Source organism: Vibrio atypicus, assembly GCF_009811315.1.
In the GTDB taxonomy this organism is placed as follows: domain Bacteria; phylum Pseudomonadota; class Gammaproteobacteria; order Enterobacterales; family Vibrionaceae; genus Vibrio; species Vibrio atypicus.
Map to the genome: position 1 here is coordinate 1 of NZ_BLID01000007.1, position 56,056 is coordinate 56,056.

Below are 56,056 nucleotides of genomic sequence, written 5' to 3' on the forward strand. Positions count from 1 at the left end.
AAAGGGTTGTTCGAGACTAGAACGTTGATAGGCAGGGTGTGTAAGTGCTGTGAGGCATTGAGCTAACCTGTACTAATTGCCCGTGAGGCTTAACCATACAACACCCAAAGGGTTTTGATGGACTCAATACAAGAATTAACTTGATTGTGTTATAGAGAACGCAAACAGCTTTCCGAATTAAAGAATTTGCTTGGCGACCATAGCGATTTGGACCCACCTGACTTCCATGCCGAACTCAGAAGTGAAACGAATTAGCGCCGATGGTAGTGTGGGGCTTCCCCATGTGAGAGTAGGACATCGCCAGGCTTTAAATTTAGACTTCAATGTCTGACCAGTGCGGAGCGGTAGTTCAGTTGGTTAGAATACCGGCCTGTCACGCCGGGGGTCGCGGGTTCGAGTCCCGTCCGCTCCGCCATTTATTCAGAAAAAGCCCTAGCAGAAATGCTAGGGCTTTTTCGTTTCTGAAATTCACTGAACTCGTCTTTCTAATATTGGTAATCTTCCATACTACCTTTCTTCTTTTTCCATTTAACGACATTGTCTAGATTGCTCCTTTAAGCTTGAATGCTCGCCAAAAACAACTAACTTTAGTTTATAGGTATTGGAGGGTGATATGAAAACAGAACAAGTCGTCTGGGATGGTATGGAACGAGATAAAATCACTCACCTTGCCGAAATGGATGGACGTGACTCTTTGGTGATAATATTTGGTCGATTAACCGAACAAGCTGTTCCTTTACTTAAAGAATTCCTCCCTAAATCACATATCATTGGTTGTACAACTGCTGGAGAAATTTCTAATGAAGGAGTCTCTGATGGTTTACTTATTGTAACCGTAATTCAGTTTGAACAAACATCAATAAAGAAGAGCGCTCGCTATCTCTCTGATTATCAGGGCGCGTGTAAAGCGCTTGGTGTTGCATTAGCCACAGATCTACTATCACCCGAATTGAGGCACGTTTTTGTCTTGAGTGATGGCCTCCAGGTAGATGGCACATATTTAGTTGAAGGTTTCCGAAATGTGTTACCTGAGAATGTAAAAGTTACCGGCGGCTTAGCTGGTGATTGTGTTAACTTTCAAAAAACGGAAATCTATACAGATAATGTTCAGACCTCAGGGCTTGTTGTGGCTATTGGGTTATATGGTGATGCTTTACAAGTAAGTTATGGATCTCGAGGTGGGTGGTGTTCATTTGGTATTGAGCGCAAAGTAACTCACTCTGAAGGAAATGTATTGTATGAGCTAGATGATGAGAGCGCACTCGAAATCTATCGTAGTTATTTGGGAGAGTTAACGAAAGAGCTCCCCTCAAGTGGTTTGCGCTTTCCTTTAGAAATCTCTGATCCTAATAGAGGTACAAAGTTAGTAAGGACACTACTAGCTACAGATGATGAAAAAGGGTCAATTTCGTTCGCAGGGAATATTCCCGATGGAGTCACCGCAAAATTGATGAGAGCGAATGTTGATTCCCTTATCGATGGCGCTCAAGACGCAGCAAAGGTCTGTAGGGACTTTATCGACGATTCTCCGCAAATAGCTATTTTAATTAGCTGTGTTGGACGTAAGTTACTTTTAAAGCAACTTGCTGACGATGAGGTTGATGCTGTGAGAGAAGAGCTTGGCCCAGATACCTTACTCTGTGGATTTTATTCGTACGGAGAAATCGCTCCTTATGATAACCAGCATGATTCTGAATTACATAACCAAACGATGACTATAACCGCTTTCTCGGAAAAATAGTATGCATCGATTACTTCAACGACAAACGAAGCGTCTCTTTCCCGATGGCGTTCCTGATGTTGAAGGACTAAACGACTTCCTTGAACTTGTCGATTCTGGATACCAAAATTTCGAAGAGCAGTTGATGATTACCGAACGCTCTTTAGACATTAGCTGTAATGAATTAACGCAGCGTAATAATACCCTGAATTTAATCCTTGATGCTCTACCTGATATGAGCCTTTGGATTGATAGTAAAGAAGTTGTCAAAGACATCCGAAGTGGAAACTTTGAACCGCCTTTACTCACATCAGAGTCCAACTTCATCAAGATTTCAGATTTGGAGTTAGTAAAACAATCTCCGGAACTGAAGCAGTTTATTGAAGGGTATCAGCAAGGAAGTAATAAGACTGCTGATCTCAATATTAACTATGATGGCGTGCAATACATAATGCGCGTAAAACTTACAAATATAAGTAAAAATAGCTGGTTACTTGTTTTTAGAGATATCTATTTACGAAAAAAACTTGAAGAGTTACAAAAGCAGCAAGTTGAACACTCAAAGCGCGCAGCAATGCAGCTTCAAGAACTAGTTAATGCTGCTCCTATTGGGATTATTATTTGTAGTCCACAACTAGAAATCATTATGGTTAATGAGTTTAGCAGTCAACTTTTGAATCGCTCAAAGAAAGAAGTTGTTCATCGGAACCCAATTGAATTTATTGCGTCACAAAGCCACAGCGTCTTTAAATCACGTTTAAATCGCGCTTTGGATTGTGGTGAAGGTTTTACTGTTACCCCTTGTGATCTAATGCTACTACTACCTGATGGACGTTTTCGCCAGGTAGAGTTTTCTTTCAGTAAGCTTTATTTTGAACAGCAACAACTTATTATCATGTCGATCACCGATATTGAAGAGCGAAAAAGTTTAGAGAGTAAGCTTCGTACGCTTGCCGCGACAGATGCGTTAACTGGAGCATTTAATCGCCGTAGTTTTCAACAACAGACTGAACGTGCAATTAACACATGTAGAAGATGGAAAGCTCCGTTAACCGTCATCCTTTTTGATATCGACCATTTTAAGCAGGTAAATGATCAGTTCGGTCACGCCGCTGGAGACGAAGTTTTGATCGCTTTGGTTCGGCACATCCAGCAGTCAACTCGTGATATGGATATACTAGGGCGCTTGGGTGGGGAAGAGTTTGGCTTAATTCTTCCGAATACGACCAGTGAGATTGGTTACGATACGGCACAAAGGTTGCGAAGGGAGATCGAGAATATCGAAATCAGTTATGAAGACAACGAATTAAAAATTACAGTAAGTATTGGCATGACAACGTTAGCCTACACTGAGCTTTCAACTCCAATAGATGAAGTACTGAACCGTGTTGATGGGTATTTATATCTTGCTAAAGATAGCGGGAGAAACTGTGTAGTGCAGAAATGAAATGTACCTAACAACTATCAATCCTAACGATTACTTATCGTGTTTGTACTTGGGCTCTGACAGAGATACAACAGACAAAACTTACCACCATTATGGTTGAGTGTAGCCTGCAAGGATCTAGCATGTTGGACGCAATTTTTTCGGTACTGATGGCGTTATGGAATCAAGACTTTTCTGTACTGCAAAACCCTCAAAGTGCCGTATTAATCTACGCAGTCGTTGGAGCTCTAATCTTTCTTGAAAGTGGCTTTATCCCCGCGGCTCCTTTCCCCTGTGATAGTGTTGTTGTGTTATCAGGTACTTTGGCAGCCGTGGGAGTGTTGGACCCAATTATTGTACTACTGGTCATTATTATATGTGCAGCTTGTGGTACTTGGGCAGGATACCTGCAAGGAAAGTGGCTTAACAGATTACCGAAAGTGCAAGGGTGGGTGAACGCGGTTCCGAGTAATAGATTAGCGCAGGTCGATATTTTATTAGGTAAGCATGGGCTCGTAGCATTATTCAGTGCTCGCTTTATTCCAGTCGTTCGCTCGTTATTGCCGCTGATGATGGGGATGAGAGCAAATAAAATCAGCAAGTTCCATTATTTCTCTTGGCTAAGCGCGATTTTATGGACACTACTTTTATGTTCATTTGGTATGTTACTTCCTTTATTGCCGGAACAAGTAAGTAAGTATGTCACTATTGGTTTAATGGCAGCTCCTATGATCACCTTAGCTGTTGCGATTTCTAGTTTTATCTTTATTAAAGTGCGTAAATCATTGCACAAAACTAATCACAAAGTTGAAGCGCTAGATAAGTAGACATTACGAATATTGGTGGACAAAAAAAGCAGCGAGTTTGCTGCTTTTTTATTAACTGTTTATTTGTTCTTGTTCGCTGTTCTGCGTTTTTTCCATTTCTTTTTGGGCAAGCTTAGCTTTTTCTATCATGGGGGTGATTGTCGCCCCTTGAATCAGTATTGAAAAAACGACAACAGAGTAAGTCATGACGAGAATGATCTCTTTCACATCGATAAGCTTGTCTTGAATAACCCAAATACCGGAAGGAATAGAAAGCGCCATTGCCAATGCTAAGCCGCCGCGCAGTCCACCCCAGGTGAGTATTCTAACTGACCAAGGGTTGTATTTACGATACCGCTTAAAGCCAATGTAGGATAACAATACACTGAGGTAACGCGCTGATAGAACCAATGGAATAGAGAAAGCCATCAAAATCCAGTCTTCTTCATGGAATTCAAACAGTAGCATCGACATACCGATAAGTAGAAATAGCACGCCATTAAGGAATTCATCGACGAGTTCCCAGAAATGATCTAGGTGATCTTCACTCTCTTTAGAGAAGCCGATGAAGCGAGTCCAGTTACCGATCATGATACCTGATACCACCATCGCCAGTGGGCCTGATACGTGCAAAACCTCCGCGAATGCGTACCCAGCGGTCGGAATACCTATCGTAAGAAGTAATTCCATTGAGTGATCGTCAGTTGCACTGATTAGGTAATGGAAAACAAGACCTAATACAAAACCGTAAGCAATGCCTCCAATAGCTTCCTGAATAAACAGCTGCGTTACACTGCCTACGGTTGGAGCTTCGGTGCCAAATGCAATGGTATAAATAGTGACAAAGATGACAAGACCAAAGCCATCGTTGAATAGAGATTCCCCCTCAATTTGAGTAGAAATTCGCTTTGGTGCGTCGAGTTTTTTGACAATAGCTAAGACGGCAATAGGGTCGGTTGGTGAAATTAAAGCTCCGAATAACAAACAGTAAACTAGCTCAAAGTGGATACCAATCAGTTGGCAGAATCCATAGAGAGCGAAGCCGATGAAAAATGTTGAGAAGAGTGTCGCCCCTAGAGCCAGAACGGTAATCTCCCACTTCTGATCTTTCAGGTTAGGTAGTTTGATGCCCAAACCGCCTGCAAACAATAGAAAGCCTAAGATACCCTTTAGCAAAAAATCTTCGAAGTTAATGCTCGACATTGTCTTCGAAGCAATTTCTGTTAGTTGGAACCAATCATTTTGACCCGCGATCAGGATAAGCAGAGACAGGATCATTGAACCTGCTGTAATCGCTATGGTGGTTTGCATTTTACCTATCTTGCTGTTTATAAAAGCAATCATCATTGCTGCTGCAGATAAAAAGCAGAGGGTGTAGTAGACCGACATGAGAACCCCAGTATGTAACAAATTGTGAATGAGGATTTTGTTCCTAGCTTGCTTAAATAGCAAACACTTTTTTGTCATGGGAAGGTGATGAATTTTGTTGTTTTAGACGTCTAGACTCCTTTAATAACTGTGATAGGATGGAGAGATAATTAAAGGAATGAGGCTGTACTGTGGGAAGTAATGTAAGGCAACAGATTGAAGCTCAATTAAAGCAACGTATCTTATTGATTGATGGTGGCATGGGCACCATGATTCAAGATTACAAATTGGAAGAGCAAGACTATCGTGGTGAGCGATTTGCTGATTGGCACTGCGATCTGAAAGGCAATAATGACCTTTTAGTTCTTACACAGCCAGCATTAATAAAGGACATCCACTCTGCTTACCTAGAGGCGGGTGCTGATATTCTTGAAACCAATACCTTTAATGCTACTACCATAGCAATGGCTGACTATGACATGGAAAGCCTAAGCGAAGAAATTAACTTTGCTGCAGCTAAACTCGCACGTGAGGCGGCAGATGAGTGGACTGCGAAAACACCTGAAAAGCCAAGATACGTAGCAGGTGTTCTAGGCCCAACGAACCGCACTTGTTCTATTTCTCCTGATGTGAATGATCCGGGCTATCGAAATGTTAGCTTTGATGAGTTAGTGGAAGCTTATTCTGAGTCCACTCATGCTTTGATCAAAGGTGGTTCAGACTTAATTCTCATCGAAACAATTTTTGATACCCTAAATGCGAAAGCCTGTGCGTTTGCTGTCGATACTGTATTTGAAGAGCTCGGCTACTCGTTGCCCGTGATGATCTCAGGAACGATCACGGATGCTTCAGGGCGTACGCTTTCAGGTCAAACCACAGAAGCCTTCTATAATTCACTGCGTCACGTTAATCCAATCTCTTTCGGCCTAAACTGTGCTCTAGGCCCAGATGAGCTTCGTCCATATGTGGAAGAGTTATCGCGTATTTCTGAATCGTTTGTTTCTACCCACCCAAATGCTGGCCTACCAAATGCGTTTGGTGAATACGACCTCTCTCCTGAAGATATGGCTGAGCATGTTAAAGAGTGGGCTGAAAGTGGATTTTTAAACCTAATTGGTGGCTGTTGTGGTACGACGCCAGAGCATATTCGCCACATGGCTGAAGCCGTTGAAGGAGTTACCCCTCGTGCTTTACCTGAATTGACGGTTGCTTGTCGTTTGTCGGGTTTAGAGCCACTGACGATTGAAAAGGAAAGCCTATTCATTAACGTCGGTGAGCGTACCAATGTAACAGGCTCAGCGCGTTTTAAGCGTTTAATTAAGGAAGAGTTATACGATGAGGCGTTAGACGTCGCTCGTCAGCAAGTTGAAAACGGTGCTCAGATCATTGATATCAACATGGATGAAGGGATGCTAGATGCAGAAGCCTGCATGGTTCGCTTCCTGAATCTTTGTGCATCTGAACCTGAAATTTCGAAAGTACCAATTATGGTCGACTCTTCGAAGTGGGAGGTTATTGAAGCTGGCTTGAAGTGTATTCAAGGTAAAGGCATCGTGAACTCTATCTCGCTAAAAGAAGGCAAAGAGAAGTTCGTTGAGCAAGCCAAGCTGATTCGTCGCTATGGCGCCGCTGTAATTGTGATGGCCTTTGATGAAGTTGGGCAGGCAGAAACTCGTGAGCGTAAGCTACAAATTTGTACCAATGCCTACAATATCTTGGTTGACGAAGTGGGCTTCCCACCAGAAGACGTTATTTTTGACCCAAATATCTTTGCGGTAGCGACAGGTATTGAAGAGCACAACAACTACGCGGTAGATTTCATTGAAGCCGTTGCTGATATTAAACGCGATTTGCCTCATGCAATGATCTCTGGTGGTGTTTCCAACGTTTCTTTCTCTTTCCGTGGTAATAATTATGTTCGTGAAGCGATTCACGCCGTGTTCCTTTACCATTGTTTCAAGAATGGTATGGACATGGGGATCGTGAATGCAGGCCAACTGGAGATCTACGACAACGTACCAGAGAAACTCCGAGAGGCGGTGGAAGATGTTGTTCTGAACCGTCGTGATGATGGTACTGAGCGATTACTTGATATAGCTGCAGAATATGCCAACAAAGGTGTCGGTAAAGAGGAAGACGCTTCGGCGTTAGAGTGGCGTACATGGGCGGTTGAAAAGCGTCTTGAGCATGCGCTCGTTAAAGGCATCACAGAGTTTATTGTTGAGGACACAGAAGAGGCACGCGTTAATGCTTCAAAGCCTCTAGAGGTGATCGAAGGCCCTTTGATGGATGGCATGAACGTGGTTGGCGATTTGTTTGGGGAGGGCAAAATGTTCTTACCTCAGGTCGTAAAATCTGCGCGTGTAATGAAACAGGCGGTTGCTCACCTGGAACCTTATATCAATGCATCGAAGCAAGCTGGATCATCAAATGGCAAAATCTTACTTGCGACCGTAAAAGGCGATGTGCACGATATCGGTAAGAATATAGTGGGCGTGGTTCTACAATGTAATAACTACGAGATCATTGACCTTGGCGTTATGGTGCCTTGTGAGAAAATCTTAAAAGTTGCGAAAGAAGAAAATGTCGACATTATCGGTCTATCAGGGTTAATCACCCCATCATTGGATGAGATGGTGCATGTGGCTAAAGAGATGGAGCGTCTGGATTTTGACCTGCCATTGTTGATTGGTGGCGCGACGACATCCAAAGCACATACTGCAGTTAAAATTGAACAGAATTACAAGAATCCAGTGGTCTACGTGAATAATGCGTCACGTGCCGTTGGTGTTTGTACATCACTGTTATCAGATGAATTGCGCCCTGCATTTGTTGAAAAGCTTGATGCTGATTATGTCCGTGTTCGTGATCAACATAATCGCAAAAAGCCTCGAACCAAACCGGTGACTTTAGAGCAAGCTAGAACGAATAAAGTCGCAATTGATTGGGACAGCTACACTCCACCTGTGCCAGCTAAACCTGGTGTGCATGTGTTTGACGACTTTGATGTATCAGTTTTGCGTAACTATATCGATTGGACACCTTTCTTTATGACTTGGTCGTTAGTCGGTAAATACCCTAAGATTTTGGAGCATGAAGAAGTAGGGGAAGAGGCTCAACGACTATTTAAAGATGCAAATGAGCTTCTTGATCGTGTTGAGCAAGAAGGGTTACTCAAAGCGCGTGGCATGTGTGGATTATTCCCGGCCGCAAGCGTTGGTGATGATATTGAAGTGTATACCGATGAATCACGCACTGAAGTGGCTAAAGTTCTATGTAACCTTCGCCAACAAACAGAGAAACCAAAAGGCTTTAACTACTGTTTGTCAGATTATATTGCTCCTAAAGCATCAGGTAAAAAGGATTGGATTGGCGCTTTCGCTGTCACTGGTGGAATTGGTGAGCGTGAGTTAGCGGATGAATATAAAGCTGCAGGTGATGATTACAACGCTATCATGATTCAGGCAGTGGCTGATCGTCTGGCAGAAGCTTTTGCTGAATACCTTCATGAGAAAGTGCGTAAAGAAATTTGGGGATACTCAGCAGACGAGGATCTGTCAAACGATGATTTGATTCGTGAGAAGTATCAAGGCATTCGACCTGCGCCAGGTTATCCAGCATGTCCTGAGCATACTGAGAAAGGGCCGCTGTGGGAGTTGCTAAATGTGGAAGAGACGATTGAGATGTCACTGACCTCTAGCTACGCAATGTGGCCCGGTGCTTCGGTGTCTGGTTGGTATTTCTCCCACCCAGATTCTCGCTATTTTGCTATTGCTCAAATCCAACAGGACCAAGCAGAGAGTTACGCGGACCGAAAAGGTTGGGATATGCTTGAGGCTGAAAAATGGCTTGGACCAAACCTTAACTAGAAAGCAAAAAGCGCAGTTGATACTGCGCTTTTTATTGAACGATGATTTAAATCTGATGGGTTGGAAGCTTAAATCAGAATAGTGGCAAGGCCTAAGAAAACGGACAAACCAATAACGTCAGTGACAGTCGTGAGGGCCATACCTCCCGCCAATGCCGGATCGATGTTCATCTTTTTAAGTAAAATAGGAATGGTAACACCAGCAACGCCAGCGACTAATAAGTTGGTTAACATAGCTGCAGAGATAATTCCTCCTAGCATCCAGTTACCTTTCCAAGCTACAACAATACCGCCAATAATCAGAGCCCACATAATGCCGTTTAATAAGCCGATAGCAGCTTCTTTCAATAGCAGTTCACGTTTGTTTGAGTCACCGATGTGGCCAAGGGCTAAGCCACGAATGACTAAGGCAACAGTTTGGTTACCTGCAACTCCGCCCATGGATGGCACAATAGTCATGAGTACAGCAATGGCAGCCATTTGGTCGAGGGTGGCTTCAAACATATTGGAAACTGATGCCGCCGCGAGTGCAGCAAGGACATTTGCTCCTAGCCAGACACTACGTTTTCGTGCGGATTTGACAACGGGGGCGAAGGTATCTTCGTCATCATCCATACCCGCCATGCTCATCATTGAGTGTTCGGCGTCTTCACGAATGACGTCAACTACGTCATCAATGGTGATTCGACCGACTAGGTGCTGATTTTCATCAATGACAGGCGCTGAAACCCAGTTTCGACGCTCAAATAGGCTTGCGATATCAGAGTCACTCATAGTGACTTCAATCGCTTCATCGGCATCCTCCATCACATCACTGACTTTTACGTCAGGTTGAGTGGTGAGCAGGGTCGTAATAGGCAATTCACCGATTAAGCGATTTTCTTCATCAATGACATAAAGAGCGTCAGTCGCTTCTGGTAGCTCTCCTTTCATTCTCAGATAACGAAGTACTACATCCACATCGACATCACCACGAATCGTGATAACGTCAGTGTTCATCAAGCTACCAGCGGTATCTTCTGGGTAGGAGAGAGCGGTTTCAACCAATAGACGCTCGGTTGCGTCCATTTGTGCGAGAACTTCACGAGATACATCATCAGGTAAGCTTCGAAGTACGTAAGCGACGTCATCCGTCTCCATGCCTTCCGTCGCTTCTGCAAGCATTTCAGGTGCCATTCGTGACACAAGATCGTCTTTTACATCCTCGTTCAATTCATCGAGGATCTCACCGTAATCTTCGGGATCAGTTAACTGCCAAAGAACTTCACGACTCTTACGTGGAGAGGCTTCTAATAGATGGGCAATGTCTTCTGGTTCCATGTCCTGAAGCTGACGGCGGACATGGACAAAGCGACCATTTTCTAGAGCTTCTGTAACTTCCTGGAGGGCTTGGTGAGCTTGGTCAAATTCAATTTGCTCGGCCATCGGTTCCCCCTGACTCTATATGTTTATAATGGTACGAATAGTAACTTAATTTTAGAATGTATTTAATAAGTTAATGTGAAGGAAAGGCAATTAGTCAGTAAGAGGTTAGTCCTCTTCTTCAAACTTGTCTTCAATAAGGTGGCAGACAGCTTCTAAGGCAGGGTGTGCGTCATCTCCCTCAGCGCTAATAGTAACGTGTTCACCCTGGGCAGACTCCAGCATGAGCAGCCCCATGACACTATCCGCTGTGGCTTCTTTCCCTTCATGATTTTGAATAGTCAGAACTGAATCAAAAGATTGTGCAAGTTCGACGAGTTTGACTGCAGCACGAGCATGAAGACCTAAACGGTTTTGGATAAGTACAGTTCTACTCTGTTGCTGCATAGGGGTTATTCCTTGTGATTTTGCTCTAATGAGGCATGACGAATTTGGACCTGGTGGCCCATTTGCGCAAAGTACTCACCAATCTGTTGAGTGAGGTAGACTGAGCGATGTTTGCCACCCGTACAACCGATCGCCACGGTTAAGTAGCTACGGTTATTCTTTTCAAGTAGTGGTAGCCAATTCTCGATGAACTTCTGAATCTGTTGCTTTAATTCGAGCACTTCAGCATGACTTTCCAAAAATGACTTGATAGGAGCATCCAGCCCTGTCAACGGTCTTAGATCTGGTTCCCAGTGTGGATTGGGCAGGAATCGAACATCAAATACATAGTCCGCATCACTTGGCAAGCCATACTTAAACCCAAACGATTGGAACACCATAACGAGATCTTTGCGTTCTCTACCTTCGACACGCATCCGAACCGTTTCACTTAACTCGTGCAGGGATTGATTGCTGCTGTTAATGACTAAGTCGGAGTGCTCTTTAAGTGGAGAAAGAATAGAACGTTCTTTTTCTATTGCTTGTTCTAGTGATGTATTTTCTAGGCTTAACGTTAACGGGTGGATACGGCGTGTTTCGCTATAGCGTTTGAGTAATGTCTCTTTGTTGGCATCTAAGAACAAAACGCTTACGTCGGAGCTCTGTTTTAGCCGAGTTAATACGTCTTCAACAAGGTTGGGCTCTACTGGTAGGTTACGAATGTCGATACTGACCGCAACGTTCTGTTTACTGGATTGAACAGATTGGACAAAAGTATCGAGCATATCAACTGGAAGGTTGTCGACACAGTAATAGCCGAGATCTTCTAGTACACGGAGCGCGACGCTTTTGCCGGCTCCTGAATAACCACTAACAACGATAAGACGCATTATTGGCTAACCATGATTTCGTAAAGCTCTTGATCTGATTGTGCTTTACGGAGTTGTTTAAGGATCTGCTTATCGTTTAGACGCTCTGCCATACTGGAAAGGGTTTTAAGATGTTCTTTACATTGTGCATCAGGCACAAGTAGAGCAAAAAGTAGGTCAACAGGGCGATTGTCGATAGCATCAAATTCAACCGGTGATTCGCATTGCAGTAATACGGCAACGGCTTGCTCACTGGATTGCATACGAGCATGGGGAATGGCTATTCCATTTCCAATGCCAGTACTGCCCATTTTTTCACGGCTGAGCATGCATTCGAAGAGTTCAGTTGAGTTCTGACCTGTTTTTTCAGCAACGAGTTCACTGATCATTTCTAGGGCACGTTTTTTACTAGTGCACTGGACCGCACTTTTAGTGCAGTCCAGTGTAAGGATTTCGCTTAATTGCATGGTGGTTAGTGAGCGTTTAGCTTCTCTTTGTGCTTGTTTAGCTGTCGAACTAATTTGTCGACTAAGGAATCGATAGCGGCATACATGTTTTCATCATCCGAGGAAGCATGTATCTCGCCCTGATTTACGTGAAGGGTAGCTTCTGCGATTTGACGGACTTTTTCAACTTTTAATACAACATGAACGCTGTTGATGTGGTCAAAAAAGCGTTCTAGCTTTTGAAACTTTTCATTTACATAGTCTTGCATTGAATCTGTTAGATCAATGTGGTGGCCATTAATATTGATTTGCATAGACTTTCCTTCTCGGTTAAATGCCTTACAACAGGCGTTTGCGCTGACTTGAAGGGGCAATGCCTAGTGATTCTCGGTATTTTGCTATTGTTCGTCTAGCGACCTGAATCCCTTGGTCAGCGAGTAGAGCTGCAATCTTACTGTCACTCAGTGGTTTTGCACTGTTCTCGGCAGCAACTAGCTTCTTAATTAAAGCTCGAATTGCAGTAGATGAACATTCTCCACCATTGTCAGTGCTGACGTGGCTGGAGAAGAAGTACTTAAGTTCAAAGATGCCACGTGGGGTATGCATGAATTTCTGCGTTGTTACCCGTGAGATGGTTGACTCATGCATGTCGACATCCAGTGCCACATCATTGAGTACCATCGGCTTCATAGCTTCTTCACCATACTCGAAGAAATCGCGTTGATGTTCAACAATACACTTAGCAACTTTGAGCAGTGTCTCGTTTCTACTTTCTAAGCTTTTAATCAGCCATTTTGCTTCTTGTAAGTTGCTACGAATGTATTGGCTATCTGCGCTGCTACCTTTACCTAGTGCGGCGTATTGTTGATTAACCTTCAATCTAGGGACTGCGTCAGGGTTGATAGTAACAACCCACTTACCATGATCTTTATAGACAGAGACATCCGGAATGACATACTCAGCGTGCTCTGTTGAGATTCGGCTACCAGGCCTAGGATCGAGCTGTTGAATCAGTTTTAGTGTTTCACGTAAATCTGCTTCTTTTAGCTTAGCTTCTTTTATGATCAGTTTGTAATCACGGTTACCTAACTGATCAATATGATCAGTTAGAACTCGTTTAGCTTCTGATAGCCAAGGCGTGTCTTCTGGGAAAGTCGCCAACTGTAGCAATAAACAGTCTTGCAGATTAACGGAAGCGACACCCAATGGATCAAATTGTTGAATGCGTTTACGTACTGCTTCAATCTCTTCTATTTCGATCTCTTCGTTATCAAAGCTTTCAAGAATATCTTGCGGTGATACTGTGAGGTAACCATAGTCATCAACGGCATCAATAATCGCCATTGCAATCGTGCGGTCGGTTTCACTAAATGGTGTAAGGTCGAGCTGCCAAGTTAGGTAGTCGAGCAGTGACTGGGTAGTTTCGCCCTGATAAACAGGCATGTCATCATCAAGTGCGATGCCAGTGCTGCCAGTGTTTGCGCTATAGACGTCTTCCCAAGTGGTGTCTATTTCAAGCTCTGAGCTGATTTCTGATTTTTCTATTAACTCAGAGCTATCTTGTGGTTCAGCATCTCCAACATCGACGGTTGGCTCTTTGTCCTCATTACCTGACTTATCTTCAGCGACTGGGGTATCTTCACTCGATTCTTCAACCTCAAGTAGTGGGTTGGAGTCTAACGCCTCTTGAATTTCTTGTTGAAGATCCAGCGTCGACAACTGCAACAAACGAATCGCTTGCTGTAGCTGCGGAGTCATGGCTAACTGTTGACCTAGCTTGAGTTGTAATGAGGGTTTCATTCAGTAATTTTTGCCTTAAATGCTAGAGAATCTTGCTGTTCTTCACTTTAATCATAGACGGAATTGTTCGCCGAGATAAACTTGTTTTACTTGTTCATTATTGAGAACTTCGTTCGGCGATCCTTCCGCAATCAAATGTCCTTGGCTCACAATATAAGCTTTTTCACATACGTCGAGGGTCTCTCGAACGTTATGGTCCGTGATTAATACGCCTAGTCCACGATCGCGTAAATGTTCAATGATCTTCTTAATATCAATCACTGAAATTGGGTCAACACCCGCGAATGGTTCATCAAGCAAGATAAATTTCGGATTAGCGGCAAGTGCTCTGGCGATTTCAACTCGACGACGTTCACCCCCAGATAGTGCCATACCTGCGCTTTGGCGAATGTGCTGAATGTGGAATTCTTCGAGCAAATCTTCCAGTTTGTCCTGTCGCTCTTCTCGTGTTAGCTCTTTGCGAGTTTCAAGAACGGCCATGATATTGTCTTCAACAGACAGTTTACGGAAGATGGACGCTTCTTGTGGAAGATAACCAATACCCATGCGAGCACGACTGTGCATAGGAAGAATACTGATGTCTTCATCATCAATGAAAATAGAGCCTTCATCACGCGCAACTAAGCCTACAATCATATAAAACGAGGTGGTTTTACCTGCACCATTAGGGCCGAGTAAGCCTACAATTTGGCCTGACTCAACCTGTAGGCTTACATCAGATACCACCTTGCGGTTTTTGTAGCTTTTGGCTAAATGCTCTGCTTTTAATAATGTCATATTATTCTTGTACTGCTTGAGGCTGAAGGACAGTCGATACGCGATCGCCTTTTTGTTTACCATCAGCGATCAGTTTTTGCGATGAAATCTGGTAACGAATTTGGTTACCACGAATGAGGCTGTCATCTTGAGAGAGCATCGCTTTGTTACGCATAGTCAGTTGGTCTTTAGCCAAACTGTATTCCAGTTCTTTGGCTTCGCCGTAGAGTGTTTTGCCATCATCGGTAAGCTGAGAAAACGTCGCAAGTTCACCAAATCCATCAATACGCTGAATTGAACCGTCTTTCGGGTCACGAGTGACGATGATTTTCTCAGCATTGATGTTGATACTGCCTTGTTTTAGCTTTACATCACCTAAGAAAGTGACTTGATTGCTTTGCATGTCCAACTGTTGACTGTCTGAGTCAATGTATACCGGTTGCTTCTGGTCTGTGGACAAGGCTAGTGCTTGGCCCGACATAAATAAACAAGCAATAAGACTAAGGTGTGAGAGTTTCATATCTACCTTGTACGCTCTTATATAGGGTTGCATCGTGGTCAGCAAAGTTGCCTTTCATTGCTTGACCAACGGTTTCAAATTGTGGGCCATGAATGATAACTTGGTTATCTGCCCAAAAATCTCGGTTGTCTAATTGGATACTTATACTGCTCGTAGACAGTGTATTGAATCCGGACTCAGGTAATAGGTTGTTAACAATAACATCACCAGACAGAGTTAAAACATGCTTCTTATCGAGCACACCTGTATTGGCGGTCATTTCCCATTCTTGAGTCAATCCTTCCTTGTAGACTTTTAATACGGGTTGTTCAAAAACCGTGTCACCATTTTTGGCGTAGTGATCGAGGCTTTGCGAAGTGATCACATAGCTACGCACACCTTCATCTGTAAATGAAGTATTGGTGAGTTGTTGGCCACTAAACATTGGCTGTTCTAGATCAGGGCTAACTTTCGGTGCTTCTTGTTGTTGGCGACTAAAGTAGTAGTAGCCTGACCAACAAAGAGCAAAACCCAAAATGAGATAGCCGATACGAGATAGACTCATATACTCAAACCTTTGTGAACATCTAATTCATCTCTCGCTTGGAGGATGAGGTCGCAAACCTCTCGGACAGCACCATGGCCGCCTTTAATTGCAGTCACGTAGTTTGCTCTTTTCGCTAACAACGGATGACCGTCAGCTACACATACTTTTAGTGCGACTTGTTCCATCACCGGCCAATCGATCAGATCATCACCAATATAGCCTGTTTGCTGTGCTGAGATATTCAACTTCTTACAAATATCTTGGTATGCTTTTATTTTATCGTCTTGGCCTTGATAAATCAGTGAGATGCCTAAGGCTTTCATTCTATTCTCAACGATTTGTGATTTACGGCCAGTAATGATAGCAATCTCAATGCCTGCATTCATGAGGGATTTTACGCCATAGCCATCACGAGTATGGAATGTTTTGAGCTCTTCACCATCGTTGCCCATGTAAACAAGGCCATCGGAAAAGACCCCATCCACATCACAGATAAGCAGCTTTATCTCTTTGGCAATGGCTAGAGTAGTTTGTTCCACTGGTTGGTATAAAGTTTCGACCATCTGAGACATTACATTACTCCTGCCTTTAGCATGTCGTGCATATTAAGCGCGCCTACAACTTTGCCTTGGTCGCAAAGAATCAAACCATTGATGCTCTTATCTTGCATCATATTTAGCCCTTCAGCAGCCAGCATGTTAGGGGTGGCAACGGTTGGGTTAATGGTCATTACATCGCCGATAATAGCACTGTGAATATCAACTCGTTTATCTAAAATTCGACGTAGGTCGCCATCAGTGAATATACCAACAAGTTGCTGGTGGTCATCTACCACTGCCGTCATACCGAGCCCTTTTTGGCTGATCTCTAGCAGTGCATCACGCACTACGGTATTCGGTGTTACTAAAGGTAATTTGTCACCAGTGTGCATGATATCAGAAAGCTTCAGTAGCAGTTTTCGACCGAGCGCGCCACCCGGATGAGACAACGCAAAGTCATCAGCAGTGAACCCACGAGCTTGCATTAGCGCCATAGCTAGCGCATCTCCCATCACCAAGGTTGCTGTGGTGCTTGAGGTTGGTGCTAGCTGAATAGGGCAAGCTTCTTTCGGTACTGTAATTTGAAGGTGCAGATCCGATAGCTTTGCCATATTGGAGTGAGGCTTACCTGTCATACTGATTATTTTGATATTCAGTCGCTTTAAGACAGGAAATAGAGCCAAAATCTCAGAAGATTCGCCAGAGTTAGAAATAGCCAATACGATGTCGCCTGGCTCAATCATACCTAAGTCACCGTGTGCCGCTTCACCTGGGTGTACGAAAAATGATGACGTACCGGTGCTCGCTAGCGTTGCCGCGATCTTATTGCCAATATGCCCAGATTTTCCCATCCCCATCACAACCACTTTCCCTTCAGTATTGGCAAAGATCAGTTCACATGCTTTAGTGAAATCCTGATTGAAATAGTGTTCTAGTTGCTTCAAGGCCTCGATCTCAGTGCGAAGAACTTCTTGTGCTGCCGAACGATAGTCAAACATGTGAAACCTCAGTAATAAATATTAAGCCGTCATATTCATGATTAGGTATGCTTGATAGGCGATAAAGGTACAGAAAAGCACGCCACCTTCAATGCGATTGATACTGCGTGATTTACCTAGCGCCATGACAACAAGCAGTAAGGATACACCTAGCATGACCCAAAAATCTCGTCCCATCGCATACTCGCTGAGGATAGATGGGTTTAAGATTCCTGGAATACCCATTACAGCTAAGATATTGAAGACGTTGGATCCAATAATGTTGCCAACGGCCATATCATCTTCACCTTTCATAACGCCTGCCAGAGATGCTGCTAGTTCAGGTAAGCTGGTACCAACTGCAATGATGGTTAGGCCGATCACCAAATCACTCATCCCAAAGTACTGAGCAATAATAACCGCGTTATCGACTAATAGATCTGCGGAGACGGGCAGGATGATTAAACCAATCACAACCCACATTGCCGCTTTAGGGATACTGACGCCATCAGGAACTTCGGATTCTTGTTCTTCCAAAAGCGGATCGACGCTACCTGCGGCTTTTTCTTTTTGGCTAATTCGCAGCATGGCAATGATAAAGGCGGCAAAAAGAACGAAGAGAAGAATACCTTCGTAAAAACCTAAGTGGCTATCCCAAAGTAAAATGCCGGCAAGAAGGGTTACGCCTATCATAAGTGGAAGCTCGCGGCGTAATACGGCTGAGCTGATTGAGAGTGGTTTGATTAACGCAGTGATACCCAGAATAAGGGCGATGTTAGCAATGTTTGAACCCAAAACATTACCTACTGCAGTATCGGTTTTACCATCAAGTGCTGCGGTTGCAGAAACCATCATTTCAGGTGCCGAAGAACCCATTGCAAGAATCGTCATACCGATGACTAGTGGAGAGATACCGAAATTTCGAGCTAATGCAGCAGAGCCAAATACCAGCTTATCAGCACTCCAAACCAAAAATACTAATCCGATGATGAGAAACGCAACGGCTTCAAACATGATGCTTCCTAATTAATTTACAACGAGAGAATTTAACCGTTAATTTTGACGCTTTGGGTTATAAAAGGGAAGCGGATCATTCAATTAATTGTTAAGTGATGATTCTAAGTAATCCTTTGCGATAGGATGAATTACAATCAATTAAGTACAAATGAGAAGCAACTAATTAATCGAACAGTGCTTTTAATTCCATTTGAATGTGCTTATGATTGCCCATTCTTAGTGCCCAAGTTAGAGGTTTGAATGACATCAGAAGACCTAGTAACCATCAATCACTTATCGTTTTCGCGAGGAGAGCGAAAGATATTTGATGATGTCAGCTTGCGAGTTCCTAAAGGCAAAGTGACCGCAATCATGGGCCCTTCAGGTATAGGGAAGACCACATTATTACGTTTGATTGGCGGACAGATTTACCCTCAATTAGGTGAGATCTGGTTTGATGGCGACAATATCCCATCACTGAGCCGAAAGCGTTTATATGCCGCACGCAAAAAAATGAGTATGTTGTTTCAATCTGGCGCTTTGTTTACTGATTTAACAGTTTTCGATAACGTCGCTTTTCCTTTACGTGAACATACTCAATTAAGTGAAGAACTTATTCGAACTTTAGTGTTACTAAAATTAGAGGCAGTGGGCTTACGTGGTGCGGCACAGCTTATGCCGAGTGAGTTGTCGGGCGGTATGGCAAGACGCGCAGCTTTGGCGCGGGCGATCGCGCTTGATCCTGACTTAATCATGTTTGATGAACCCTTTGTTGGCCAAGATCCGATTACTATGGGGGTTCTAGTTGAATTGATTCGAAATTTAAACCAAGCCTTAGGGGTGACATCTGTGGTTGTTTCACATGATGTGCCTGAAGTGATGAGCATTGCCGATTGGGTTTATATCTTGGCCAACGGGAAAATCATTGCTAGTGGAACGCCAGAAGAGCTCGTTGCGAATCCAGATCCTCAGGTTCAACAATTTCTCAAAGGTGATGCTGATGGCCCTGTGCCATTTCGTTATCCTGCCCAACCAATTGCAAAGGAACTGTTTCAATGATGGCTGACTTAGCAAACTTTATCGCGGGTATTGGGCGTCGCTCGCTTTCAGTCATGGAATCATTTGGCCGAGCAAGTCTTATGCTGTATGGCGCGCTTGTCACGCGTCCAAAGCCAATTCAAAACCTTCCGTTATTGACTAAGCAGTTATACAGTGTTGGCGTTCAGTCATTGTTGATTATTGTTTTATCAGGCTTGTTCATTGGGATGGTCTTAAGTCTTCAAGGTTACGTTATCCTGATTGATTTCGGTGCTGAAGGTGCACTTGGTCAAATGGTCGCACTTTCATTGCTTCGAGAGCTTGGCCCTGTTGTGACGGCTCTGTTATTCGCTGGTCGTGCTGGCTCTGCTTTGACGGCCGAGATTGGTTTAATGAAAGCAACGGAACAGTTGTCGAGCATGGAAATGATGGCTGTTGATCCGTTAAAACGAGTGATTGCGCCACGTTTTTGGGCTGGGGTTATTTCAATGCCGCTCCTCGCTATGATCTTTATGGCGGTTGGTATTTGGGGCGGCCAGCTTGTTGGGGTTGATTGGAAAGGTATCGACCACGGCAGCTTCTGGTCTGCGATGCAGGCGTCTGTTGAGCTAGGACAAGATATTGGCAACAGTATGATTAAGAGCTTAGTGTTTGCGATTACCGTGACTTGGATTGCTCTATTTAATGGCTATGATGCGATACCTACCTCGGAAGGCATTAGCCGAGCAACCACACGCACTGTAGTACACTCTTCACTTGCAGTACTTGGTCTAGACTTCGTACTGACTGCCTTGATGTTTGGCAATTAATAGATGTTTGGGAATTAAGCATGCAACAAACTCGAAAAACTGAATTATGGGTCGGTAGCTTTGTTCTTGCTGGAATTTGCGCAATTCTGGTAATGATTTTTCAAGTCGCTGACGTAAAGGGCTTCGGCTCTAACGATACTTACACTCTAAACGCTGAGTTTGACAATATTGGTAGCCTCAAAGTGCGTTCACCCGTCAAAGTCGGCGGCGTTGTTGTTGGGCGAGTTACGGGAATTGATTTGAATACCGAATCACTACTGCCAGTCGTAAGCATGGCGATCAATGGTAAATATGATCAATTCTCAGAGACATCAAGCGTGAAAATTCTGACCTCTGGCTTGATCGGCGAACAGTACATAGGTTTGACTCCCGGCTTTGTTTTCGAAGATGAGCAGATGCTGGTGGACGGTGATTTCATTGAAGATACAAAGTCTGCTTTAGTACTTGAAGATTTAATTGGCCAAGTGCTGTATAGCGTTGGCGGTGACTCAGCAGACGAATAGGGAAATAGTCATGTTAAGAAAGTTAGTGCTTACTCTTTTTTCTGTAGTGTTAGCAGCAAATGTCAGCGCTGCAGAGATTGATAAGACTCAGCCATATCAAATGATGAAGCAGGTTTCTGAACAAGCATTCGATCGTTTGAAGTCAGAGCAACCTAAAGTGCAGCAAGACCCTGATTATTTAAAAGTCATTGTGGAAGAAGAATTGATGCCGTACGTCAATGAAAAGTACGCGGCATTAAAGCTATTAGGTCCGAATTTAAAAGGCGCAAAACGAGAAGATGTCGGTCAGTTTATTATCTCTTTTCGTGCTTATTTAGTGAGCTCGTATGCGCAAGTTTTGACACAGTATACCGATCAAAATATTGCATTCGGTCCTGAGCCTAAGCTTGACCCGAAAAAGAGTATCACAGGCATCAAGGTAGAGATCTTAGATTCACCTCGACCAAATATTAAGCTTGAATTCAAACTACGAAAAGACAAGAAAACTGGTGAGTGGCAAGCGTTTGATATGATCGCTGAAGGCATTAGTCTGCTGTCGAGTAAACAATCTGAATGGAGCGGAAAGCTTCGTCAAGAAGGCATTTTAGCGGTCGCTCAAGAGCTAGAAGGTTTAGCTCAGCAACCTATTCGTTTCGAGAGTAAAGTGCAATGAGTCAACCAGAGTGGCAAGTCGTCACCCCAAGTCAATACGCATTAAGTGGCGTTTTGGATAGAGACACTGTGCCTCTGTTATGGAGTCAGTTGCAACAATGGCAAGTTGACGAGAGTCACATTGAAGTCTCGTTAGAGCAGCTTGAAAGGGTCGACTCTGCGGGAATGGTGATGTTAATTCACCTATTAGAGCATGCAAAAAAACAAAACTGTCATATAATACTCAGCTTCGTGCCAAAACAACTGATGACACTTTTTCAGTTAAGTAACGTCGAACAATATCTCGATGGGCATTTAAAAGAATTAAAACAGGGGTAAATTGTGGACAGCGCAAAAGTACAACAGATTTTAGAACAAGCACTAAACCTTGAAGAGTTAATCGTTAAAGGTGAAGGTAGCCACTATGAAGTGATCGCTGTTGATGCTTGTTTCGATGGAATGAACCGCGTTAAGAAGCAACAACTGATTTACGCTCCGCTGATGGAATATATCCAAAGAAATGACATTCACGCAGTATCTATCAAAGCTTTCACTCCAGATGAGTGGGCTCGTGATAAGAAGTTGATGTCACTGTAAGGTTTAGTAATGGAAAAGTTTCGAGTTACGGGGTCGAAAGATCCTTTAGTTGGTGAAGTCACCATCTCAGGTGCTAAAAACGCCGCACTTCCTATCTTATTTGCGTCCATCTTGGCTGAAGAGCCAGTAGAAGTAGCGAACGTTCCGCACCTTCGTGATATCGACACAACGATGGAATTGCTAAAACGTTTAGGTGCAAAGGTTGAACGCAACGGTTCTGTACATGTTGACCCAAGCAGTATCAATGAATATTGCGCACCTTATGATTTAGTTAAGACGATGCGTGCATCTATTTGGGCTCTAGGCCCACTGGTTGCTCGTTTTGGTCAAGGTCAAGTTTCACTACCTGGTGGTTGTGCTATTGGTGCTCGTCCAGTGGATTTACATATTCATGGCCTAGAGCAGCTTGGTGCGACGATTACACTAGAAGATGGTTATGTAAAAGCGAATGTTGATGGCCGTCTGAAAGGCGCGCATATTGTGATGGATAAAGTTAGCGTAGGTGCGACGATTACTATCATGTGTGCAGCAACGCTGGCGGAAGGCAAAACAGTGCTTGATAACGCAGCACGTGAGCCTGAGATCGTTGATACGGCGGACTTTTTGAATAAGCTAGGCGCTAAAATTTCTGGCGCAGGCACAGATACCATCACGATTGAAGGTGTTGAGCGTTTAGGCGGTGGTAAGCACTCTGTCGTTGCGGATCGCATTGAAACGGGTACTTTCCTTGTGGCTGCGGCTGTTTCTGGCGGTAAAGTTGTTTGTCGCAATACTAGCGCGCATCTATTGGAAGCTGTATTAGCTAAGCTTGAAGAAGCGGGTGCTCATGTTGAAACCGGTGAAGATTGGATCTCTGTCGACATGACAGGCCGTGAGTTAAAAGCGGTAACGGTTCGCACTGCACCTCACCCAGGTTTTCCTACCGATATGCAAGCACAGTTCACGTTGTTGAACTTGATGGCGAAAGGTGGCGGTGTGATTACAGAAAACATCTTCGAAAATCGTTTCATGCATGTGCCAGAGCTGATGCGTATGGGCGCAAAAGCTGAGATTGAAGGCAACACCGTTATTTGTGGTGATGTGGAAGAGTTGAGTGGCGCTCAAGTGATGGCAACTGACCTTCGTGCATCGGCAAGCCTTGTGATTGCAGGTTGTATTGCGAATGGTGAAACCATTGTTGATCGTATTTACCATATCGACCGTGGCTACGATAAAATTGAAGATAAGCTGTCAGCTTTAGGCGCAAACATCGAACGATTTCGCGACTAATTTAAAATTCAGCTAACATTTGTAAGCCGAAACGTCAGTTTCGGCTTTTTTATGAACGATAGATCAGTTAGAGTCTTGTTCAATTTCTTTGACTCACTGTGTTCTTGGAGAACAACAATGATTGCACTACTACGTGTATTGGCTGTTGCGATATTTGCAATTGTGATGTTTATCTTTGGTTGCGGCTACTGTTTACTGAGCCCACGTAACCCAAAACATGTTTTTGCCTTTGGCCGCTTGTTCGGCAAGATGTCGCGTATTTTTGGGATCAAGCTTGAATTACGTTTGCCTGAAGATGCGTATAAGCGAGGTCAGCACATCTATATTGCTAACCACCAAAATAACTGGGATTTATTTACGGTTTCATCGGCAGTCACCCCAAAGGTGGTGACAGTTGGTAAGAAAAGCTTAGCGTGGATGCCGCTATTTGGTCAGTTATACTGGCTTACAGGTAACATCTTGATTGACCGTGCTAACCGTTCTAAAGCAAAAGGCACCATTGATCAGGTGGTTGATCAAATGAAGCAAAGTGATGTGTCTGTTTGGATGTTCCCTGAAGGTACACGCTCTCGTGGCCGCGGTTTGCTGCCATTTAAGACTGGTGCTTTCCATGCTGCGGTAGGCGCTCAATTGCCGATCGTACCTATCGTATGTAGCTCGACTTCAGGTATTAAACTCAATCGTTGGAACAACGGTCACGTGATTGTTGAAATGTTGCCTCCAGTGAGCTGTGAGGGCTTTGGTAAAGAAAACGTGCGTGAACTAGCGACAACATGTCGAGAGCAGATGAAAGCGAAGCTAGAGGCCTTAGATAAAGAAGTTGCCATGCTAAATCAGCAAGAGGGCGTAAAAGCCTAACCGCAACTGGTTTATTCAAATAGTAAACGCGTCCATTATTGAATTAATGGGCGCGTTTTTGTTTTTCCTTATCTAACAGCAATACCTACATCGAGTGTGTCTAGCCAATCTAGAAAGCGAGGAATATTATCCCCAGTAAAAATCGCGCCATGTTGCGGACACAGCATTTCAATCTCCAGCTTGCTTACTCGTTCTACCCAGGCATGTTTTGCTTTGTTTGATGGCATCCAACGTCGATGAAAGTACTCCATTTTGGCTACATGCTGCTCGAAATCCTCAACAAAGAAAGGGGCTTCCGGTTTATCCAGCGCGGCTCCGATATCCCCAGACATCAATATCTTTGCTTTAGGGTCATAGACAGAAAAATTACCAGATGAATGCATGTAATGGGCTGGAATAAACTGAATATCGAGTCCGCCTAGAGAGAGGCTTCCTCCTTCATCTTTAATAGGGGAGAAGTTAATTGATTCCATGCCAAAGTGGCGAATAAACCCTTCCCATAGCCATGGAGAGTAGAGCGTAGCACTGGGGAGAGCTTTGTCCCATAAGCCTAGCGAGGAGATGATGTCAGGATCTTGATGAGAGGCAAATAGATACTTTATTTGATCTATGGGTACTTCTTTCACAACGCTACTTAGCATTGATGAAAAAAGCTCAATGCCTCCAGGGTCTAGCAATACAGCCTGATCCTCATTAACGATCATATATTGATTAGTATCTATAATTTTTTCTGGTTTGAGCGGATCTCTAGCAAACATTACCCATCTATGCGTGCCCTCTTTAAACAGAACTCTTGATTGCATAATCTTCCTTATCAAATAACGAGAATAGCTTTAGTGACTGTAAAACATGTTCACGTATCGCCTCGGCAAAAGTTTGCACGTTATCGGCAATAGCATTTAGTTGATCCTTAAACTGTTCAGCGACTTGGGAGGCTTCAACACTGAGCATGGTCGAAATAATCAAGGCTACTCTTAGTTCTGCATACAGGCTCTGTAGAGAGCTATGAAGGTCCTTGGAGTCTTTATCGAAAGTATGGCAGAGTGCATCAAATTCAGCTTTACACTGGGCCCTAGTGATATCGAGACTATGTAAGTAGGGAGCACTTTTAGCGCGGCGATATACGGCTTCGAAATGCTGTAAAACTGCAAGTGAACGTGCGCTTGCTGTGGCTACTTGGCTAAGGTTTTGAGCTTTACGGTTAATTTCACTTGAGGTGGTGAGCGTTAGTCTGACGAGTTCATCTATAGAATCGGTAATTGGATGGAACCCAGCTGCACTTTCACCTGCTCTTAAGGCAAGAGCTCGGGCGTTACTTGCAACAAGCTGAAGTTGTTTAGCGATCATGACACCATGATTAAGTTCGGCTGATACTTCCGCGGCAATGATAAACAGTTGCTTCTTCGCCATAGTATTTCCTTATGCATTTTGTGGAATAACTATAGGCGTAAATTTGGGCTTGTGCCAATGTGCTCTGTGGTTAGGTTAAAGAGGGGAGGGATGATTGAGGTAAACGGAGTTGAAGATTGTAGAGACGAAAAAAAACCAAGCCTTTCGACTTGGTTTCTAAAAGTGGCTCCTCCTGCTGGGCTCGAACCAGCGACCTGCGGATTAACAGTCCGTCGCTCTACCAACTGAGCTAAGGAGGAATTATTCTTTTAAGCTCTTTTCATAAAGAAAAGAATGGTGCCGACTACCGGAATCGAACTGGTGACCTACTGATTACAAGTCAGTTGCTCTACCTACTGAGCTAAGTCGGCACACTAAATTGGCTCCTCCTGCTGGGCTCGAACCAGCGACCTGCGGATTAACAGTCCGTCGCTCTACCAACTGAGCTAAGGAGGAATTGTCCATTGGGAAAAGAAATGGTGCCGACTACCGGAATCGAACTGGTGACCTACTGATTACAAGTCAGTTGCTCTACCTACTGAGCTAAGTCGGCGCACTATATTTCTTTTCATGTTGTTGTCTTAATCAGACACCAACAAATAAATTGTGGTGCCCGGAGGCGGAATCGAACCACCGACACGAGGATTTTCAATCCTCTGCTCTACCGACTGAGCTATCCGGGCGACGAGGTGTATTAAAAGGCTTTTCCGGTTTCAGGTCAACATTAAAATGCAAAAAAAATATCGTTTGTTGTTTTTCTATACTTAATGGGCTGTTTTTGTTCATTTTGAGCAAGAAATGTATAGAGACCAACGTAGGTTATATGTTGGAAGGGTCTTGTTTGTCGGGGTTAGAGACGAAAAAAGCACGCTTTAAAGCGTGCTTTTGTTCGTTTAGCGACTGAATCAGTGCTTAACAGTAAACTTGCTTAGCCAATTTTCAAGTTCATTAGCTACTTGAGCTAGGCTTTGGGTACTGTTATGACTCTCTGTAACTACACCACTTAATTGGGTACCGCTTTCTTCAATCATGTTGATACGTTTGGAGATATCATCACTTACTTGAGTCTGTTCTGCCGCAGCAGTGGCGATTTGATGACTCATTTGTGAGATAGATTCCAGTGCGACAACGATCTGCTGTAGCGCTTCAGAAGCATTTTGCGACTCTTCTACAGTGCTTTCACTGGTTTCAGCACACACTTCCATTGTTTGAATAGCGTTACGCGAGCCTTCTTGCAGGTTATTGATCATTAGCTGAATTTCTTTGGTGCTATCTTGAGTTCGGCCCGCAAGGTTGCGAACTTCATCTGCTACAACCGCAAAACCACGACCTTGTTCACCAGCACGAGCGGCTTCAATCGCTGCGTTTAATGCAAGTAAGTTCGTTTGTTCTGCGATATCACCGATAACATCAAGGACTTTAACAATGTTGTTTACGTCATTGTCTAAGTCAGCAACGGCTTTGCTTGCAGCCCCAAGTTGGCCAGCAAGACCTTGAATATTGTCTACCGTGTTATGGATCAGCTGTTGAGTATGTTGAGACTGTTTATCTGCTTCATCGGTATTACGCGCAGTATCACTCGCAGAATCTGCAACGTTGTTGGCTGACGATGCCATTTCTGTCATTGCAGTGGCGATCATTTCAGTTGATTGCTGCTGAGAGTCTGTTAGCTGAGCAATACTGGCTGCGCGATCTTCTACGTTGGCTAATTCGCCGCGTAGGGCATGCATAGAGCCACCTAAGTTCTCAACCAATTGTGCTAAAGATAGGCTCATCTTCTGAACGGCTTCATAAATACTGCCTTCAGGCGCCTTTTCGTTGAAGGTCGTTTGGATATGGCCTTTTGCAACATCTTGAACTGCTTTACGAACGTCTTGTGGTTCACCACCTAGCAGTGCAAGCATGCGACGTATCGAGACAATAAGAGAGGCGAGAATAACGCCTGCGATAGCTAAACAGAGAAGTAACTGCCATTGTGCGGTCGACCAGAAGCGAGCATTTACTTCATTGAAGCCAATTCCGGTACCGACAACCCAACCCCAGTGTGGTGTTCTTTCGGCGATAGAAAGTTTTTCTTCAATGCTGCCATCTGGCAGTTTTTGGGTCCAAGTATATTCGACGATTTGGCCAGTTTTACGACCTAGTACGTCTAAGATCAATTGACCGACACTATTGCCGCTGCCATCTTTAAAATCATGGAAGCTGGTGCCGTGTAGTTGAGGATCAAGCGGTGTCGCAATGAAAGTCATGTTTTCATCGGCGACATAAACATACTCATTGTCTTTGTAGATGTTGTTACGCAGTAGGCGAGTTGCAAGCGCCTTAGCTTCATCTTCTTCAAGTGTCCCTTCAATAGACATTTGTTCGACTTCAGTAAGAATGCTGTAAGCACTCTTAAAAAGCTCTGTCACTCGTGCTTTGTTATCCAAATTACTTGCTACACGTAGCGTCCATAAACCTGTCGCAGTTAAAGCCAGCAAGGCAATTAAGATAATTCCTGACAACAAATAAGCTTGTGTCTTTAGTTTCATAAAATTCGCTCACAAAAGGGTTGTTCTTATGTTTTCGGCAGCTGAATCGATACCTGTAATATTTTCTTAATCATATTTCAGAATGTAAGAACTCAGTAGTCGTATGGGTTGAAACTATGATTTGGATTAAATTTTAGGGGTGAAAAAAGTTTTAAGAAAGAAAAGGCAAGTAGTGGAGTACAGTGATTGGGAAAAAATAACTAAAGTAATTCGTTGGAGTAATGGCTAAAGGGGAAGGAAGAACTGAGCTATGAAACAAAAAAAGCCAAGTCTTTCGACTTGGCTTCTAATGTGGCTCCTCCTGCTGGGCTCGAACCAGCGACCTGCGGATTAACAGTCCGTCGCTCTACCAACTGAGCTAAGGAGGAATTATTTGTTGTGTATCGTATCTAAACAATGCACCAAATAATGGTGCCTCGAGGCGGAATCGAACCACCGACACGAGGATTTTCAATCCTCTGCTCTACCGACTGAGCTATCGAGGCAAAAAAATGGTGCCGACTACCGGAATCGAACTGGTGACCTACTGATTACAAGTCAGTTGCTCTACCTACTGAGCTAAGTCGGCGACACTTTATTTTGCGTTGCTCGTGCTAATTGTTATCAGCACCAACAATATCAAATTGTGGTGCCCGGAGGCGGAATCGAACCACCGACACGAGGATTTTCAATCCTCTGCTCTACCGACTGAGCTATCCGGGCTAACGGAGCGCTATTAAACGGATTTTCGGTCTTGCCGTCAACTTGTTTTTTTAAAAAAAATCAAAAAAGTGGTTAACTGCTGACAATTTAGGCGTTTTGAGCGATTAAGTTTTCCCTGAGTTAAAATCTTTTTTGTAGTTTGTAACTTTTTCTAAGTATCTGCGTGCTTCTGCATTGGGATGTTTCTTTGTCAGCGCCCAATAAACTTGGTTCGGTTGCAGAGAATTCAAATCTCGCATGGCTCTTTTTCTATCATTTCGATTGAAAGTGTTCAAAACTCCACCGGTTCCGCCATTATACGCAGAGATCATGCTGTATTCGAGTGAGGTCGGATGGCTGACATCTTTCAAATAACGATTTTTGAGGATGTAGAAGTAGGCGGTGCCAGTATCAATATTGTTTTCTGGATTGAATAAGTACTCAGGCGTAGGTTGTCCTGATTTCTTTTTAACTAAATTGAATACATCTTTCCCTGCTGTTTTAGGAACGACTTGCATCAAACCGTATGCATTGGCCCAGCTAACCGCATATGGGTTGAAGCTGCTTTCAGTTTTTATGATGGCGTAAATGAGATCTTCTGGGATGTCATACTTGCGAGAAGCACGTTGAACAATATCAGCATATTTGTAACTGCGGATTTGAAATTGCTCTTCCACCATCGGAATTTCGACGTAATAAGCTTTCTTAAAATCGACATCTTTTACTTTTAGTTTGTTGGCAATCAAATAATCAGCAAAGCGATTTGCTCGCCAAGACCACTGAATTGGTTGTTTTTCTTGATCAACCACTTGTCGGTAAAGGAAAGGTTGGCCTTCTAGCGTGATCTCTTTAGATGAAAAAAGATCGACATTAGCCGGATCATCGGGCGTCAGTAGGGTTGTAATAATGGCGTTTTTTAGGTGGCCTTTCGGGTCAGTAGGTGAAACGGTTTCAACGGTGATCAAGCCTTTGTCGAAGTTGACTTCAGAACGGCTGAGATAGTTATCAATGTATTTTACATAGTTACTTTTGCCAGCAAATTTGATTTCGTTGCGGCCCCAGCGTTTTTCGATATTGCCTGAGAAACTGTTAATGAGAGTATCAAGTGCAGCGGTATCTTTTTCAAATTGACCAGGCAGGCCTGCGAGATTACTAGCAAATCGATTGGTCGGTTCATAGTTGACATCATAAATGCTTTCAACAAATTCTCGGCTGCAGCCAGTCAGTGCTAAAGCACATAAAAAGTACGCTAACTTCTTCATAACTCTCCTAAAAAAAGACACCAATGCAAGCAGTGATGTCTTAATGTCGCTAATCTTAAAACGGTAAGTGATTACTCACTTGGTGGCGTGTAGCCTTCAATGTGGACGTCTTTTCCTTCAAATAGGAAATTCACCATTTCAGTTTCAAGCAATTTACGATGCTCAGGATCCATCATGTTGAGCTTCTTCTCGTTGATCAACATTGTTTGTTTATGTTGCCACTCAGCCCACGCTTCTTTTGAGATGTTATCAAAAATACGTTTGCCCAATTCTCCAGGGTATAGCTGAAAATCTAAGCCTTCAGCGTCTTTTTGTAGTCGAGTGCAAAATACAGTGCGGCTCATAACGATTCCTTAAAAATGTTCATTGAAGTTCGTAAGGCAGGCTTTCTAACAGTTGTTTCACTGGTGCAGCCAAACCTATTTCTTCAGGTTGCGATAAGTTATACCAAAGACCTTTGCTTCCTTCCATGACCACATGAGGTTGCTTTGATACTTCTACCAGAATTGGTGTGATATCGAGGTGGTAATGGCTGAAAGTATGTCTAAATGCGATGAGTTGTGTCTGCCGGCTGATCTCTGAGTCTATTACCCCACGCTGGGTTATTTGGTGAGCGAGATCTGCATCAGGGTTTTCTGGGAAGCAGAATAAGCCACCCCAGATTCCTGACTGTGGTCGTTGTTCCAACCAGACGTGATTGTCGTGGTAGAGCATAATGAACCACGTCTCTTTCACGGGCTTCTCTTTTTTCGGCTTTTTGCCTGGATAGTCAAGTGGGTTACCTTGTTTGTTGGCTTCACAGAACGATTCAACTGGGCAAAGTGTGCATTTTGGTTTGCTGCGAGTGCAAACCATGGCGCCCATGTCCATCATAGCTTGATTGTACTTATCGACGTCGTGTGCCGGGGTGTGCTGTTCTGCAAATTGCCATAGCTGATTCTCAACTTTCTTTTGCCCGGGCCAACCATCGACAGCAAAACTGCGTGCCAGAGTGCGTTTTACATTACCATCCAGAATTGCATGAGGCTGTTTATAAACAGATGAAAGGACAGCGGCGGCAGTAGAGCGACCGATACCAGGAAGAGCATTCATCTGCTCTATATCAAGAGGGAATTCGCCATTGTATTGATCTGCTACGATCTTTGCGGCTTTGTGCAGGTTACGCGCTCTTGCGTAGTAACCAAGCCCCGTCCATAAATGGAGGACTTCATCTTGCTCTGCGTTTGCGAGATCGACAACTGTTGGAAAGCGTTCTAAAAAACGTTGGTAATAGGGAATGACAGTGGCAACTTGAGTTTGCTGCAACATGATTTCAGATAACCAAACGCTATATGCGCTCTTGTTATGTTGCCAAGGCAGGTTCTTCCGGCCGTAGGCGTCGTACCATTCTAGAATGGATTTAGCAAAAGGAGTCACGACTTGCTCGATACTATTTTTATTGATTTGCTAAAATTGCACCACATAAAGTGGCTAAAGTACAACCGATAAAGAGTAAGGTTATAATCTGGTGGATTTGTTCTAAAAGACTTGCACCAGTGGCAATTCTTTGGATAATCACAATCCCTTTGAGTCGAGACCAATTTTTAGACAGGCAAAATCATGAGTGAAGTGACCACTAACGAGTACAACGAAGACGGTAAGCTGATCCGCAAAATTCGCAGCTTTGTTCGACGCGAAGGTCGTCTAACCAAAGGCCAAGAAAACGCGATGAATGAGTGTTGGCCAACAATGGGTATTGATTACCAAAATGCGCTTCTTAATTGGACAGAAGTATTTGGTAATGACAATCCAGTTGTTCTAGAAATTGGTTTTGGTATGGGTGCATCTTTAGTCGAGATGGCAAAAAATGCTCCAGAGAAGAACTTCATCGGTATTGAAGTTCATAGCCCAGGTGTTGGTGCATGTTTATCTGACGCGCGTGAAGCTGGTATCACTAACCTACGTGTTATGTGTCACGATGCGGTAGAAGTGTTCGAGCACATGATCCCTGATAGCAGCCTAGCAACGCTGCAATTGTTCTTCCCAGACCCATGGCATAAGAAGCGCCACCACAAGCGTCGTATCGTTCAGTTAGATTTCGCTGAAATGGTGCGCCAGAAGCTAATTGACGGTGAAGGTATCTTCCACATGGCGACTGACTGGGAAAACTACGCAGAGCACATGATTGAAGTGATGAACGAAGCGCCTGGTTTCGAAAATATTGCCGAAGATGGTGATTACATCCCTCGTCCAGATGAGCGTCCGTTGACAAAATTTGAAGCACGTGGTCACCGTTTAGGTCACGGCGTTTGGGATATTAAATACAAACGCGTAAAATAAAACGGCTTAGATTGAGAGGAGCGGTTTGCATCCTTGTCATCTAGCGGTTTGATAACGACTATGAAAGCCAACACTTGATGTTGGCTTTTTTGACCCTACAAGAAAATAATAATAACTATTTGATTTTTAAGGTTGCTGATGAAACCAACACAAGAAATCCTCGCTGAAATTCTTCAGGAAGTACGCCCATTAATTGGTCAAGGTAAAGTCGCAGATTATATTCCAGCATTAGCAAAAGTGCCGGCGACTAAATTGGGTATTGCGGTATTTACCAATGATGGTCAAGTGGTAAGTGCGGGCGATGCAGAAGAGTCTTTCTCAATCCAATCCATTTCTAAAGCGTTAAGCCTCACCTTGGCGATGTGCCTGTATAAACCAGAAGAAATCTGGAGTCGTGTTGGTAAAGAGCCATCAGGACAGGCGTTCAACTCTTTAATTCAGCTTGAAATGGAGCAGGGAATTCCGCGCAATCCGTTTATTAATGCAGGGGCAATTGTGGTAACAGATTTGCTTAATAGCCGTCTTTCTGCGCCTCGTCAGCGCTTGTTGGAGTTTGTACGCCAACTGTCAGGTGATACTCACATATGCTATGACAAAGTGGTTGCCGCCTCAGAAATGATGCACAGCGACCGCAACGCAGCGATTGCTTACCTAATGCGTGCATTTGGTAATTTCGATAATGACGTTATCCCTGTGCTTAATAACTATTTCCACGCTTGCGCACTCAAAATGAGTTGTGTCGATCTTGCTAAAACATTCAGCTATTTAGCTAATAAAGGCACATCGGTTCAAACAGGAAAGCAGATCATTACCCCAATGCAGACCAAGCAGCTCAATGCTCTGCTCGCGACGTGTGGATTGTATGATGGTGCCGGTGAATTCGCATATCGAGTTGGTATGCCCGGTAAGTCTGGTGTTGGTGGTGGTATTATCGCTGTAGTTCCTGGAGAAATGACGATTGCGGTTTGGTCGCCAGAACTGGATCCATCAGGCAACTCGTTAGCCGGCACCAAGGCGTTAGAGTTGCTGTCTGAGCGTATTGGACGTTCGATTTTCTAGGTATTTACAAAAGGGTTGATGCTTTTACATCAACCCTTTTTAGTATTTGGTTCTTTACTCTTCTGCCATAAAGGCTTCTAACAGGTCATTGAGGAACAATTTTCCTTTCTCTGTGATCTGCCAGTGGGTCTCGTTTTCATCGATGTAGCCCATCTCTTTTGCCCAATCTATCGTCTCTTGAATCGCTTCAAAGCCAAGCCCTGTCGTTTCCAAAAAGTCTTGTTTTGGGCACGCTTCCATCAAGCGAAAGCGATTCATAAAGAATTCAAATGGGCGATCTTCAGCAGCGACATCCACTTCACTGTTTAAGTAAGGCTTAACCATGTTTTGGTAAGCGGCAAGGTAGCCTCGTGGGTGTTTTACTTTGGTTGTGCGAATGATACGCCCATCAGCAAAGCTTAATTTTCCATGAGAGCCACAGCCAATGCCTAAGTAGTCACCAAAGCGCCAATAGTTGAGGTTATGCTGACATTGATAACCCGGCTTGCTGTAGCCTGAAATTTCATACTGAACGTAACCTGCAGCGGCGAGTTTTTGATGGCCTAACTCAAAGATATCCCATAGGTCATCGTCATCTGGCAGTGTTGGCTGCTTGTAGTAGAACATGGTGTTTGGCTCAATGGTGAGCTGATACCAAGAGAGATGTGGCGGATCCAACTCGATCGCTTTTTCTAGATCTTTGAGTGCTTGATCCACCGACTGATTCGGTAGGCCGTGCATAAGATCTAAGTTGAAGCTTGTTAGGCCAATTTGATGAGCCAAATTAGCAGCATTAACTGCCTCATTTTTGCCATGGATACGGCCTAGCTTTTCTAGCTTTTCTGGCTCAAAGCTCTGTACACCAATAGAGATACGGGTAACGCCAGCTTTGCGATAGCCAGCAAAACGCTCGGTCTCGATTGTGCCTGGATTCGCTTCCATTGTGATCTCAATGCTTTCTTTAAAGGGGATTCGCTGCTTGATCCCTGCTAGTAGGTCGGCAATACCTTGGGCTGAGATTAAACTTGGAGTACCACCACCAATAAAGATGGAGTGAAGTGGTCGAGGTATTTTATTGAGCTGATAGCGCTCGATATCGCTATCAAGATCTTCCAGTAGAGCCGCGATGTACTCTTGCTCTGGAATTTCTGCTTTCAAAGCGTGCGAGTTAAAATCGCAATAAGGGCACTTTTGTACACACCATGGGATGTGTACATAAAGGCTAAGTGCTGGTGGAACGAGTTGATTCATTGCAGTTCGCTTAACAGAGGCAGATTATAAAGAGTGTTCTGAAAGCGTGGCAAATAGCTGCTTAAGCGCTTTACCTCGGTGGGAGAGCTGCTTCTTACGAGTTGGTTCAAGCTGAGCAGACGCACAGTTATCTTCAGGAACAAAAAACACAGGATCATAACCAAAGCCGTTATCACCTTCAGCTTGAGTCAAAATGCGACCCTCCCATTTGCCATGGCAAACAATCGGGGTTGGGTCGTTTTCATGGCGCATAAAAACCAGCACACAGTGAAAACGTGCCGTACGTTCGCTCTCAGGCACGCCCTCCATTGCTTTCAATAGCTTTTCTAGGTTCTGTTGGTCTGTCGCGCCTTCACCAGCGTAGCGAGCAGAATATATACCTGGTGCACCTTTTAAGAAGTCGACTTCTAGGCCTGAATCATCGGCAATAGCGCATAGGCCTGTCTCTTTGGCTGCATGTCGTGCTTTGATGATGGCATTTTCGATGAAGGTTGTGCCTGTTTCAGCAACCTCGGATACATTGAACTCACTTTGTGCAACGACATCAAAACCGAAGTCAGACAGCAGGTCTGCCATTTCACGAACTTTGCCTTGGTTTCCTGTCGCTAAGACGATTTTTTGTGCTTTCATTGCTTACTCTTATTTACGTTAAGGTTGGAAAGTAATCTTGGTTACTCTTCCACATAAAATTTTTGGGTGAACTTTAAAGGTCCAGTGCCTTTGAGGCCAGCATTAACTTCAAGATCAAAGTTTAGATTCTCTTCATTGCTGATAGGGAATTCAGCTAAATAGTAAATAGCGCTGCCTTCTTTCACTTCTTTAAAGTCTAACTCACGCATCTGACCTAGTAGGTTTTTACTGTGGCCGGTAATCTTCGCCGTAATGGCCGGTTTACCTACTTGAGAGTTATCGAGCACGCTGATGTTCAAAATTGCGCTGTAGCCATTGCGCTTTAACTTATAAGTTCGAGCGGCTTGAGCGGTGATGAAGGTTGAATTGAAGGCTGAGTAGTGAACTTCAACGTCTTTGATATTTTTAAATTGCCCTGCCCACGATGGAGTGGCAAGCAGAGCGCTACAAAGTAGAGGGATCCATGCTTTCATAATGCTTCCTTGGTCATATTGGAAAACAAAAAGCCATCATAGGATGGCTTTAATTTCTTCTGGGATTAAGTTAGGTGCGATTATTCTGAGCTGTTTATGTCTGCCCAGTTCGCCTTTTTCTATGTTGATTAATCCCTTTGCGACTTTAAATTGCTTAGCAAGATATTTGCTTAAGTGGGCGTTGGCTTTGCCATCAACTGGTGGTGCTGTAATGGCGACTTTGAGCTCTTCACCATGTAAGCCGACTAATTTGTCTCGACTCGCTTTGGGTTGAATATAAAGGCGAAGAATTAAATCTTCGCCATCAAACCAAGCTGCTGCAGACATTATAGTTGATACCAAATAGGACCAATCAAATCGGCCATTAAGAAGTTGGCAAATTGCAGAGCAATAAACAGAACCAGTACGCTTAAATCAAAGCCACCCATCGCTGGAATGATGCGACGAATTGGTGCAAGCATTGGCTCTGTTAACTGATGGAATACGTACTCAATTGGGCTGCGACCTTGGCTTACCCAGCTTAGAATTGCACGAATAAGCAGAACCCAAAATAGCAAACCGCCAGCCGCTTTTAGCAAAGATAAAAAGCCAAGGAATAGGAAGTCAGCGCTGAAAGAGACTGACCCGCCCGAAGCAACCAAAATTAGCGCGACAAATTTTAGGACACACAGTACATAAGCGAACAGTACGGTTGCGAGATCCATGCTGCCTATTGATGGAATTACACGGCGTAGCGGCGCTACTACCGGTTGAGTCGCTTTAACAATAAATTGCGAAAACGGGTTATAGAAGTCAGCACGAGCTGCTTGCAGCCAAATGCGTAAGATCACCACCATGATGTATAAATCAAATAGGGTGGAAATCAGAAAACTCATTGAATTCATAGGTTACCCTTAATAAGTGAGCGCATTGCTCAAATGGTTAAAACAGTGTTTCCATCTCTTCTGCGCGAGCAACAGCAGCTTGCATTGCTTTCGCTACTATATCGGAAAGTTGATGTTCATTGAATGTTCGTAGTGCTTCAGCGGTTGTACCACCCTTGGAGGTAACGTTTTCTCGTAAGGTAGAGAGCTCAGTATCTGGGTTGCCAACCACCATGCTTGCTGCGCCTAAAGCTGACTGTTGTACCAACAAGCGAGCCGTTTGTTGATCAAAGCCTTGCGCGATAGCTTCTGCTTGCATCGCTTCCATAAACAAGAAGAAGTAAGCTGGAGCACTGCCTGCTGCGGCAATGATGTTATTGATGCCAGATTCTTGCTCAACCCAGCAGACCTTGCCGCAAGACGCCATAAGTTCTGCGGCAAAAGCTCTATCTTGTTCTGATACGTGAGAAGGCGCAAAGAGACCACTCATGCCTAAACCAAGCTGAGATGGCGTATTTGGCATCACACGAACTAAATTGAGTTTGCAACCTAGCATCTCATCAAAGCGAGCACTCTGAATGCCAGCGGCAATAGAAATGACAAGCTTTCCAGACCAGCTAATGTCTTGCAACGGTGCACAAACGTCCGCCATCATTTGTGGCTTCACAGAAAGTACTACCACATCCGCTTGCTGTGCAGCGGCGAGGTTGTCGCTTGTAGTATGAATACCATACTCTGTTTCTAGCGGCAGGCGACGTGTCTCCGAAGGCGCAGTCGCAGTAATTAACTCAGCTGGATAACCATTCGAGACTAGGCCAGAAACGATAGCCTTGACCATGTTACCTGCGCCAATGAAGGCGATCTTTTTGTGTTCCATTGGGTAGTATTCCTTTGAGCTATTAGGCTTTATTGCTGTAATCACGAGCGCCAAAAATTGCGGTACCAATACGCACCATGGTACTGCCTGCTTCAATTGCGGCTTCCATGTCACCACTCATCCCCATCGATAGCGTATCGATAGATTGTTCTGGGTATTTCTGAACCAGCTTCTCTTTTAGATTCGCTAGTTGTGTGAAAGCCGCTAATTGTGATGAGTAATCCGAGACATTCGCTGGAATTGACATCAATCCTCTTAAGGTGAGGTTCGGAAGAGAAGAAATCAACTCTGCGAGTGCAAAGATTTCATTTTCATCGAGACCAGATTTAGAGGTTTCTCCACTGGTATTAACCTGCATAAGTACTTGTATCGGTTCGCTACCTGCAGGGCGCTGGTCGTTAAGACGTTGGGCAATTTTAGCTCGGTCAACGGTATGCACCCAAGCAAAGTTCTCTGCGACGAGGCGAGATTTATTTGATTGAATTGGACCGATAAAGTGCCATTCAATTTGAAGTTCTGGATGCTGTTCTGAAAAGTGTGCTACTTTGCTCGCCCCTTCTTGGACGTAGTTTTCGCCAAAAGCTCGTTGCCCAGCTTGCGCAGCTTCTAGAATTGCGTCGACAGGTTTGGTTTTACTCACTGCGAGAAGTTGCACTGACTCTCGAGGTCGTCCACACTTCTGTTGTGAGGCCTCTATCTGTGAGGTGATCTGTTCAATATTTTGTTGAATACTGGTCATGGCAGATTTTACTTAAGGAAAATAAATGGATATCGCTGAATTACTGGATTTTAGTGTAAAGCATAACGCATCAGATCTACATCTTTCTGCGGGTGTTTCACCCATGGTACGTATAGATGGTGAAGTAAGAAAGCTTGGTGTACCTGCTTTTGACCATTCTGATGTGCATCGTTTGGTTTTTGAGATCATGAACGACTCTCAGAGAAGCGAGTTTGAAGAACGTCTAGAAGTCGATTTTTCATTTGAACTGCCAAATGTCGGGCGCTTTCGTGTTAATGCCTTTAACCAGAGCCGTGGCTGTGCAGCAGTATTCAGAACGATTCCAACCGAGATCCCGACCTTAGAACAATTAGAATCTCCGGCGATCTTTGAAAAAATCGCCAATATGGAGAAAGGTCTAGTGCTAGTGACTGGGCCAACAGGTTCGGGTAAATCGACCACATTGGCGGCGATGGTTGATCATATTAATCGTCATCAAAACAAGCACATTTTGACCATTGAAGATCCCATCGAATTTGTTCACACCAACAATAAGTGCTTGATCAACCAGCGTGAAGTGCACCGAGACACACACAGTTTTAAAAATGCGCTTCGCAGTGCGCTTCGTGAAGATCCTGATGTCATTTTGGTTGGTGAGTTGCGCGATCAAGAGACGATCAGTTTAGCGCTGACCGCTGCAGAAACAGGCCATTTAGTGTTCGGTACCTTACACACCAGTTCAGCGGCAAAAACCATTGACCGTATTATTGATGTCTTCCCTGGCAGTGACAAAAGCATGGTGCGTTCGATGCTTTCAGAGTCTTTGCGTGCCGTGATTGCCCAGAAGCTATTAAAGCGGGTTGGCGGTGGGCGTAAAGCGTGTCATGAAATAATGATGGCGACTCCTGCTATCCGCAACTTAATCCGGGAAGACAAGGTTGCGCAAATGTACTCTGTGATTCAAACCGGTGCGGCTCACGGAATGCAAACCATGGAGCAAAATGCCAAACAACTCGTGGCTCAAGGGGATGTTGATCCGGGAGAAGTTGCAGCTAAAGTAGAATCTGAATCGAGCAGTATGTTCTGATAGGACGTTTTATGGATATCGATGTTTACCTTCAAGGAATGAATAACCAGAAGTCTTCTGACCTCTATATCACCGTAGGTGCACCTGTGCTTTATCGTGTTGATGGCGAGTTGAGGGCTCATGGCGAGAAGTTGACTCAAACTGACGTAGAAAACTTGCTCAATAGCATGATGGAACCCGATCGTCAGCAAGAGTTCTCGACGAGTAAAGAATCTAACTTTGCGATTGTGCGTGATTTTGGCCGTTATCGTGTGTCTGCGTTTTTTCAGCGAGAGATGCCGGGTGCGGTGATTCGACGTATCGAAACGACGATTCCTACCTTTGACGAACTCCGCTTGCCAGAAGTCTTACAAGACCTTTCTATCGCGAAACGAGGTTTAGTGCTGGTGGTGGGGGCGACAGGTTCGGGCAAGTCGACCACAATGGCGGCGATGACGGGCTATCGGAATAGTCACCGTACCGGACATATTTTGACGGTCGAAGACCCGATAGAGTTTGTGCATGAACACAAGCGTTGTATCGTGACCCAGCGAGAAGTTGGGTTAGATACGGAGAGTTATGAAATTGCTCTTAAGAACTCTTTGCGCCAAGCACCTGATATGATTTTGATTGGGGAAATTCGTTCTAGAGAAACCATGGAATACGCCATGACCTTTGCTGAGACTGGTCACTTGTGCATGGCGACCTTGCACGCCAATAACGCCAACCAAGCATTAGAACGGATACTGCACTTGGTACCAAAAGAGCAAAAAGAGCAGTTCTTATTTGATCTCTCGATGAATTTACGTGGCGTTGTAGCTCAGCAGTTGATTCGAGATAAAAATGGGCAGGGACGTCATGGTGTATTCGAAATCTTGCTCAATAGTCCAAGAATTTCGGATCTAATTCGTCGCGGTGATCTGCATGAACTCAAGTCGACGATGGCAAAATCGAAAGAAGTGGGGATGCAGACATTTGACCAAGCACTCTACCAATTGGTGGCGGATGGTAAGATCAATGAAGAAGATGCGTTGCATAGTGCAGACTCCGCCAATGATCTCCGTTTAATGTTAAAAACTAAGCGTGGAGAAGGTTTTGGCGGAGGGGCGTTGAGCAATGTGAAGATTGATATGGGGTAGGCGAGTGCGCTTACCCGTATTGAGCTTCAAACCAACTTTCAAGGATCACTACTGCTGATTGGCAGTCAACATTACCTTTGCTCAGTGCTTTATAGCCACCCATTGCAAATAGGTCAGCGCGAGCCTCTGTGGTTGATAAACGCTCATCATGCAGTTCGACCGCAACACCAAATCGACCATGTAGACGATTAGCAAATTTCTTTGCTCTCGGCGTAATAGTTTCTAAATCGCGGCCATGAAGATCCGTTGGCAACCCCACAACAATCAAGTCGGGTTGCCACTCTTTAATTTGTTTCTCGATATCATCCCAATTTGGAATTCCATCGTTAGCTTTAAACGCTTTGAGTGGCGAAGCCGTTCCTGTGATTTCTTGACCAATTGCACTACCAATACTTTTGGTACCAAAATCAAAAGACATAATGGTTCTAGACATGTTTACCTTGTTTATGTTCGTCGATGTTTTGCTTTCGCCATGATTAGGCGTGGCCGACCTCACTGGAGAGCTGAGCGACATTAATACCGAGCATTTGAACGGCTTTTTTCCATCGCTCTGCTATTGGTGTATTAAAAATCACATCTGGGTCTGCTTCAATCGTCAGCCATGAATTTTCAGAAAGCTCAATTTCAAGTTGGCCAGGTTCCCAACCAGCGTAGCCTAAAGCGACCAAATACTTGTTCGGCTCTGCTTCTGTTCCCAATACGCCCAAGATATCACGAGAAGTCGTGACCGAAATGGCATCGGTCATTTGAATGCTCGATTCGTATTGGTCTTTGGGATTATGCAAGATGAAGCCTCGATCGCTTGATACAGGTCCGCCTTTAAGGACAGGCTTTTCTAAGCTATCAGAGAGCAATTGCGGGTGATCCGATTCCACGTCGACCTGTTTAAGCATTTTGCCCACAGTGACGTCGATTGGAGCATTAATCATTAAACCCATTGCGCCTTCGTCGTTGTGCTCACACACATAGATAACGCTGCGCTGAAAATAGGGATCTTTCATCCCTGGCATAGCTACGAGAAAGTGATTGGTTAAATTCATAGACACTCCAACTTATCTAGGGGCAAGTTGCCTTGCCCCATTTTTATTATTTGTTGATGCGGCGTTCAATCGCATCCATAAGTTTGCCAGTGATTGAGATATCAAATGCTGCTTCAATTTCACGAATACAAGTTGGGCTTGTTACGTTAATCTCAGTCAGCTTGTCGCCAATCACATCTAGACCAACGAAAACCAAACCTTTTTCTTTAAGTGTAGGCGCTACAGCCTCAGCGATCTGTTTATCTGTTTCGCTAAGTGGGCGAGCTTCACCTGTACCACCTGCTGCAAGGTTACCACGTGTTTCACCTTTGGCTGGAATTCGCGCAAGACAGTAAGGCATTGGTTCGCCATCAACCACTAAAATACGTTTGTCACCATTGCTGATGTCTGGCACAAAAGTCTGCGCCATCGCGTAGTTTTGACCATGGTTAGTTAGGGTCTCAATGATCACTGATACGTTAGGATCGCCTTCTTTCACTCGGAAGATTGAAGCACCGCCCATACCATCAAGAGGCTTAAGGATCACATCACCATGTTGTTCGCGGAATGCTTTAATTTTTTCAGCTTTACGTGTCACGATGGTGGTTGGAGTCAACTCTGGGAACCAGGCCGTAAACAGCTTTTCGTTACAATCGCGTAGGCTTTGCGGCTTGTTAACGATCAGAGTGCCTTTTTCTTCTGCACGTTCAAGAATGTAAGTCGCGTAGATGAACTCAGTATCAAATGGAGGATCTTTACGCATTAAAACTGCATCAAGTTCAGAAAGCTCAATAGTTTGCTCTGATTTAAACTCGTACCAGCCTGTTGGATCTTCTTTGAGTTCGACAATTTTTGTATCGGCAACTGCAACGCCTTGATCAAGGTGAAGATCGTTCATTTCCATGTAGTGGATCTCGTAGCCGCGGCGCTGCGCTTCAAGCATCATGGCAAAGCTAGAGTCTTTTTTGATGTTAATGGACGAAATTGGGTCCATTACAATGCCTAATTTGATCATTTATTTTCTCCGTTTAGCCAAGATCGCCAAAGCGAACTTGAAGGGCTGTAATTGCGGTAAGAGCCGCTGTCTCGGTGCGCAACACTCGCGGACCAAGTAGCGTCTCTTCAAATTTGTACTCTTGGGTCATGTCGATCTCTTCTGCGGACAACCCACCTTCTGGGCCAATCAATAGGCGTACTTTTTCGACTGGCGTAGGTAACGTATTGATGGAGTATTTTGCTCTCGGGTGCAGGTTAAGCTTTAAGCCGTCGTGTTCTTCCGCACACCACTCTTCTAATTGCATCACAGGGCGAATCTCAGGCACTGTATTTCGGCCACTCTGCTCACAAGCACTGATTGCGATTTTCTGCCATTGAGCAAGCTTCTTTTCAAAACGCTTTTGATCAAGCTTTACGCCGCAGCGTTCTGAGATAAGAGGAGTGATGGTATTCACGCCAAGCTCTACCGATTTTTGGATGGTGAATTCCATTTTATCGCCGCGAGAGATCACCTGACCGAGGTGAAGGTCTAGTGGTGACTCAGAGCTGCGTTCAACGCGTTCAGTGAGTGTGACTTCGACGGATTTTTTGCTAACGCTAGAAATCGTAGCAGGGAACTCTGCGCCACTACCATCAAACAGTAGGACTTCTTGCCCTTCTTTCATGCGCAATACACGACCGATATGGCCTGCCGCATCGTCACTAAGTAGCATAGTGCCAAGTTGAGTGATGGTTTCTGGGTGATAGATTCGTGGGATTCGCATTGTGTTTCGATTTCCAGCAAGAGATTTAGAGATAACCTCTAACATGGATGCTTTTAGTCGAAAAAACAAGGGGGACAGCGAGTTTCCAATCAATAACTGGAAACTCGATTTTAGTGAATCAGTTACGCTTTATAGCGATTGGCAAGCAGAATAAACAAAGGGGTTATGGTTGCCTTGGATTTTGAAAATGCGCTTTTCTCGTTCACATTCCCATGCATCGACGGGGAACTGTTTATTCCAAGCATTCATTAGCTGAGTCTGCGGCTTAGATAACTTAAATCCGTACTCTTTACTCATGTAAAGGTAAGTACGAGCAATCGAGCCCTTAGCGCGGTCGGGTGGCATAACTTTGCGCTGCTTAAAGTTAACTTGCATTTCACAACGGCCGTAGCTGACACCATCAACCCCGTTCCACTGACTAAAGTTGTAGTTAGAGCGATCGCCGTTCACTTCACCAATGGCTGGAGTCAGATTATGTAGATCCGCTTCCATTGATTTAAAGACTTTATCATTCTTAGTGCAGTTTTTTCGTCCGCCAGTCTGCCAACACTGGCGCTGGTGGCCAAATTGCCATGCTGGGACAACATGCTCCCATTCTATTCGAGAGGCTCGTTTTTCTTGCTTGCGGACTTTGTAGCCACAAGAATTTAAATCGGGAATGCCTTTCTTTCCTTGCCACTGAATATCACAGCCGCAATAGAAACTGGTTGGATGGTCGGCATAAATTTTAACTGCTTCTTTTTTCGCTTTAGAGAACGAAGAGGGGGGCGCAGCGGTAGACAGGGCGGAGAACAAACCAGCGAACAGCGTGAGTAATATCAGTTTTTTCATAATCAGAGTGTTAGAAAAGTATGAGTAAATACAGTCTAACACGCATGGATGGACGAAATTATTGAGAAAAGGCTGAATTATGAAAGTTGCTTACCACTAAAGCTCAATGTTTGTTGGCACTGCTGACAGCGGTAACTGGCTTGATTGCGCATCACTTTGTTGTGGCGTCGGATCGTTAAAGGGTAAGTCGTGCAGCCGCAGATATATTCGAAGGTTTTGCCTTGGACTGAGGCGATTTCGAAGCTATGAGTGGTTCGTGCAGGAATCTTGAATACAGACTCCATCACTCCTTTCCACTCTTTACCATGAGGTCTGACTCGGCCATAGACTTGATAGGTAATGAGATGAGCAACTTCGTGAGGAATCACTTCTGAGATGAAAGCTTGTTGGTTTTCTTCGAACAATACAGGGTTTAACCGAATCTCGTTTAGCTGCAAGTAGGCTTTACCCGCTGCTTTGCCACGTAGTTTGTAGTTAAGTTTTGGCTGAGGAAATGTGCGTTTGAAAGTGAACTGAGCCTGCTGGATGCAGTCAGCAATCACTTTATGTGCACGATAATTGAGTTCAGAATCCACAACCACTCCTAAATAAACGCCCCAGCTCAAATGGCTGGGGCGCATCATAGATCGAAATGGCTTAGCTTGTTAAGTGTGATGTTTTTTCTTGATGATTTCATGGTAAGCATGCCAAGTACCGTATCCTAAAATAGGCATAGTAAACAGCATACCAATTCCGTAAGTAGCAAAGCCAACTAAGATACCGCCACAGATTAGGGCCGCCCAAACAATCATCGCCGGGATATTCGATTTAACTGCGTTAAAACTGGAGAAGACTGCTGTCATCATGTCGACTCTGCGCTCCATCATCAAAGGAATCGAAAATGCGGAGATGCTAAACACAACGCAAGCCAACACGAAACCAACGGCAGAGCCAATCACCAAAAATGGTAGAAAATCCGTCAGTGGTGCCCCTTGCACCGATGGGTAGAGTGCATGAAGTAGAGCTGCGATTCGCATCCAAAAAATCATACAAACCGCGAGTAAGACGGCGAAAGCCCACTGAGAGGAGGAGTTGCGGCCGATGGCTTTCATCGAATGCAGCAAGCTAGCATTATGACCTTTCTCTCTTTCCCAGCTGGCGTCGTAAAGTCCAAGTGCAAGGAAAGGGCCGATTAGCATGTAAACGACTAAACTTGGCATGACGACTAAGTGCGTGCCTTGCCATTCTACTAACAGAACGATTCCGATCGCCGCAGCCATGAAGCAGATACCGTAAAAGGCGCTAATCAACGGCATTCTGACAAAGTCATGCAGGCCGAGAGAGAGCCAGTGAAATGGTGCGGAAATGCTTACTTGGTTGCAGGGAATGGTCCGAGCGTATTCTGTATCTGGGACTTCTTTTTGTTTATCTTTGAAGTCATCTGGATTCACCGTACGAGGCATAAATCCTCCTTGATCGATTCTCTACGTTGACTAAATTCGTTGGCAAATTTAGCGTTTGATACTCGATGCCCGGCTTGGCGACGTCATGATGTAAGCGGCGCATCAATTACTGCTTACGAATGGCGATCCTATTTAGATCGTTTCGTTAACATATTGTTAACTATTGACGCCATGGCAAAAAAATACAAATTTCTGAACACTTTTTATGCGTATTAAAAAAGGCTTCTGGTTACCCAGAAGCCTTTGGAAATAAGCTAAGTGTTTGTACTTAAATTATTTAAGACCTGCGAACGCACGTAGTTCAGCTGCTTTGTCCGTTGCTTCCCAAGGGAACTCTTCACGTCCAAAGTGACCGTATGCTGCAGTCTTTTTGTAGATAGGTTGAAGAAGGTTTAGCATCTCTTGTAGACCATATGGACGTAGATCGAAGTGCTGGCGTACTGCTTCAACGATGATCTCTTGTGCTACTTTCTCTGTGCCGAATGTCTCAACCATGATAGACGTTGGATCAGCAACACCGATAGCGTAAGACAATTGAATCTCACAACGATCTGCTAAACCAGCGGCAACGATGTTTTTCGCTACGTAACGCGCAGCGTATGCTGCAGAGCGGTCAACTTTTGATGGATCTTTACCAGAGAATGCACCACCACCGTGACGAGCTGCGCCGCCGTAGGTATCTACGATGATCTTACGACCTGTTAGACCACAATCACCCATTGGACCACCGATTACGAAACGGCCGGTTGGGTTGATGAAGAAGTTAGTCTCTTTGTTGATCCACTCTGAAGGTAGTACTGGTTTGATGATCTCTTCCATTACAGCTTCACGTAGGTCTGGTGTAGAGATTGAATCACAGTGCTGAGTTGAAAGTACAACTGCATCGATACCAACAATTTTACCTTGGTCGTATTGGAAAGTTACCTGAGATTTTGCATCAGGGCGCAACCAAGGAAGAGTGCCGTTTTTACGAACTTCAGCTTGTTTTTGAACAAGACGGTGAGAGTACGTGATAGGCGCAGGCATTAGGATTTCAGTTTCGTTTGTCGCGTAGCCGAACATGATACCTTGGTCACCAGCACCTTGTTCTTTAGGGTCTGACTTATCAACACCTTGGTTGATGTCTGGAGATTGCTTACCAATGGTGTTAAGAACAGCACAAGAGTCAGCGTCAAAACCCATATCTGAGTGTACGTAGCCGATTTCACGAACCGTTTCACGCGTTAACTCTTCGATATCTACCCATGCTGAAGTAGTGATTTCACCACCAACCATGACCATGCCGGTCTTAACGTAAGTTTCACACGCTACACGCGCTTTCGGGTCTTGTTCTAGAATCGCATCAAGAACAGCATCAGAGATTTGGTCTGCAATTTTATCTGGATGACCTTCTGATACCGACTCAGAAGTGAACAGGTGCTTAGCCATGTTAGCTCCACTTTAATCTGGTTAATGTTGGAGATCTATAAACTCTCCAGCATTTAATAATAGTAGTAATTGTAGGTGTATCTACATCTAGACGTCTATTCTAGTTTTGATTGCTCGAATTACAAGCTCTTTTTTATTATTAGCTAAAACCAAACGTTTGCTTGATTTGTACTAAATATGAGTAACTTCGAGATAATTGCCGTGAAAGGTACGAAATTTGTGAGCTTTTGGCTTGGAAAACGTTTGCACAGCAAAGTTGGCTTTGAGAGAATTGTGGCCCAATTTTTTTGATTCGCTTAATGCACTCAGGAGCAGACATGTCTTCTCGTCAACATCTCGCTAATGCAATCCGCGCTCTAAGCATGGATGGTGTTCAACAAGCTAACTCTGGCCACCCAGGCGCACCTATGGGTATGGCTGATATCGCCGAAGTTCTTTGGCGCTCTCATCTAAATCACAACCCAGCTAACCCAGAGTGGGCTGATCGTGACCGTTTTATTCTGTCAAACGGCCATGGTTCAATGCTGATTTACTCTCTACTGCACCTTGCAGGTTACGAGCTATCAATTGACGATTTGAAAAACTTCCGTCAGCTTCATTCGAAAACGCCTGGCCACCCAGAGTACGGTTATGCACCAGGTGTTGAGACAACAACGGGCCCTCTAGGTCAAGGCATCACTAACGCTGTCGGTATGGCGCTTGCTGAGAAGACTCTAGCAGCACAATTCAACAAAGAAGGCCACGACATCGTAGACCACTTCACTTATGCATTCATGGGTGACGGCTGTCTGATGGAAGGTATCTCCCACGAAGCATGCTCTCTAGCAGGTACGCTAGGTCTTGGTAAGCTAATCGCTTTCTGGGATGACAACGGCATCTCTATCGATGGTGAAGTGGAAGGTTGGTTCTCTGACGACACTCCTAAGCGTTTCGAAGCATACGGCTGGCACGTAATTCCAGCTGTTGATGGCCATGATTCAGCAGCGATTGATGCTGCAATTATTGCGGCGAAGGCGGATCCTCGCCCGACGCTTATCTGTACTAAAACAGTTATCGGCTTCGGTTCACCAAACAAGTCTGGCTCTCACGATTGTCACGGTGCTCCACTAGGCGCAGAAGAAATTGCAGCGACTCGCAAGCAACTTGGTTGGGAATTTGGCCCATTTGAAATCCCTGCTGATGTGTATGCTGAGTGGGATGCAAAAGAAGCAGGCGCAGCAAAAGAAGCAGCGTGGAATGCTAAGTTTGACGCATACGCGGCGGCTTACCCAACTGAAGCAGCAGAGCTTAAGCGTCGTTTAAACGGTGAGCTACCAGCAGAGTGGGAAGAGAAAGCAAACGCAATCATTGCTGATCTTCAAGCAAACCCTGCAAACATCGCATCACGTAAAGCTTCTCAAAATGCGCTAGAAGCATTCGGTGCTATGCTACCAGAATTTCTAGGCGGCTCTGCTGACCTTGCGCCTTCTAACCTAACCATGTGGTCTGGTTCTAAATCTGTATCAGCCGAAGATGCGTCTGGTAACTACATCCACTACGGTGTACGTGAATTTGGTATGACGGCTATCATGAACGGTATTGCACTACACGGTGGTTTCGTACCATACGGTGCAACTTTCCTAATGTTCATGGAGTACGCACGTAATGCAATGCGCATGGCTGCTCTGATGAAAGTTCAGAACATCCAAGTTTACACGCACGACTCTATTGGTCTTGGCGAAGATGGTCCAACTCACCAACCGGTTGAGCAAATCGCTTCTCTACGTCTGACTCCAAACATGAGCACATGGCGTCCATGTGACCAAGTTGAGTCTGCAGTGGCATGGAAACTGGCAATCGAGCGTAAAGACGGCCCAACGTCGCTAATCTTCTCTCGTCAGAACCTTGCACAGCAAGAGCGTAACGAAGAGCAAGTGGCTAACATCGCGAAGGGTGGTTACATCCTGAAAGATTGTGAAGGCAAGCCAGAGCTTATCCTTATCGCAACAGGTTCTGAAGTTGAGCTAGCAGTAAACGCTGCGGCTGAACTAACAGCTGAAGGTAAGAAAGTACGCGTAGTCTCTATGCCTGCTACAGACGCATTCGATAAGCAAGATGCTGAGTATCGTGAATCTGTACTGCCATCAGACGTAACTGCACGTATTGCTGTTGAAGCAGGTATTGCTGACTTCTGGTACAAATATGTTGGCTTCGGTGGCAAGATTATCGGTATGACAACGTTCGGCGAATCTGCACCAGCGGGTGAGCTATTCAAGATGTTTGGTTTCACTACTGAAAATGTAGTAAACACAGCGAAAGAGCTTCTAGCTTAATACTCTTCATTTATTTTGAGTATAGAAAAGAGAAAACCGAGCCATTTGGCTCGGTTTTTATTTTGGCTTCTATGAGTTTAAGGTTTACTCAAACTCATTACCCCAGTTATCTTTTTCTTTGCGACCACATACTTTACACGTCACGTATCGATCCATGTCGTAGTAATGCCCACCGTTGATAAAGGTGTGAGCCATCAGCTTAACTCTTCCAAGCAATGAACGATCATTGTCGTAACTGCTCGTCTTTCTCACCAATATTTCGCTATGAGGCGTTTCTTGTGAGCAATGCTTACAAAAGTGTGTTGCTGGGTAACCAGACATAGTCATTTCCTTTGGTTGATGAAACTAGAAAAGAAACAGCCAACAGAAAATCACCTATCTATTTCCAATCATGCATATCTCATCTATATCAATCAAGTTTTATAAAATGGAAATTTCGGCACATATCACGAACTTAATGCGCTTCTCATGGCTATCGGTTACTATTTGTGACACGAAAACAATGTAGGGCGATGGAATCATGCTAAGAGTGGCGATCAATGGATTTGGGCGTATTGGCCGCAACGTATTGCGAGCTGTTTATGAAAGTGGCAAAAGGCAACAGATTAAAGTTGTTGCCGTGAATGAACTTGCACAGCCGGATGCAATGGCTCATTTGCTACAGTACGACACCAGTCATGGCCGCTTTGGTAAGAAAATTACTAACGACCAAGAGCATATTTATGTTCATCATGATGCGCCGTATGAAGGGGTGGGAGAGTTTGACTCTATCCGAATCCTCCATCTTAGCGATATTGAACTGCTGCCGTGGCGTGACCTTGAAGTTAATCTGGTATTAGATTGTACGGGTGTCTTTGGGTCACAAGCGGATGGTCAAGAGCATATAAAAGCGGGCGCTAAAAAGGTGCTGTTTTCTCACCCAGGTGCTAGTGATCTCGACAATACCATTATATACGGCGTGAACCATGAGTCGCTCAAAGCAGACCATAATGTGGTTTCTAATGGTTCTTGTACCACTAACTGTATTGTTCCTATCATTAAAGCCCTTGATGACGCGTTTGAAATTGAATCTGGCACTATCACGACCATTCACTCCTCCATGAATGACCAGCAAGTGATTGACGCTTACCACTCCGATTTACGTCGAACTCGTGCAGCGAGCCAATCTATCATCCCTGTAGACACGAAGTTGCATAAAGGTATTGAAAGAATCTTCCCGAAATTTTCTAACAAATTTGAGGCAATTTCAGTACGAGTACCGACTGTTAACGTCACAGCAATGGATTTAAGTGTCACAATTAATACAAATGTGAAAGTTAATGACGTAAATCAAACCATTGTTAACGCATCTCAGTGTACATTACATGGCATTGTTGACTATACTGAAGCGCCGCTCGTTTCTATCGACTTTAATCATGATCCCCATAGCGCGATTGTCGATGGTACACAGACACGAGTGAGTAACGGGCACTTGGTAAAAATGCTTGTTTGGTGCGACAACGAATGGGGCTTTGCGAATCGTATGCTGGATACTGCGCTCGCAATGCAAGCTGCAAAGTAAGTCGTAGTGCAGCGTTGGAGAAATATTTATTTCCACCCTTGAAATAAATATGAGTGAGCTCCATATCTAAACCAGTTTGAAGAATTTATAGGTCTGGCAAGGTTGCCGGGCTACTGAAAAACTTTATTAATTTATTATTTGAGAGGACACATCATGTCTGTAATCAAGATGACTGACCTGGAACTAGCAGGTAAACGTGTATTTATCCGTGCGGACCTAAACGTACCAGTAAAAGAAGGCAAAGTGACTTCTGATGCACGTATTTTAGCATCTCTACCAACTATCAAGCACTGTCTAGAAGCAGGCGCTAAAGTTATGGTTACTTCTCACCTAGGTCGCCCAACTGAAGGTGAGTACGCAGAAGAATTCTCTCTACAACCTGTTGTAAACTACCTAAACGACGCACTAGATTGTGAAGTTAAGCTAGCAAAAGATTACCTAGAAGGCCTAGAGCTAAACGCTGGTGAGCTTGTTGTTCTTGAAAACGTTCGTTTTAACAAAGGCGAGAAGAAGAACGAAGAAGAGCTTTCTAAGAAGTATGCGGCACTATGTGACATCTTCGTAATGGATGCATTCGGTACAGCTCACCGTGCACAAGCGTCAACTCACGGTGTTGGTATGAACGCGCCTATCGCGTGTGCGGGCCCTCTACTTGCTGCAGAACTTGAAGCACTAGGTAAAGCAATGGACAACCCAGAGCGTCCACTAGTTGCTATCGTTGGTGGTTCAAAAGTTTCTACTAAACTAACCGTTCTTGAGTCTCTATCTAAAGTTGCTGACCAACTAGTTGTTGGTGGTGGTATTGCAAATACGTTCATCGCAGCTGAAGGCCACAACGTAGGTAAGTCACTATATGAAGCTGACCTAGTTGAAACTGCACAGAAACTAATGAAAGAGTGTTCTATCCCAGTTGCGACTGACGTTGCATGTGCAAAAGCATTTGACGAGAACGCGGAAGCAGAAATCAAACACGTTTCTGAAGTTCAAGATGACGATATGATCTTCGACCTAGGTCCAGATTCAACTGCAGCTCTAGCTGAAATCATCGGTAACGCGAAAACTATCCTTTGGAACGGCCCTGTTGGCGTATTCGAATTCAAGAACTTCGAAGCGGGTACAGCAGGTATCTCTAAAGCAATCGCTGAATCTGCAGGTTTCTCTGTAGCAGGTGGTGGTGACACGCTAGCGGCTATCGACAAATTCGGTATCAAAGCTGACGTTTCTTACATCTCTACTGGTGGCGGCGCATTCCTAGAGTTTGTTGAAGGCAAAGTGCTTCCAGCAGTAGCTATGCTTGAAGAGCGTGCTAAGTAATTAAATGAAAGCGGGGGAAGAGATTCTCCCGCTTTCTTGTTTGCTGCACATCACACTTTTTTGCTAGAATAGCGCGCGTTGTGAGCAAACGTTTGCAAGAATTTAAACTTAACAAGTTTTATTTTTAAAACGACAGATAAATAGGATTAAATCCATGTCTAAGATCTTCGATTTCGTAAAACCAGGTGTAATTTCTGGCGATGACGTACAGAAAGTTTTTGAAGTAGCAAAAGAGAACAAATTTGCACTTCCTGCAGTAAACGTTGTAGGTACTGACTCTGTAAACGCAGTACTAGAAGCAGCAGCTAAAGTTAAATCTCCAGTTGTTGTTCAGTTCTCTAACGGCGGCGCAGCTTTCTTCGCTGGTAAAGGCGTTAAACTTGAAGGTCAAGGTGCACAAATCCTTGGTGCTGTAGCTGGTGCTAAATACGTACACGCTGTAGCTGAAGCTTACGGTGTTCCAGTTATCCTACACACTGACCACGCTGCTAAGAAACTTCTTCCATGGATTGACGGTCTACTAGACGCAGGTGAAGAGTTCTTCGCTCAAACTGGTAAGCCACTATTCTCTTCTCACATGCTAGACCTTTCTGAAGAGTCTCTAGAAGAGAACATCGAAACATGTGCTAAGTACCTAGAGCGCATGGCTAAAATGAACATGACAATCGAGATCGAACTTGGTTGTACTGGTGGTGAAGAAGACGGCGTTGATAACTCTGATATGGACGCATCTGAGCTTTACACTTCTCCAGAAGACGTTGCATACGCATACGAGAAACTAAGCGCTGTTAGCCCACGTTTCACTATCGCAGCATCTTTCGGTAACGTACACGGCGTATACAAGCCAGGTAACGTTGTACTTACTCCAACTATCCTACGTGATTCTCAAGCATACTGTGCAGAGAAGTTCGGTATCGCACCTAACGCTCTAAACTTCGTATTCCACGGCGGTTCTGGTTCTACTGAAGCAGAAATCCAAGAGTCTATCGGCTACGGTGTTATCAAAATGAACATCGATACTGATACACAGTGGGCTACATGGGATGGTATCCGTGCATACGAAGCGGAAAACCGTGATTACCTACAAGGTCAAATCGGTAACCCAACTGGCGAAGATGCGCCAAACAAGAAGTACTACGATCCACGCGTATGGCTACGTGCTGGTCAAGCTTCTATGGTTACTCGTCTTGAGAAAGCATTCGCTGACCTTAACGCAGTAGACGTACTATAATTCGTCTCTACTAAGTTAAATAAAAGCCCGCTCTTGTAGCGGGTTTTTTTATATCTGAATTTTTCTAAATCAAATGCGGCTGATCTCAACAAAAAGCCTAGCGAAATGTAAACTCTTTGCGTAATCTGTAACAAGCCGATATCAGAGTTTTCCGATAAACCCTTGTTTTTGCTCTTTTTGCAAAAAACTGACTTTGAGATTGGTCAAAAATGGGATATCGTGCCAAAAAAATGACATAACTTCAGTGAATGTATGAGATGTCATTGAATATTAGTAATAGAAAGCAGCTTGGTTCATAGAACCGATTATTTTTTAGAGGATACAATTTATGGCAGGTGAATCAGTGGAGCTAGAAACTCCATTAGTTGACGGTTTGGCGAAAGCTGAGTCTTGGTTAGCGAACAACTCCGATCTACTTGTTCAGTATGGCGTGAATATTATTTCAGCGGTACTGATTCTATTCATCGGTAATATTATCGTTAAAGCAGTCGCAAACAGCGTTTCTAAAGTATTAGAAAAGAAAAAAATGGACAAAGCCGTTGTTGAGTTTGTTCATGGTCTAGTTCGTTACCTACTGTTTGTTATTGTTCTTATTGCTGCATTGGGCCGCCTAGGCGTTCAAACTGCTTCTGTTGTTGCGGTAATTGGTGCGGCTGGTCTTGCTGTTGGTCTTGCTCTACAAGGTTCTCTTTCGAACTTTGCAGCAGGCGTACTGATCGTAGCATTCCGTCCATTTAAATCTGGTGACTATGTAGAAATCGGCGGTGTTGCTGGTAGCGTAGAAGCAATCCAAATTTTCCAAACTGTACTAAAAACGCCAGATAACAAAATGGTCGTAGTGCCAAACTCTGGTGTTATTGGTGGGGCGATTACTAACTACTCTCGTCACGAGACGCGTCGTGTTGATTTAGTTATCGGTGTTTCGTACAGCGCAGACTTAAAGCAAACTAAGCAAGTGATTCGCGAAACTCTAGAAAAAGATGAGCGTATCCTTAAAGATCCTGCAATCCAAATCGGTGTACTTGCACTGGCAGATTCTTCTGTGAACTTCGTTGTTCGTCCTTGGTGTAAGACTGCAGACTATTGGGATGTATACTTTGATTCGACTCAAGCAATCAAAGAAGCACTTGATGAAGCAGGTATTGAAATTCCATTCCCACAAATGGATGTTCACCTAAATAAAGTTGAAGCGTAATCTTTAATTTTGTTCAGTAATTGAAAGCGAGGCATAATGCCTCGCTTTTATTTTTTGGTTACGCAACAAAGTCAATGATAGGGTTATCTAATTCATTGAGTACTGCAGATAAAGAGTCACTATGAAACCCAATCGTAAACTCAGGATCTGCTGGCGTATAAAGGATTTCCTGACATTGATAGAGCTTTCGATCTACGATGATAGGAATATCACTTGGTAGTCCAAATGGACACACCGCACCTGGGACACAGCCTAATTGCTGGATCATCTCCTCATCACTGCAAATCGACGGGCGTTTGCCTAATAGTGCTTTGATCGCTTTGCTGTCTAAACGTTGGTCTTTTTCTGTTAAGTAAAGTGCATAGCCTCCTCCTTTTAGCTTTAGAAAGAGGCTTTTACTAAGAGTACCGGTCCACCCAAGCCGTTTAGCGACGATAAGATCCGTGGCAAGGTTGAGAATTGGTTCGTGTTGCCATTGTCGATATTCAATTTTGAGCCGACTAAGTAAGTCAATATTGAAGCGATAAATCTCGTTTACTCTTTCCATAGTTTTTCTCTTCGCTAAGCTAGAAGTTGTTTGATAAGTAAGGCTGCAATAGAAAACATCATTAATGCCACGCCAATATCAATGGCTTTTCTGACTTTTGGTTTTGATAAGGTAGGCGACAGTTTGGCCGCACCAATTGAGAGTGAATAGAACCACACAAATGACGCCAAAATTGTGCCGATAGCAAAGGCCAGACGATCGCTTCCTTCAAATTGCCCCCCAATCGAGCCTAATATCACTACCGTATCTAAATACAGATGCGGATTTAATACCGTGACCGCTAACGCACCAAGGATGACAGCTTTCTTTCCTGAGCTTGAAACACTCTGTGTGTTGCTCTCTATCGAGGGTTGTGTAAAAGCGCTTTTAATTGATAGCGACCCGTAGAGTGTCAGAAAGAGAACTCCACCTATGGTTACACTGGTGAGCAGAGCTTCATTTTGAGCCAAAATTGCTCCGCCACCAAAGATACCTAACGAGATGAACAACACATCTAGTAGGCTGCATATTGTCGCGGTAGTAAGGTGATGATGACGTTTTATCCCTTGGTTTAAGACGTATGCATTCTGCGCTCCAATAGGAATGATCATGCTAGCTCCCAATCCAAACCCTTGTAACACTAACCATAAATTCACTTTACCGACTCCCTTATCCAATATGTTATCTAGAGTTGGCAAGGTATGAGATTTCTCCTTATAAGTTAAATTAATGATTTTAATGTTTAATTTGTTTTGCTAATTTTAATTGGTTTTGGCTAGATAAAATAAGGACTTTTCATGCGAGGGTTGGATTATAAATGGGTCGAGGCACTAGAGGCTGTGATGGTTCAAGAAAGCTTTGAAAGGGCTGCTCAGGCTTTGTTTATCTCTCAGTCAGCGGTTTCACAACGGATTAAACAGCTAGAAAACTTCCTTGCTAAACCCGTACTCATTCGCGAGCAACCTCCAAGGTTAACTACGGCGGGGAAGAAATTGATGGGACTTTATCACCGAGTACAATTGCTTGAGAGCGAGGTACTGCCGGAGCTCACTAACCAACCCAACCAACGCCCAGTGAGGATATTTATTGCT

Annotated in this window: 59 protein-coding genes, 10 tRNA genes and 2 rRNA genes (1 of these 71 cut by a window edge); 25 read left to right on the top strand and 46 right to left on the bottom strand. The window is 44.2% G+C overall.

Going from position 1 to position 56,056, the window contains the following annotated elements; translation table 11 throughout:
* The 6 genes from GVO60_RS14825 to GVO60_RS14850 all read left to right on the top strand — a co-directional run.
* Positions 1 to 97: ribosomal RNA gene (locus GVO60_RS14825) — 23S ribosomal RNA — on the top strand; the annotation flags it as partial.
* Positions 98 to 189: 92 nt separating this feature from the next.
* Positions 190 to 306: ribosomal RNA gene (rrf, locus tag GVO60_RS14830) — 5S ribosomal RNA — on the top strand.
* 32 nt (positions 307 to 338) lie between these two features.
* Positions 339 to 415 (top strand) — tRNA-Asp (locus tag GVO60_RS14835).
* Between the two features lie 198 nt (positions 416 to 613).
* The gene (locus GVO60_RS14840; RefSeq protein ID WP_159655395.1) at positions 614 to 1,741 is read left to right on the top strand and encodes an FIST signal transduction protein; all 1,128 of its coding nucleotides are present in this window, start codon (positions 614 to 616) and stop codon (positions 1,739 to 1,741) included.
* Position 1,742: 1 nt separating this feature from the next.
* Positions 1,743 to 3,167, top strand: coding sequence for a sensor domain-containing diguanylate cyclase (locus GVO60_RS14845; RefSeq protein ID WP_159655397.1), 1,425 nt, complete (start codon positions 1,743 to 1,745; stop codon positions 3,165 to 3,167).
* Between the two features lie 122 nt (positions 3,168 to 3,289).
* Positions 3,290 to 3,973, top strand: coding sequence for a DedA family protein (locus GVO60_RS14850; RefSeq protein ID WP_159655399.1), 684 nt, complete (start codon positions 3,290 to 3,292; stop codon positions 3,971 to 3,973).
* Between the two features lie 51 nt (positions 3,974 to 4,024).
* Here the strand turns inward: GVO60_RS14850 and GVO60_RS14855 are convergent, their stop codons facing one another.
* Positions 4,025 to 5,341, bottom strand: a complete 1,317-nt coding sequence (locus tag GVO60_RS14855; RefSeq protein ID WP_159655401.1) for a cation:proton antiporter — start codon at positions 5,339 to 5,341, stop codon at positions 4,025 to 4,027.
* Between the two features lie 170 nt (positions 5,342 to 5,511).
* Between GVO60_RS14855 and metH the strand changes: the two genes are divergently transcribed.
* The gene (gene metH, locus GVO60_RS14860; protein WP_159655403.1) at positions 5,512 to 9,189 is read left to right on the top strand and encodes a methionine synthase; all 3,678 of its coding nucleotides are present in this window, start codon (positions 5,512 to 5,514) and stop codon (positions 9,187 to 9,189) included.
* 68 nt (positions 9,190 to 9,257) lie between these two features.
* Here metH and mgtE read toward each other — a convergent pair whose 3' ends face one another.
* The 12 genes from mgtE to GVO60_RS14920 form a co-directional block, all read right to left on the bottom strand.
* On the bottom strand, positions 9,258 to 10,613 hold the full coding sequence (gene mgtE, locus GVO60_RS14865) for a magnesium transporter (protein ID WP_159655406.1): 1,356 nt from the start codon (positions 10,611 to 10,613) through the stop codon (positions 9,258 to 9,260).
* A gap of 105 nt (positions 10,614 to 10,718) precedes the next feature.
* A complete protein-coding gene (locus tag GVO60_RS14870; protein WP_159655408.1) occupies positions 10,719 to 10,997 on the bottom strand; it encodes an HPr family phosphocarrier protein in 279 nt (92 codons plus the stop codon).
* Positions 10,998 to 11,002: 5 nt separating this feature from the next.
* Positions 11,003 to 11,866: an RNase adapter RapZ gene (gene rapZ / locus GVO60_RS14875; protein WP_159655410.1), complete on the bottom strand. Its 864-nt coding sequence runs from the start codon at positions 11,864 to 11,866 to the stop codon at positions 11,003 to 11,005.
* Positions 11,866 to 12,312, bottom strand: a complete 447-nt coding sequence (gene ptsN, locus GVO60_RS14880) for a PTS IIA-like nitrogen regulatory protein PtsN (RefSeq protein WP_159655412.1) — start codon at positions 12,310 to 12,312, stop codon at positions 11,866 to 11,868. The genes rapZ and ptsN overlap by 1 nt, the downstream gene beginning before the upstream one ends.
* 5 nt (positions 12,313 to 12,317) lie before the next feature.
* Positions 12,318 to 12,605, bottom strand: coding sequence for a ribosome hibernation promoting factor (gene hpf, locus GVO60_RS14885; protein ID WP_159655415.1), 288 nt, complete (start codon positions 12,603 to 12,605; stop codon positions 12,318 to 12,320).
* A 25-nt stretch (positions 12,606 to 12,630) separates the two neighbouring features.
* A complete protein-coding gene (locus GVO60_RS14890) occupies positions 12,631 to 14,091 on the bottom strand; it encodes an RNA polymerase factor sigma-54 (protein ID WP_159655417.1) in 1,461 nt (486 codons plus the stop codon).
* Between the two features lie 51 nt (positions 14,092 to 14,142).
* Entirely contained in the window at positions 14,143 to 14,868 is a 726-nt protein-coding gene (gene lptB, locus GVO60_RS14895) for an LPS export ABC transporter ATP-binding protein (protein ID WP_159655419.1), read from the bottom strand.
* A gap of 1 nt (position 14,869) precedes the next feature.
* A complete protein-coding gene (gene lptA / locus GVO60_RS14900; protein ID WP_159655421.1) occupies positions 14,870 to 15,367 on the bottom strand; it encodes a lipopolysaccharide transport periplasmic protein LptA in 498 nt (165 codons plus the stop codon).
* Positions 15,348 to 15,911, bottom strand: a complete 564-nt coding sequence (lptC, locus tag GVO60_RS14905) for an LPS export ABC transporter periplasmic protein LptC (RefSeq protein WP_159655423.1) — start codon at positions 15,909 to 15,911, stop codon at positions 15,348 to 15,350. Before lptC ends, lptA begins: the two co-directional genes overlap by 20 nt.
* Positions 15,908 to 16,465 (bottom strand): 3-deoxy-manno-octulosonate-8-phosphatase KdsC, encoded by a 558-nt coding sequence (kdsC, locus tag GVO60_RS14910; RefSeq protein ID WP_159655425.1) that lies wholly within the window; start codon positions 16,463 to 16,465, stop codon positions 15,908 to 15,910. The genes lptC and kdsC overlap by 4 nt, the downstream gene beginning before the upstream one ends.
* Complete coding sequence (locus tag GVO60_RS14915) at positions 16,465 to 17,430, bottom strand: KpsF/GutQ family sugar-phosphate isomerase (RefSeq protein WP_159655427.1); 966 nt, start codon at positions 17,428 to 17,430, stop codon at positions 16,465 to 16,467. The genes kdsC and GVO60_RS14915 overlap by 1 nt, the downstream gene beginning before the upstream one ends.
* Before the next feature lie 21 nt (positions 17,431 to 17,451).
* Positions 17,452 to 18,423 (bottom strand): calcium/sodium antiporter, encoded by a 972-nt coding sequence (locus GVO60_RS14920; RefSeq protein ID WP_159655429.1) that lies wholly within the window; start codon positions 18,421 to 18,423, stop codon positions 17,452 to 17,454.
* Between the two features lie 243 nt (positions 18,424 to 18,666).
* On the opposite strand from GVO60_RS14920, the gene mlaF reads away from it, so the two are divergent.
* From mlaF to GVO60_RS14960, 8 genes are all read left to right on the top strand, one after another.
* Positions 18,667 to 19,464: a phospholipid ABC transporter ATP-binding protein MlaF gene (gene mlaF, locus GVO60_RS14925; RefSeq protein WP_159655431.1), complete on the top strand. Its 798-nt coding sequence runs from the start codon at positions 18,667 to 18,669 to the stop codon at positions 19,462 to 19,464.
* Complete coding sequence (gene mlaE, locus GVO60_RS14930; RefSeq protein ID WP_371862478.1) at positions 19,464 to 20,252, top strand: lipid asymmetry maintenance ABC transporter permease subunit MlaE; 789 nt, start codon at positions 19,464 to 19,466, stop codon at positions 20,250 to 20,252. Before mlaF ends, mlaE begins: the two co-directional genes overlap by 1 nt.
* A gap of 20 nt (positions 20,253 to 20,272) precedes the next feature.
* Positions 20,273 to 20,755, top strand: coding sequence for an outer membrane lipid asymmetry maintenance protein MlaD (gene mlaD, locus GVO60_RS14935; RefSeq protein WP_159655435.1), 483 nt, complete (start codon positions 20,273 to 20,275; stop codon positions 20,753 to 20,755).
* 10 nt (positions 20,756 to 20,765) lie between these two features.
* On the top strand, positions 20,766 to 21,407 hold the full coding sequence (mlaC, locus tag GVO60_RS14940; RefSeq protein WP_159655437.1) for a phospholipid-binding protein MlaC: 642 nt from the start codon (positions 20,766 to 20,768) through the stop codon (positions 21,405 to 21,407).
* Positions 21,404 to 21,724 carry an STAS domain-containing protein gene (locus GVO60_RS14945; RefSeq protein WP_159655439.1) on the top strand — a complete coding sequence of 107 codons (321 nt, stop codon included), beginning with the start codon at positions 21,404 to 21,406 and terminating at the stop codon, positions 21,722 to 21,724. The genes mlaC and GVO60_RS14945 overlap by 4 nt, the downstream gene beginning before the upstream one ends.
* A gap of 3 nt (positions 21,725 to 21,727) precedes the next feature.
* Entirely contained in the window at positions 21,728 to 21,982 is a 255-nt protein-coding gene (gene ibaG / locus GVO60_RS14950) for a BolA family iron metabolism protein IbaG (protein ID WP_008078753.1), read from the top strand.
* 9 nt (positions 21,983 to 21,991) lie between these two features.
* Positions 21,992 to 23,251: a UDP-N-acetylglucosamine 1-carboxyvinyltransferase gene (murA, locus tag GVO60_RS14955; RefSeq protein ID WP_159655441.1), complete on the top strand. Its 1,260-nt coding sequence runs from the start codon at positions 21,992 to 21,994 to the stop codon at positions 23,249 to 23,251.
* Positions 23,252 to 23,368: 117 nt separating this feature from the next.
* On the top strand, positions 23,369 to 24,109 hold the full coding sequence (locus GVO60_RS14960) for a 1-acylglycerol-3-phosphate O-acyltransferase (protein WP_159655443.1): 741 nt from the start codon (positions 23,369 to 23,371) through the stop codon (positions 24,107 to 24,109).
* 68 nt (positions 24,110 to 24,177) lie between these two features.
* On the opposite strand, the gene GVO60_RS14965 is transcribed toward GVO60_RS14960, so the two are convergent.
* The 15 genes from GVO60_RS14965 to mutY form a co-directional block, all read right to left on the bottom strand.
* Positions 24,178 to 24,912 carry an oxygen-binding di-iron domain-containing protein gene (locus GVO60_RS14965; protein ID WP_159655445.1) on the bottom strand — a complete coding sequence of 245 codons (735 nt, stop codon included), beginning with the start codon at positions 24,910 to 24,912 and terminating at the stop codon, positions 24,178 to 24,180.
* A complete protein-coding gene (locus GVO60_RS14970; RefSeq protein ID WP_159655447.1) occupies positions 24,890 to 25,519 on the bottom strand; it encodes a chemotaxis protein in 630 nt (209 codons plus the stop codon). The genes GVO60_RS14965 and GVO60_RS14970 overlap by 23 nt, the downstream gene beginning before the upstream one ends.
* Positions 25,520 to 25,682: 163 nt before the next feature.
* Positions 25,683 to 25,758 (bottom strand) — tRNA-Asn (locus GVO60_RS14975).
* A gap of 35 nt (positions 25,759 to 25,793) precedes the next feature.
* Positions 25,794 to 25,869 (bottom strand) — tRNA-Thr (locus GVO60_RS14980).
* 9 nt (positions 25,870 to 25,878) lie between these two features.
* Positions 25,879 to 25,954 (bottom strand) — tRNA-Asn (locus GVO60_RS14985).
* Positions 25,955 to 25,975: 21 nt separating this feature from the next.
* Positions 25,976 to 26,051, bottom strand: a tRNA-Thr gene (locus tag GVO60_RS14990).
* Between the two features lie 54 nt (positions 26,052 to 26,105).
* Positions 26,106 to 26,181: transfer RNA gene (locus GVO60_RS14995), tRNA-Phe, on the bottom strand.
* A gap of 222 nt (positions 26,182 to 26,403) precedes the next feature.
* Positions 26,404 to 28,029: a methyl-accepting chemotaxis protein gene (locus tag GVO60_RS15000; protein ID WP_159655449.1), complete on the bottom strand. Its 1,626-nt coding sequence runs from the start codon at positions 28,027 to 28,029 to the stop codon at positions 26,404 to 26,406.
* 292 nt (positions 28,030 to 28,321) lie between these two features.
* Positions 28,322 to 28,397: transfer RNA gene (locus GVO60_RS15005), tRNA-Asn, on the bottom strand.
* A 41-nt stretch (positions 28,398 to 28,438) separates the two neighbouring features.
* A tRNA-Phe gene (locus tag GVO60_RS15010) sits at positions 28,439 to 28,514 on the bottom strand.
* A 7-nt stretch (positions 28,515 to 28,521) separates the two neighbouring features.
* Positions 28,522 to 28,597, bottom strand: a tRNA-Thr gene (locus tag GVO60_RS15015).
* A gap of 58 nt (positions 28,598 to 28,655) precedes the next feature.
* Positions 28,656 to 28,731: transfer RNA gene (locus GVO60_RS15020), tRNA-Phe, on the bottom strand.
* A 104-nt stretch (positions 28,732 to 28,835) separates the two neighbouring features.
* Positions 28,836 to 29,972 (bottom strand): membrane-bound lytic murein transglycosylase MltC, encoded by a 1,137-nt coding sequence (gene mltC, locus GVO60_RS15025; protein ID WP_159655451.1) that lies wholly within the window; start codon positions 29,970 to 29,972, stop codon positions 28,836 to 28,838.
* Positions 29,973 to 30,043: 71 nt separating this feature from the next.
* Positions 30,044 to 30,316, bottom strand: coding sequence for an oxidative damage protection protein (locus tag GVO60_RS15030; RefSeq protein ID WP_159655453.1), 273 nt, complete (start codon positions 30,314 to 30,316; stop codon positions 30,044 to 30,046).
* A gap of 19 nt (positions 30,317 to 30,335) precedes the next feature.
* Positions 30,336 to 31,388 carry an A/G-specific adenine glycosylase gene (gene mutY, locus GVO60_RS15035; protein ID WP_159655455.1) on the bottom strand — a complete coding sequence of 351 codons (1,053 nt, stop codon included), beginning with the start codon at positions 31,386 to 31,388 and terminating at the stop codon, positions 30,336 to 30,338.
* Positions 31,389 to 31,571: 183 nt separating this feature from the next.
* Between mutY and trmB the strand changes: the two genes are divergently transcribed.
* Together trmB and glsB are read left to right on the top strand one after the other, a co-directional pair.
* Entirely contained in the window at positions 31,572 to 32,291 is a 720-nt protein-coding gene (trmB, locus tag GVO60_RS15040; RefSeq protein ID WP_159655457.1) for a tRNA (guanosine(46)-N7)-methyltransferase TrmB, read from the top strand.
* Positions 32,292 to 32,429: 138 nt separating this feature from the next.
* Positions 32,430 to 33,350 (top strand): glutaminase B, encoded by a 921-nt coding sequence (gene glsB / locus GVO60_RS15045; protein WP_159655459.1) that lies wholly within the window; start codon positions 32,430 to 32,432, stop codon positions 33,348 to 33,350.
* 54 nt (positions 33,351 to 33,404) lie between these two features.
* Here the strand turns inward: glsB and hemW are convergent, their stop codons facing one another.
* The 7 genes from hemW to GVO60_RS15080 are packed head-to-tail and all read right to left on the bottom strand — an operon-like array spanning position 33,405 to position 38,162.
* Complete coding sequence (gene hemW / locus GVO60_RS15050; RefSeq protein ID WP_159655461.1) at positions 33,405 to 34,580, bottom strand: radical SAM family heme chaperone HemW; 1,176 nt, start codon at positions 34,578 to 34,580, stop codon at positions 33,405 to 33,407.
* A gap of 24 nt (positions 34,581 to 34,604) precedes the next feature.
* Positions 34,605 to 35,210: an XTP/dITP diphosphatase gene (locus tag GVO60_RS15055; RefSeq protein ID WP_159655463.1), complete on the bottom strand. Its 606-nt coding sequence runs from the start codon at positions 35,208 to 35,210 to the stop codon at positions 34,605 to 34,607.
* A 41-nt stretch (positions 35,211 to 35,251) separates the two neighbouring features.
* On the bottom strand, positions 35,252 to 35,683 hold the full coding sequence (locus GVO60_RS15060) for a DUF4426 domain-containing protein (protein ID WP_159655465.1): 432 nt from the start codon (positions 35,681 to 35,683) through the stop codon (positions 35,252 to 35,254).
* 36 nt (positions 35,684 to 35,719) lie between these two features.
* Entirely contained in the window at positions 35,720 to 36,010 is a 291-nt protein-coding gene (gene yggU, locus GVO60_RS15065; RefSeq protein WP_159655467.1) for a DUF167 family protein YggU, read from the bottom strand.
* Positions 36,010 to 36,567 carry a YggT family protein gene (locus tag GVO60_RS15070; RefSeq protein WP_159655469.1) on the bottom strand — a complete coding sequence of 186 codons (558 nt, stop codon included), beginning with the start codon at positions 36,565 to 36,567 and terminating at the stop codon, positions 36,010 to 36,012. Before GVO60_RS15070 ends, yggU begins: the two co-directional genes overlap by 1 nt.
* 37 nt (positions 36,568 to 36,604) lie before the next feature.
* Entirely contained in the window at positions 36,605 to 37,423 is an 819-nt protein-coding gene (gene proC, locus GVO60_RS15075) for a pyrroline-5-carboxylate reductase (RefSeq protein WP_159655471.1), read from the bottom strand.
* Between the two features lie 22 nt (positions 37,424 to 37,445).
* Positions 37,446 to 38,162: a YggS family pyridoxal phosphate-dependent enzyme gene (locus tag GVO60_RS15080; protein WP_159655473.1), complete on the bottom strand. Its 717-nt coding sequence runs from the start codon at positions 38,160 to 38,162 to the stop codon at positions 37,446 to 37,448.
* Positions 38,163 to 38,187: 25 nt separating this feature from the next.
* Between GVO60_RS15080 and GVO60_RS15085 the strand changes: the two genes are divergently transcribed.
* Positions 38,188 to 39,228 carry a type IV pilus twitching motility protein PilT gene (locus GVO60_RS15085; RefSeq protein WP_159655475.1) on the top strand — a complete coding sequence of 347 codons (1,041 nt, stop codon included), beginning with the start codon at positions 38,188 to 38,190 and terminating at the stop codon, positions 39,226 to 39,228.
* Between the two features lie 11 nt (positions 39,229 to 39,239).
* On the top strand, positions 39,240 to 40,346 hold the full coding sequence (locus GVO60_RS15090; protein ID WP_159655477.1) for a PilT/PilU family type 4a pilus ATPase: 1,107 nt from the start codon (positions 39,240 to 39,242) through the stop codon (positions 40,344 to 40,346).
* Between the two features lie 10 nt (positions 40,347 to 40,356).
* Here the strand turns inward: GVO60_RS15090 and ruvX are convergent, their stop codons facing one another.
* From ruvX to metK, 8 genes are all read right to left on the bottom strand, one after another.
* The gene (gene ruvX / locus GVO60_RS15095; RefSeq protein ID WP_159655479.1) at positions 40,357 to 40,779 is read right to left on the bottom strand and encodes a Holliday junction resolvase RuvX; all 423 of its coding nucleotides are present in this window, start codon (positions 40,777 to 40,779) and stop codon (positions 40,357 to 40,359) included.
* Positions 40,780 to 40,822: 43 nt separating this feature from the next.
* Complete coding sequence (locus GVO60_RS15100; RefSeq protein ID WP_159655481.1) at positions 40,823 to 41,386, bottom strand: YqgE/AlgH family protein; 564 nt, start codon at positions 41,384 to 41,386, stop codon at positions 40,823 to 40,825.
* Between the two features lie 46 nt (positions 41,387 to 41,432).
* On the bottom strand, positions 41,433 to 42,380 hold the full coding sequence (gshB, locus tag GVO60_RS15105) for a glutathione synthase (RefSeq protein WP_159655483.1): 948 nt from the start codon (positions 42,378 to 42,380) through the stop codon (positions 41,433 to 41,435).
* 13 nt (positions 42,381 to 42,393) lie between these two features.
* Positions 42,394 to 43,125, bottom strand: a complete 732-nt coding sequence (gene rsmE / locus GVO60_RS15110; protein ID WP_159655485.1) for a 16S rRNA (uracil(1498)-N(3))-methyltransferase — start codon at positions 43,123 to 43,125, stop codon at positions 42,394 to 42,396.
* A gap of 129 nt (positions 43,126 to 43,254) precedes the next feature.
* A complete protein-coding gene (gene endA, locus GVO60_RS15115; protein ID WP_159655487.1) occupies positions 43,255 to 43,956 on the bottom strand; it encodes a deoxyribonuclease I in 702 nt (233 codons plus the stop codon).
* A gap of 77 nt (positions 43,957 to 44,033) precedes the next feature.
* Positions 44,034 to 44,531, bottom strand: a complete 498-nt coding sequence (locus tag GVO60_RS15120) for a SprT family zinc-dependent metalloprotease (RefSeq protein WP_159655489.1) — start codon at positions 44,529 to 44,531, stop codon at positions 44,034 to 44,036.
* 69 nt (positions 44,532 to 44,600) lie between these two features.
* Positions 44,601 to 45,398 carry a DUF2189 domain-containing protein gene (locus GVO60_RS15125; RefSeq protein WP_159655491.1) on the bottom strand — a complete coding sequence of 266 codons (798 nt, stop codon included), beginning with the start codon at positions 45,396 to 45,398 and terminating at the stop codon, positions 44,601 to 44,603.
* Positions 45,399 to 45,671: 273 nt separating this feature from the next.
* The gene (metK, locus tag GVO60_RS15130; protein ID WP_159655493.1) at positions 45,672 to 46,826 is read right to left on the bottom strand and encodes a methionine adenosyltransferase; all 1,155 of its coding nucleotides are present in this window, start codon (positions 46,824 to 46,826) and stop codon (positions 45,672 to 45,674) included.
* Between the two features lie 317 nt (positions 46,827 to 47,143).
* Here metK and tkt point away from each other — a divergent pair, with 317 nt between their 5' ends.
* Entirely contained in the window at positions 47,144 to 49,138 is a 1,995-nt protein-coding gene (gene tkt, locus GVO60_RS15135) for a transketolase (protein WP_159655495.1), read from the top strand.
* A gap of 84 nt (positions 49,139 to 49,222) precedes the next feature.
* Here the strand turns inward: tkt and GVO60_RS15140 are convergent, their stop codons facing one another.
* Positions 49,223 to 49,459, bottom strand: coding sequence for a hypothetical protein (locus tag GVO60_RS15140; RefSeq protein WP_159655497.1), 237 nt, complete (start codon positions 49,457 to 49,459; stop codon positions 49,223 to 49,225).
* 199 nt (positions 49,460 to 49,658) lie between these two features.
* Between GVO60_RS15140 and epd the strand changes: the two genes are divergently transcribed.
* The 4 genes from epd to mscS all read left to right on the top strand — a co-directional run bounded on the left by epd (position 49,659) and on the right by mscS (position 54,439).
* Complete coding sequence (epd, locus tag GVO60_RS15145; protein ID WP_159655499.1) at positions 49,659 to 50,699, top strand: erythrose-4-phosphate dehydrogenase; 1,041 nt, start codon at positions 49,659 to 49,661, stop codon at positions 50,697 to 50,699.
* 153 nt (positions 50,700 to 50,852) lie between these two features.
* Positions 50,853 to 52,013 carry a phosphoglycerate kinase gene (locus GVO60_RS15150; protein WP_159655501.1) on the top strand — a complete coding sequence of 387 codons (1,161 nt, stop codon included), beginning with the start codon at positions 50,853 to 50,855 and terminating at the stop codon, positions 52,011 to 52,013.
* A gap of 154 nt (positions 52,014 to 52,167) precedes the next feature.
* The gene (gene fbaA, locus GVO60_RS15155; protein ID WP_032549831.1) at positions 52,168 to 53,244 is read left to right on the top strand and encodes a class II fructose-bisphosphate aldolase; all 1,077 of its coding nucleotides are present in this window, start codon (positions 52,168 to 52,170) and stop codon (positions 53,242 to 53,244) included.
* 328 nt (positions 53,245 to 53,572) lie between these two features.
* Positions 53,573 to 54,439 (top strand): small-conductance mechanosensitive channel MscS, encoded by an 867-nt coding sequence (gene mscS, locus GVO60_RS15160; protein ID WP_159655503.1) that lies wholly within the window; start codon positions 53,573 to 53,575, stop codon positions 54,437 to 54,439.
* 58 nt (positions 54,440 to 54,497) lie between these two features.
* Here the strand turns inward: mscS and GVO60_RS15165 are convergent, their stop codons facing one another.
* Both GVO60_RS15165 and GVO60_RS15170 read right to left on the bottom strand, forming a co-directional pair.
* On the bottom strand, positions 54,498 to 54,986 hold the full coding sequence (locus GVO60_RS15165) for a YbaK/EbsC family protein (RefSeq protein ID WP_159655505.1): 489 nt from the start codon (positions 54,984 to 54,986) through the stop codon (positions 54,498 to 54,500).
* Positions 54,987 to 55,000: 14 nt separating this feature from the next.
* Complete coding sequence (locus tag GVO60_RS15170) at positions 55,001 to 55,621, bottom strand: LysE/ArgO family amino acid transporter (protein ID WP_159655507.1); 621 nt, start codon at positions 55,619 to 55,621, stop codon at positions 55,001 to 55,003.
* A 141-nt stretch (positions 55,622 to 55,762) separates the two neighbouring features.
* Between GVO60_RS15170 and GVO60_RS15175 the strand changes: the two genes are divergently transcribed.
* Positions 55,763 to 56,056, top strand: partial view of a LysR family transcriptional regulator ArgP gene (locus tag GVO60_RS15175; protein WP_159655509.1) — the beginning only. Its footprint extends 603 nt past the window's final position; only the first 294 of its 897 coding nucleotides appear in the window; it begins with the start codon at positions 55,763 to 55,765; the stop codon falls past the right edge of the window.

Bases quoted from the DNA above. Each gene is read 5' to 3' on its own strand.
- GVO60_RS14840 (WP_159655395.1), top strand. From the start codon at position 614: ATGAAAACAGAACAAGTCGTCTGGGATGGTATGGAACGAGATAAAATC.
- GVO60_RS14845 (WP_159655397.1), top strand. From the start codon at position 1,743: ATGCATCGATTACTTCAACGACAAACGAAGCGTCTCTTTCCCGATGGC.
- GVO60_RS14850 (WP_159655399.1), top strand. From the start codon at position 3,290: ATGTTGGACGCAATTTTTTCGGTACTGATGGCGTTATGGAATCAAGAC.
- GVO60_RS14855 (WP_159655401.1), bottom strand. From the start codon at position 5,341: ATGTCGGTCTACTACACCCTCTGCTTTTTATCTGCAGCAGCAATGATG.
- mgtE (WP_159655406.1), bottom strand. From the start codon at position 10,613: ATGGCCGAGCAAATTGAATTTGACCAAGCTCACCAAGCCCTCCAGGAA.
- GVO60_RS14870 (WP_159655408.1), bottom strand. From the start codon at position 10,997: ATGCAGCAACAGAGTAGAACTGTACTTATCCAAAACCGTTTAGGTCTT.
- rapZ (WP_159655410.1), bottom strand. From the start codon at position 11,866: ATGCGTCTTATCGTTGTTAGTGGTTATTCAGGAGCCGGCAAAAGCGTC.
- ptsN (WP_159655412.1), bottom strand. From the start codon at position 12,312: ATGCAATTAAGCGAAATCCTTACACTGGACTGCACTAAAAGTGCGGTC.
- hpf (WP_159655415.1), bottom strand. From the start codon at position 12,605: ATGCAAATCAATATTAATGGCCACCACATTGATCTAACAGATTCAATG.
- GVO60_RS14890 (WP_159655417.1), bottom strand. From the start codon at position 14,091: ATGAAACCCTCATTACAACTCAAGCTAGGTCAACAGTTAGCCATGACT.
- lptB (WP_159655419.1), bottom strand. From the start codon at position 14,868: ATGACATTATTAAAAGCAGAGCATTTAGCCAAAAGCTACAAAAACCGC.
- lptA (WP_159655421.1), bottom strand. From the start codon at position 15,367: ATGAAACTCTCACACCTTAGTCTTATTGCTTGTTTATTTATGTCGGGC.
- lptC (WP_159655423.1), bottom strand. From the start codon at position 15,911: ATGAGTCTATCTCGTATCGGCTATCTCATTTTGGGTTTTGCTCTTTGT.
- kdsC (WP_159655425.1), bottom strand. From the start codon at position 16,465: ATGTCTCAGATGGTCGAAACTTTATACCAACCAGTGGAACAAACTACT.
- GVO60_RS14915 (WP_159655427.1), bottom strand. From the start codon at position 17,430: ATGTTTGACTATCGTTCGGCAGCACAAGAAGTTCTTCGCACTGAGATC.
- GVO60_RS14920 (WP_159655429.1), bottom strand. From the start codon at position 18,423: ATGTTTGAAGCCGTTGCGTTTCTCATCATCGGATTAGTATTTTTGGTT.
- mlaF (WP_159655431.1), top strand. From the start codon at position 18,667: ATGACATCAGAAGACCTAGTAACCATCAATCACTTATCGTTTTCGCGA.
- mlaE (WP_371862478.1), top strand. From the start codon at position 19,464: ATGGCTGACTTAGCAAACTTTATCGCGGGTATTGGGCGTCGCTCGCTT.
- mlaD (WP_159655435.1), top strand. From the start codon at position 20,273: ATGCAACAAACTCGAAAAACTGAATTATGGGTCGGTAGCTTTGTTCTT.
- mlaC (WP_159655437.1), top strand. From the start codon at position 20,766: ATGTTAAGAAAGTTAGTGCTTACTCTTTTTTCTGTAGTGTTAGCAGCA.
- GVO60_RS14945 (WP_159655439.1), top strand. From the start codon at position 21,404: ATGAGTCAACCAGAGTGGCAAGTCGTCACCCCAAGTCAATACGCATTA.
- murA (WP_159655441.1), top strand. From the start codon at position 21,992: ATGGAAAAGTTTCGAGTTACGGGGTCGAAAGATCCTTTAGTTGGTGAA.
- GVO60_RS14960 (WP_159655443.1), top strand. From the start codon at position 23,369: ATGATTGCACTACTACGTGTATTGGCTGTTGCGATATTTGCAATTGTG.
- GVO60_RS14965 (WP_159655445.1), bottom strand. From the start codon at position 24,912: ATGCAATCAAGAGTTCTGTTTAAAGAGGGCACGCATAGATGGGTAATG.
- GVO60_RS14970 (WP_159655447.1), bottom strand. From the start codon at position 25,519: ATGGCGAAGAAGCAACTGTTTATCATTGCCGCGGAAGTATCAGCCGAA.
- GVO60_RS15000 (WP_159655449.1), bottom strand. From the start codon at position 28,029: ATGAAACTAAAGACACAAGCTTATTTGTTGTCAGGAATTATCTTAATT.
- mltC (WP_159655451.1), bottom strand. From the start codon at position 29,972: ATGAAGAAGTTAGCGTACTTTTTATGTGCTTTAGCACTGACTGGCTGC.
- GVO60_RS15030 (WP_159655453.1), bottom strand. From the start codon at position 30,316: ATGAGCCGCACTGTATTTTGCACTCGACTACAAAAAGACGCTGAAGGC.
- trmB (WP_159655457.1), top strand. From the start codon at position 31,572: ATGAGTGAAGTGACCACTAACGAGTACAACGAAGACGGTAAGCTGATC.
- glsB (WP_159655459.1), top strand. From the start codon at position 32,430: ATGAAACCAACACAAGAAATCCTCGCTGAAATTCTTCAGGAAGTACGC.
- hemW (WP_159655461.1), bottom strand. From the start codon at position 34,580: ATGAATCAACTCGTTCCACCAGCACTTAGCCTTTATGTACACATCCCA.
- GVO60_RS15055 (WP_159655463.1), bottom strand. From the start codon at position 35,210: ATGAAAGCACAAAAAATCGTCTTAGCGACAGGAAACCAAGGCAAAGTT.
- GVO60_RS15060 (WP_159655465.1), bottom strand. From the start codon at position 35,683: ATGAAAGCATGGATCCCTCTACTTTGTAGCGCTCTGCTTGCCACTCCA.
- yggU (WP_159655467.1), bottom strand. From the start codon at position 36,010: ATGTCTGCAGCAGCTTGGTTTGATGGCGAAGATTTAATTCTTCGCCTT.
- GVO60_RS15070 (WP_159655469.1), bottom strand. From the start codon at position 36,567: ATGAATTCAATGAGTTTTCTGATTTCCACCCTATTTGATTTATACATC.
- proC (WP_159655471.1), bottom strand. From the start codon at position 37,423: ATGGAACACAAAAAGATCGCCTTCATTGGCGCAGGTAACATGGTCAAG.
- GVO60_RS15080 (WP_159655473.1), bottom strand. From the start codon at position 38,162: ATGACCAGTATTCAACAAAATATTGAACAGATCACCTCACAGATAGAG.
- GVO60_RS15085 (WP_159655475.1), top strand. From the start codon at position 38,188: ATGGATATCGCTGAATTACTGGATTTTAGTGTAAAGCATAACGCATCA.
- GVO60_RS15090 (WP_159655477.1), top strand. From the start codon at position 39,240: ATGGATATCGATGTTTACCTTCAAGGAATGAATAACCAGAAGTCTTCT.
- ruvX (WP_159655479.1), bottom strand. From the start codon at position 40,779: ATGTCTAGAACCATTATGTCTTTTGATTTTGGTACCAAAAGTATTGGT.
- GVO60_RS15100 (WP_159655481.1), bottom strand. From the start codon at position 41,386: ATGAATTTAACCAATCACTTTCTCGTAGCTATGCCAGGGATGAAAGAT.
- gshB (WP_159655483.1), bottom strand. From the start codon at position 42,380: ATGATCAAATTAGGCATTGTAATGGACCCAATTTCGTCCATTAACATC.
- rsmE (WP_159655485.1), bottom strand. From the start codon at position 43,125: ATGCGAATCCCACGAATCTATCACCCAGAAACCATCACTCAACTTGGC.
- endA (WP_159655487.1), bottom strand. From the start codon at position 43,956: ATGAAAAAACTGATATTACTCACGCTGTTCGCTGGTTTGTTCTCCGCC.
- GVO60_RS15125 (WP_159655491.1), bottom strand. From the start codon at position 45,398: ATGCCTCGTACGGTGAATCCAGATGACTTCAAAGATAAACAAAAAGAA.
- metK (WP_159655493.1), bottom strand. From the start codon at position 46,826: ATGGCTAAGCACCTGTTCACTTCTGAGTCGGTATCAGAAGGTCATCCA.
- tkt (WP_159655495.1), top strand. From the start codon at position 47,144: ATGTCTTCTCGTCAACATCTCGCTAATGCAATCCGCGCTCTAAGCATG.
- GVO60_RS15140 (WP_159655497.1), bottom strand. From the start codon at position 49,459: ATGTCTGGTTACCCAGCAACACACTTTTGTAAGCATTGCTCACAAGAA.
- epd (WP_159655499.1), top strand. From the start codon at position 49,659: ATGCTAAGAGTGGCGATCAATGGATTTGGGCGTATTGGCCGCAACGTA.
- GVO60_RS15150 (WP_159655501.1), top strand. From the start codon at position 50,853: ATGTCTGTAATCAAGATGACTGACCTGGAACTAGCAGGTAAACGTGTA.
- fbaA (WP_032549831.1), top strand. From the start codon at position 52,168: ATGTCTAAGATCTTCGATTTCGTAAAACCAGGTGTAATTTCTGGCGAT.
- mscS (WP_159655503.1), top strand. From the start codon at position 53,573: ATGGCAGGTGAATCAGTGGAGCTAGAAACTCCATTAGTTGACGGTTTG.
- GVO60_RS15165 (WP_159655505.1), bottom strand. From the start codon at position 54,986: ATGGAAAGAGTAAACGAGATTTATCGCTTCAATATTGACTTACTTAGT.